A 57,671-nucleotide genomic window follows, 5' to 3' on the forward strand; every position below is an offset into this window, starting at 1 on the left:
TCCGCTTCGTCGCGGACATCACCGTCGTCGGGCGGTGGTCCGACGCCAAATCGTAGGCTGACGCCAATTCGTAGGCTGACGCCAATTCGTAGGCTGACGCCAATTCGTAGGCTGACGCCAAGTCGTGCAAGGTCTGGTATCCCCGGCCGCGGGGATACCAGCTCGCGGCCGGGATCACGGGCTCAGGGGGCGCCACCGGTGATCGGATCTCCGCACACCGACGGCTGCTCGACCCCGAAGCCGGTGCCCCCCGTGTTGACCCGCACGAAGGTCAGGCAACGGGCCGACTGACCGAAACCCTTGGTCAGGTCGACGGGCGCGCCCAGCAGGCCGGCTCCGTCGTAGGCCGAGACCGACCGCAGCGCGGTGAGCACTCCCTGCCGGGTCGGGCACGGCCCGACGGCCTGCAGCCCCTTGATCATCAGGTCGGTGGTGATGTAGGACTCGATCGCGGCCTGCGCATCCGGCGGATCCAGCTCCGGAGCGTAGCGCGCGATCGTGTCGAGATAGGTCTGCTGGGCAACCGTGTCAGCCTCGAAGGGGAGATAGGCGACGTAGAAGTACGCGCCAGCCATCATCGCGCCTTTTCGGGCGAGCAACTCGTGGCCGTAGCCGTTGATCCCGAGCCCGACCTTGAGGTCGGCGCCGGCGGAAACCGCCCCCTGGTAGATGTCGACGAAGTCATCGCCGGTCACCGGGGCGAACAGGGCATCGGCACCGGTCTGCCGGACCTGCCGGCCTATGGTTGCCAGTGTGGTCAGCGCCGGTGCGTAGTTGAGGGTTCCCACCACCTCGATCCCGGAGTGCTCGAGGATCGAGGTGATCCGGCCAGCGCCGGCCTGCGAGGTCAGGGAACCGGGGGTCGCGACAATCACCGCCCGCTGGACGCCTTTTGCCTTGGCGAACTTCCCGAGGGTGTCGAAGACCACCGACGACGGCATTCGGTTGAGATAGCTCACCATGTTGTCGTAGTTCGTCCACGCTGCTTCCGTGGCAAGACCGAACACCGGGACGTCGGCCTTGTTCAGGTACTCGGCCGAGCCGGTGGACACGGTCGTCGCGCTGAATATACCGAAGACCTGCTCCTTCGCCACGAGGTCCCGCGCCACCGCCAGGTTCACCGACTGGTCCGACTCGTCGTCGCGCAGCTCGTAGACGATCTTACGGCCGTGCACCCCACCGGCTTCGTTCTGGGACAGGACCCGGGCGTCGAAACCGGCGCGGGCGCCGATGACCTGATTGGCCGCGATACCCGTGTCGGACAGGATCAGACCGAGGTTGATCGTGTCGTCGGTGACTCCCGTGACCGGTGAACAGGCGGCCGTCGCCGTCGACTCATCCGGTGCCGAACACCCGACTGCCGCGCCCAGCAAAGCCACGGATAATGCTATGGCCAGGTTCCTGGTGCGGCCCCGGGCCCAGTACGGCCGGCGAGATGGTTTCCACCGGCCGTAAGAACTCCGGTGTGGAGTTGCGATATTTCCGTCGATCACGTCGGCTCCTCACGATACACACTCCCGCCAGTCGGCCCCCAGCCCACCCGCTGGAGCACAAGGATTCGCAGCGCGGCGCATCTCGTCAACTGTTTCGTCACGAGACCGCGAGGGCACCCGCCAACGGATTGATCCAGAATGCGGCGGGATCAACATGGGCGTCACGTGAGCGCCGGAGCGGCGTTACGCGGTTCGCCTTCTCGCCCCGTCGGTTGTCCAGCCGCGCTCCCCTGCCCGGCGCCGCCGGGTCGGCCGGCCGCGTGGCGGCGCGGGGCCGATTCGACGGACCGCCGCTGAACACGTTCGGCAGGCGCCGGACTGGCCGGCGTCACGACGTCACGAGGTACCGCCGGCGATCTGATCTCCGCACACTGACGGCTGCTCGACGTCGAAGCCCGTGCCCGCGGTGTTGACCCGCACGAAGGTCAGGCAGCGCGCGGACTGGCCGAACCCCTGGGTGAGATCGACCGGCGCGGGCAGCAGCCCGGCGCCGTCGTAGTTCGAGATCGACCGCAGCGCGGTGAGCACCCCCTGCCGCGTCGGGCACGGCCCCACCGCCTGCAGCCCCTCGATCAGCAGATCGGCGGTGATGTAGGACTCGATCGCGGCCTGCGCATCCGGCGGATCCAGCTCCGGCGCGTAGCGCGCGATCGCGTCCAGATAGGTCTGCTGGGCGACGGTGTCGGCCTCGAAGGGGAGATACGCGACGTAGAAGTACGCGCCGGCCATCTTCGCGCCCTTCCGGGCCAGCAGCTCGTGACCGTACCCACTGACCCCGAGCCCGACCTTGAGGTCGGCGCCGGCGGCCATCGCGCCCTGGTAGGCGTCGATGAAATCGTCTCCGGTCACCGGGGCGAACATGGCGTCAGCCCCGGTCCGCGCGATCTGGCGGCCGATGGTTGCCGGTGTGGTCAGTGCCGGGGCGTAGTCGACGGTTCCCACCACATCGATTCCGGAATGCTGGAGAATCGACGTTATCCTTTCCGCGCCGGCGACGGAGGCGACGGAGGTGCCGGTCGTGAGGATTACCGCGCGCTGGACGCCTTTCGCCTTCGCGAACTTCCCGAGCGTGTCGAAGACCACCGACGACGGAAAGCGATTGAGGTAGCTCACCATGTTGTCGTAGGTGCCCCACGCCGCTTCCATCGCCAGGCCGAAGACCGGAACCCTGGCGTTGTGCAGGTATTCGGCCGAGCCGGTGGACACACTCGTCGCGCTGAAGACGCCGAAGACGCCCTCCTTCTCCACGAGGTTCTTCGCCGCGGCCAGGTTCTCCCCCTGGTCCGACTGGTCGTCGCGCAGCTCGTAGACAATCTTCCGGCCGTGCACCCCACCGGCCTCGTTCTGGGAGCGCAACCGTGCGTCGGCGCCGGCACGGGCACCGATGGCCTGGCTGGCCGCGGTTCCCGTGTCGGAGAGGATCATTCCCAGGTTGATCGTGTCGTCAGTGACCCCCGGGACGGCCGCGCAGGCGGTAGGCGAGGCTGACTCATCCGGCGTGGAACACCCGACCGTGGCACCCAGCAGAATGACCGACAATGCAACCGCGAGATCCCTGGAGCGACCCCGGGCCCAGTACGGGCGGCGCTGCGGTTTCCAGCGTCCGTAATAACTCCGGTGTGGAGTTGCGGAAACTTCCTCGGTCACGTCGGCTCCTCACGATGCACACTCCCGCCAGTCGGCCCCCAGCCCACCCGCTGGAGGACAAGGATTCGCAGCGGGGGCCGGCGCGTCAACCACTGCGCGGCGGGGTCTTGGGGCGACCGCCTGAACCAACGGATTGATCCAGGTGAATGTGGGTGGAGCCACAGGTGGGGCGGACGGGACTGACCGAACGTTCGAGTCGCCTGCGCGACCGACAGCGTGACGCAGGCGGCACGGTCAGCCACCGTGCGACACGCCGGGCTCTCCGGCCGACGACGCCGGGCACGCCGCCCGAATTCCCGGTCTCACGGCACGTCCGCGATTGCACTCCACTTGGCGTGCCGACACCGTCGGTACCACCCGAGCGCATTGCCGGGCCTCCGCCGTACGGACCCTCCAGCGGGAATCAATTGTGGCTCCGTGGATATCCAGTGGGTATGGACCGTGCCGACAACGGGATACCGGTGGGTATGTCGGCGGTCCGCCGGACCCGGCACCGGCCGGCGCGGGAGCGACCGGCGACAATAGAGACATGCGCAGCGTCGACGAATCGGCCCTTGGCGATCTGGTCGCAGCCCGTCTGGGCGTCCGCGACAAAGTCGACGAAAACGACGAACCGGGCGAAGTCCGCGCCATCGGCGCAGGTGGCGAAAATCCGCCGACGGTGGTGGCGGCCGGGAACTTCGCGTCACCACTCGTCGCGCTGAGCGCCCTCGACCGGGCGATCGAGCGCTACCGGCTTTTCGTGCTGAATCCGCAGGAAGGGCTCCCGGACCGGCCCGGAGTCATTCCGGTGACGCCGTTCGTCGGCCCCGGTATGCGGGGCCGCCCGGCACTCGAATACCTGCCCAGCCGCCTCGGCCTCGTCCCACGCCTGTTCACCGGCGGGTACCACCCTGATGTCGTCGTGCTGCACACCAGCCGGCCGGTCGGTGGGCGGTTGTCGATGGGTACCGAGGTCAACATTCTGCCCGCCGCCGTCCGGGCCGCCCGGGCCGGCGGCGGCCTGGTGATCGCCCAGATCAATCGCCGCATGCCCTACACCTTCGGCGACGGTGAGCTGGACATCGCGTCGGTGGACCTGGCGATCGAGGTCGACGTACCGCTCGCCTCCCCCACCCCACGCCCGCCCGACGACATCCACCAGGAGATCGGCGCCCGGGTCGCCGCTCTTGTCCCCGACGGGGCGACGCTCCAGCTGGGCATCGGTACTGTTCCCGACGCGACCCTCGCGGCGCTCACCGGCCGCCGCGGCCTGCGGGTCTGGACGGAGACCTTCTCCGACGGACTGCTGGCGCTGGACCAGGCGGCGGCGCTCGACCGGCACGCGCCGATCGTGAGCAGCTTCGTCTTCGGCTCGCAGCAGCTGTACGGCTGGCTCGACCGCAACGAACGGATCCGGTTCCTGCGCACCGAGACCGTCAACGACCCGGCGGTCATCGCCCGCCAGCCCCTGATGACGTCGATCAACACCGCTCTGCAGGTCGACCTGCACGCGCAGGCGAACGCCTCCTACGTCCGCGGGCGGATCTGGTCCGGGTTCGGCGGGCAGCCCGACTTCGTCACGGGCGCCCTGCACGCCACCGACGGGCAGGCGATCATCGCACTGCCGAGCTGGCACGCCAGGAGCACAAGCTCCACCATCGTCGCCGCGCTGACCGAGCCGACCACCAGCTTTCAGCACAGTCATGTCGTGAGCGAGCACGGCGTGGCCGACATCTGGGGCAGCAGCCTGCGCCAGCAGGCGGACGAACTGATCCGCAACGTCGCGCACCCGGACGCGCGCGACGAGCTCGCCGCCGCGTTCGCCGACACGCACACCGACGCACGCAGCGGCCCGCGCGCCGACGTTCACAGCGGCGCGCGCGCCGCGGCCGACCGGCCCCGCACGTCGGCGCCTGCGCCTCAGCAGTCGGCCAGCCGTTCGACGACCGGTGCCAGCGCCTCGGCGGTCGCACCGAGCGGGGTCGAGAAGTAGCTGAAACCGAACCGGTCGCGGACGTCCACGAACTGCGCGCACACCTCGTCGAGGGAGCCGACGAACACCATCGGCGATGCGCGCAGCTCCTCGCGGGACGGCACGGCACCCACCCCCGTGTCCACCCGCTGCCGAACGAAGCCCTGGTAGAACGACTCGAACTCCTCGTCGGGCTCCGCGCCGACGGTCACGTGCAGCAGCTGGGCGGCAAGCTCCATGTCGGCGAAGCGGTCACCGGCGGCCGCCCGCACCCAGTCGATCTTCTCCAGGTAGGTGTCGGCGCCGAACGGGTCGCGCTCGGGCTCCGCCGGTCCGCCCCGGGAGATCCGCGGCATGATCTGGACGATGTCGGCCTGCCGCCCGGCGACCGACAGCAGCCGCCGGCCACCACCGCCGATCATGATCGGCGGGTGCGGGCGCTGGTGCGGCCGCGGCGTGCCACGCAGCCCGTCGACCGTGAAGTGCCTGCCCGCGTGATGCAGCGGCTCGCCGCCGAACAGGCCCTTCAGGATGACGACGACCTCCTCCAGTCGCTCGATGCGGGCCGGAGCGGGATCGAAGCGCAGGCCCGCCTGCTCGTACTCGGCCCGCATCCAGCCGGCACCGAGGCCGATCTGCAGGCGGCCCTCGGACAGCACGTCGAGCGTCGCCAGTTCCTTCGCCAGGACGGCAGGGTGGCGGAAGTCCTGGTTCAGCACGGTCTGCGTGATCCGCAGCGTGGACGTCGCGTCCGCGACCGCCTGCAGCGCGATCAGCGGCGCGAACGGGATCATGAAATGGTCGGCCAGCGCGAAGGTCGAGTAGCCGAGGGCCTCGATGCGCTGGCCGGCCTGGCGCAGCGCGCCGACGTCCGGTGTCCGGCCCGGGCCGGTGTTGAAGCGGAAACGCCGCGCCATCTCTCGAGCACTCCCCTCGCGCGCGGAGCACGTCCCGCCCGCGTGCCTGATCTCGACCGCCGTCCCGGTGGCCGCGACGCCCGCCCGCCGCGGCCGTCCGCCGCGGCTGTGCACCGCCGCCGCTGTCCACCGCGGCGTTGCGATACTCAGCCTAGAACGGCCGACCTTTCGATCATGCCGTTCGCGGTCTCCCCGTCCCAGCTGTAGCGGGCGAGGGCCTGCTGCAGATGCAGACGCGAGGCGGAGCCGATGTCGGCGCCCATCGTCGCGAAGGTCGACAGGATGGTCTGGCCCTCGATCGTGGTCTCGCCGCGCGACGTCTCCAGGGTGACGGAGACGTCCCCGCCGCTGGCCCGCAGCTCACGCAGCCAGGGCGCCCGGGTGACCCGCGCCGGGATCAGCTCGCCGTCGCCGTCGAACAGGTAGCCCTCGTTGAACGTGGGCCTGCCGTCGGGGCGCGGCGGGTACAGGCACAGGCCGAACGCCCGGCCGCTCGGGAACAGCGCCGACTGCCAGACATGGCCCCGGAAGGCGGCCAGCCGACGGATGCCGGCCCGGCGGATCCGCAGGCCACCGCCGTTCAGGTCGTACACCTCGTCGCCGAGGCGCAGCCGCCCCGAGGCCCGGAAGAGCTGCTCGAAGCGGGGCCCGCCCATCAGCGCGCCCTCCTCCTGGGTGGCGAGCACCAGACCGGCCTCCTCCAGCAGCGTGCCGCCCTCCCACGGCGGGACGGCGCTGCGCAGGTCCAGGGCGAGCTCGACCGGGACCAGCGGCCCGTCGGACGCCCCGCGCCGGTAGCTGCCGTCGATCTGTGCCCTGACCGTGGTCTGCACGGCCAGGCCATCCAGCCGCCCGCGCCAGTGCCGGAACGGCTCGACGAGCTCGTACGACAGCGGCCCGGCACCGAGGGTGCGGGGCCGCCCGTCGGCGCCGATCGGATCGTGCACCTTGCCGGCGTCGAAGATGTTGAATACCCGGCCGTCGGCGAGCGCGATGTTCACCTGGATGTCGTGGGTCTCCCACTGGTCGCCGACCGCCTCGATGCCGACGCGGGGCAGGCCGAACTCGGCGCCGTCGTCCCAGATCCAGGCGTTGACCGACTCACGCATCTCCGGGTCGTCCGGCTGGCCCGGGAGAACGAACTCGCGCTCCGCGTCGAGGCCGCCCGTCAGGTCGATGGTCACTGTGTTCCTCCCGTGGCGCACGGCGTCGGGCCGCACGGCAGGGCCATCCACCCGGCGGGACGCCATAACTTCACAAGTCTGATCGACAAAGTTGGCGCCAGCATCGTGCCACCGACCGACCCATCATTGCAATACTGCAACGCCTGGAAGGTGGCGGATGGTGTGCCGGGAGGGGTCGAAGGCGGGGAGGCGTCGGGAACGGGGCGGGGGCGCTACGAGCCGTTGCGGTCTTCGCGATCCCGACCGGCTTCCGCCGCGGCGCTGTTGGCGGCGGCCTCGCCAGCGGCCTCGTCGACCACCTCGACGGCAGATCCGGAGGCGGATCCGGCGGCCGCCTCGGCATGCCGGGTGACCAGGCGCGCCCTGACCTCGTCCGGGGTGTATGCGCGCCGGGAGCGCTCCGCGCGCGCCACCGCGGCGCCCCCGGCCGCGACCCCCACGAGGCCGGCCAGCCCGAGCACCTTCCACCAACGGCCGGGCGCCACGCCGAGGGACAGCTTCCATCTCGTCATGCGCTCAGGCTACGGAGAGCACGCCCACGACCAGCGGGCGTCCAGGCAGCCAGACCGGGCACGGCGCAGGGCGCGGACCGGAGGTTTCGCCCTCCGGGAAGCCGTCGCTGCCGGGCAGGAGTGACTTCGCGCCGGGCTCGCCGGCGGGTTCTAGGCTGGCGTCATGGGCGGCCGACCTCTGACCCTCGACGACGCCGTGGAGCTCACCCGCACCGGCGACGTGTGGATCTTCCGCGGCCGCAGCACCATGGACCGTGCGATCCAGCTCACGACCAACAGCCCGGTGAACCATGTCGGGATGGCCGTCGTCCTCGACGACCTTCCGCCGTTGATGTGGCACGCGGAGCTGGGCCGTTCCCTGCACGACGTGTGGGCCGGCGGTCACCATCGCGGAGTACAGCTGCACGACCTGCGCGAGGCCGTCGTCGTCTGGGGCAACCGGTACGGCCAGCGGGCCTGGCTGCGCCAGCTCGAGCCGACCGTCGACCGGGCGGCCGAGGACGCCGTGCTGCGCACGGTCGCCCGGCTCGACGGCACCCCGTTCCCGTCGACGGCGCGGCTCGCGGGCCGCTGGCTCGCCGGCCGGGCACCACGACTGCGGCGCCCCGGCGCCGCCACCGCGGCGGGCCCGTCACCGGAGGCCGACCTCCCCGCCCCGGAGACGGCCATCTCGCCGCCCTCCCCGGAGGCGGCCGTCTCGCCGCAGACGGGAATCTGGCCGCAGACGGATATCGCCACCGAGGCAGACGCCTCCCCGCGGACCCGCGCGTCGCGGGTGCTGGGTGTCCTGAGGGGAGCCCGGCCGGCCCGGGCCGAGCCTTCGCCAGCCGGTCTGGAGTCCGCCTACTGCGCCGAGGTCGTGGCTGTCACCTACGAGGCGATGGGGCTGCTGCCGCCGGGGCGCCGGCCGAACTGGTACGACCCCGGGCGGTTCTGGAGCGGCGACGACCTGCCGCTGACCGCGGGTTACCGCCTGGGCGACGAGATCACCGTCGAGATCCCGGCCGGGCCCCCGCGGCAGGCCCCGCACGGCTGACCGAAAACGCCGCGCGGCCCACACGCCTGCTGGCTGCGCGTGGGCCGCGCGGCGGCTTGGCCGTTCCGGACCCGAGATGTTGTTCAGCCGGCCGACCTGCTGCCGGTTCGCCAGACGCCTACTTGAAGGTGGTCAGCGTCGGCTCCGTCCAGGTGGCGTCCTCGGCGGGCCAGCAGACGAACGGCTTGTCCTTCGTGCCGCCGACCAGCTGGAACTTGCCGTTCTTCACCTGGACCAGCGCTCGGCACACGTGCTTGTAACCGTGGGTTATCGGGTCTGCCTTGGTGGCCGTTTCATGCTGACGCGACCAGTCGACGGGTTGGTGCAGGCCGCCGTTGGTGTCCTCGGTCAGCTTGTTGGTGGCGGAGATCACCGCCTCCCGGGTCGGGTTCTTCCCAGCCTCGAGAAGGCCCTGGTAGGCGAGGTCAGCGACGATCCAGCCGTACATCGACATCTCGTCGAGCGACCCGCCCTCCTTCGCGATCCACTTGCGGAAGGCGACCATCGCGGTGTCGCCGTCACTGGCCTCGAAGGGGCGGAAACCCACGCTCATGTAGTCGCCCTCGAAAAGCCCATCGGCGTCGGTGACGAACTTCTGGTTGTAGGAGTTCAGGTGGTACATGGGAATGTTGTCCATGCCCTGCCGCTTGAGCTCCTGGGCCAGGGTCTTCATGCCGTTGAGGTCCAGGCAGGTCATGATGATCTCGACTCCGGCCTTCTTCATGGCCGTGACCTCGGGGCCGACCCCGTTCGCCAGGCCGAAGGCCAGCGAGTCGTTCTTGTAGGCGATCTCCTGGCCGGTGCTGCCCTTGTAGCGGTCGACCGTGTCGGTGATCTGGCTGACGCACTGCTTGGAGTTGTCGGTCACGCCGTAGCCGAGCGCCGCGATCTTCTTGACGCCCGCCAGCTTGGCCACGTAGGGGAACGTGCGGTCCATGCAGTCCAGGCAGGGCGGCGCCGAGCTACCGAAGATCGATTCCTTGCCATTCATCTCCGCCGGGTGGATGGCCCACCCGTACAGCGGGACGCCCGCGTCGGAGAACTCGCTCCAGCCGGTCGCGAGCTGGGTGGCACTGAAGGTGGCGAAGGTGTCGTTCGCAGCGATGATCTCGACGGCCCGCTGCTTGTTCTGCCCGAGCTGGTCGTCGACCTCCTTGCTCACGACGAGCTTGCGGCCGTTCACCCCGCCCTCGCTGTTGCGGTACGCGAAGTAGGCGTTGATGCCCTCGAGGAAGCACTCGTGCAGACAGTTGCCCAGCGGGTTGTTCGTCTTCGTGCCGAGCACGGAGAACTTGATCTCCGTGCTCGTCACGCCAGGCGCGCTGGCGCTGTTCCCGCCCGTGCTGGCGGAGCTGTCCGGCTTACCGCTGGAGTTGGAGCACGCCGCAGCCACCAGGCCGAGCACCACAAGCAGCACGGCCACGGCGCGCAGGCGTCCGGGGCGAAGGTTCATCGGTAGTTCTTCCTTCGTAGATGTGCTCAACCTGATAACGGCAGAGCGGACGGTGAGCTGATGACCCAACCGCGGGTCAGGAAGGTTGAGACGGCCCCCTCCGCGACCAACCGAACACATTGCGCCAGCCGGCGGCGGCCCCGTGTACCGGCCCGTGTACCGGCCCGCGGGCCGGCCACCTGGTCCGTACTAAGAGCAGTCATCGTCAACATGTTCTCCAAACCCGCACCGCCGGTTCTCCCCGACGTACCGAGGATCACTTGACAGCGCCTCACCAACGGAGATTCGCCGCTGTTCGAGTGCAACCTCGACACCTTTTTCGACGCGATGGTTCCGCGACCGGAGGAATAAGCCGGCCGACCACGCACAGCACCCGACCCAGGGCTGGCCGGCCGAGCAGCCGACCGGCCGATCGGTTGGTCACAAGGGTCGAAGCAACCAGCCACGGAGCCCAGGTCCCAGCTCCGCCGCCGCATGCGTCCATAAGACCGGCCGCGGCGCACATTGTCAAACTCGACGTCAACATCGGTCGGTTCGCGCGCCGCCGGGCGCCCGCGCCCGCGGCCCGTCAGCCCCCGATGTGCGCCGCCCGCCGCTCCCGCGCGGAAGCCAGGATGCGGTGGATCGTCTGGGGCGTGACGAACAGCGCCTCGGCGATCTCACGCTCGTCGGCACCGGCCGCCTGCCGGGTGACGATGTCCCGTTCCGTCCGGGTCAGCTCGACCGCCGGGCGGCGCGCGAGCGGGGCACCGGCCACGGCGAGCCGGTCCCGGATCCGCTCGTACATGCCCGTGGCACCGCACCGCCAGGCCAGGTCGGCCGCCTGTCCCAGCAGCACCGTCGTCTCGGCCGCCTTGCTCACCCCCGCCAGCGCGTACAGGGCACGTGCGTACTCCAGCCTGGACCGGGTGGGAGCCAGCAGTGCCGCGGCCTCCCGCAGGTCATCCACCCCACCGTCGACGTCGCCCGCGACGAACCGAAGCTCGCCGAGCAGGCGCAGGGTGCGTCCGACCGCGCTCGGCGCACCCCAGGCCCGGGCCGCCGCCAGCTCCTCCCCGAGCAGCTCGACGGCCGCGGCATGCCGGCCGAGACCGGACAGCGCCCGCGCGCGCAGCGAGCGCCACGGCCGCCAGCCCGGGTTGCGCGCGCTCACCATCAGCGCCCGGCTGTCGTCCAGGGCGATCAGTGCCTCCTCGAAACGCCCATGGGCGATGTGGAGACCGGCGTGCATCTCCGCGAAGACACGGTCGGCATCGGCCGGCCGTGGGGTGTCCCGCACCTGGTCGGCGAGCGACCGGGCCCCGGCCAGGTCACCCATGTCGATCAGCACCCCGACCGCGTAACCGTTCGCGTACCCCGCGCCGAAGGCGAGCCCCCAGGACGCCGACTGGTCACTCGCGATCCGGAACAGCTGGTAGGCCTCCCGCAGGTCGCCGAGCCCCCAGGTGCAGTACGCGCGCCACAGGTTCGCGCCCAGCGCGCCGAACACCGAGCCGTGCTGGTGCGCGTATGCCAGGCTCTCCGCCCACACCGCGTCGGTGTCCTCGTCGGCCAGGTGCAGCGTCACACCGGCCACCACGCACAGCAGGCCGACATCGGCGCGGGTCAGCACCCCGCCGTCCACCGCGAACCGGGCCAGCTCGATCGCGCGGGCCCGGTCCGTCCCGTCGATCGCCAGCTCCCAGGACAGCGCGGACGCCAGCATCCGCGCGCCGGGGCCACCACCGCTCACGGCCGGTTCGGGCTGCCGACGCCAGACGGCCGCTTCGACGTCGTGCATGTAGCCGCCGATCCTGGCCAGGCCGAGCAGCCCCTGCCGCTCGTCGTCCAGCTCGGCCGGCAGCTCGTCCGCCACCTCGTAGCCGAACCGGGTCGCCTCACCGGGGGTGCCCGCGAACGTCAGCGCCCGGGTCAGCATCTGTGCCATCTCCGCCCGCAGCGGCCCGGCCTCCAGCTCCGCGTACGCCTGCGCCAGGTGGGTGACGGCGGCGACCCCGTCGCCCAGGACGGCCGCATGTGCCAGCTCGGGCAGCACCTGCGCACGCAGCCGCGGTTCGGGCTGCTCGCGCAGGGCGCGGGCGAGATAGGACGCGGCGGCGTCGGGCGCACCGCGCTCGCTGGCCCGAGCCGCCGCTCGGCGCAGCACGTCGACCACCCAGGGGTCACCGCGGTGCGGAACCTGCAGCAGGTGCGCGGCGATCTGCTCCGGGGCGGCCCCGGACTGGTACAGCACCCGGGCCGCGCTGTCGTGGTGAAGCTGGCGCTCCCCGGGCGGCAGGTCCCGGTAGACCGCGTCGGCCACCAGTGGATGCACGAAACCAAGCGGGTAGTCGTCGCGCAGCACCTCGGCCCGGGCCAGCGCGCCGACGGCGGCCGCCGTGGCCGCGTCCGACAGGCCGGCCAGGGCGGCGACGGTCGGCAGCACCGCGCCGCCGCCCAGCACCGCGATCCAGCGGGCGACCGTGATGCTCTCCCGCGGCATCCTCGCCAGCCGCATCAGCACCAGGCTGGAGACCGCCCGCGAACCGATCGTCGTGACGGTGCCGGCGTGCGCGCTGTCCGGGCGGACCCCCTCGACCAGCAGCGCACGCAGCAGCTGCCGCAGGTAGAGCGGGTTTCCGGCGGTGGCGTCGTGGCAGGCGGCCACGAAACCGTCCTGGGCGTCGGTGCCGAGGCGGGCCCGGACCAGGTCGGCGACCGCGTGCCTACCCAGCGGTGCGGGACGGATCCACACCGTGGCGGGGTCGTGCGTCACCTCGGCCAGCAGGGCCTCGTCCTCGCCGCGCTCACCGGTCCGCACCGTGGCGACGATCAGCACTGGCATGCCCTCGGTGCGGCGGACGAGGTACGCCAGGAACCGCAGCGACGCGCTGTCGCACCACTGCAGGTCGTCCACGGCGAGCATGATCGGCGCCTGGGCGGCGAGCCGCATCGTCAGCCAGTACAGCCCGTGCAGCACGGCGAGCGAGCCGTCGCCGCGCGGGACGGCCGGCGCGTCACCCGGGCGTCCCCCGTCGCGCCCGTCCCGCGGGTCGGGCCCGACCCGCCCGCCCCACAGATTCGGCATGTCACCGGTCTGGCCGAGGTCGAAGACCGTGGCGGCCTGCGCCGCCGGGCCGGTCAGCAGCTCATGGTCGGGTGTCGCCGCGGCGACCTCCGCCTCGAACAGCTGGCGGACCGCACCGAAGGCGAACTCCCGCTCCAGCTGGCTCCCCCGGGCCGTGAGGACCCGGAACCCGCCGGCGACGGCGGGCCGCCGGGCCTCGACGAGCAGGCGGCTCTTGCCGATCCCGGCCGGGCCCTCGATCACCACCAGCCTGGCCTGCGCCTCGGCCGCGTCGGCGACGCAGGCGGCGAGCTCGGCGACCTCCCGGTCACGATCGACCAGGTCGTCACCCGCCGGCACCGGCGCGGACCATCCGCCCGGCCGGGCCGGTAGCGGTGCCCACCCCGGCCCCGGCGCCGGGCCTGTGGCCAGGCCTGGGCCCGCGGCTGTGCTCGGGCCTGGAGCTGTGGCAATGGCTGGAACTGTGGCAATGGCTGGAGATGGGATGAGGGTTGGGGCTGTGCTTGGGGCTGGGGCTGGGGTCGAGGGAGGCGGGACAGGCGACGACGGGGCCGGCGCCGGTGCCTCCAGAGCCGGTGACTGACGCAGCACCTCGGCCTCGAGGGCGCGCAGTGCCGGCCCCGGGTCGATCCCGAGCTCGGCCGCAAGGACCTCCCGGGCCCGGCGCAGCGCCGACAGCGCGTCACCCTGGCGCCGCGATCGGTAGAGGGCCAGGACGAACAGCCGCCAGCGCTCCTCCCGCAGCGGCTGCTCGGCGACCAGCGCCTCGATCTCGGGCACGACGACAGCCGTCTCACCGCGGCCGAGCCGGGCCTCGATCAGCTGTTCGCGGGCGACCTCACGCAGCTCGGCGAGTCTGGCCGCCTCGGGCTGCGCCCATGGCTCGTCCTGATACTCGCCGAAGGCCGGCCCGCGCCACAGGCCCAGCGCCGCGGTGAGCACCGCCACCCGCGCGTCCGGGTCCACCTCGGCGGCGGCCCGGCGCACCAGTTCCTCGAATCGCCAGGCATCGACCGCGTCGGGGGCGACCCGCAGCGCGTACCCGGATCCCGACCTGATGATGATCGAGGCCCGGGACCGGGCGGTCCGCTCGGGTTCCAGGGCGCGGCGCAGGTGGGACACATACGACTGCAGCGCCCCGCTCGGCCCCGACGGCGGGTGGTCGGCCCACAGCAGATGGATCAGCCGGTCGGCGGCGATGGCGTCGCCGCGGGCCACCACGAGCAGGCCCAGCACCGCCCGCTGACGGCGACCACCGAGATCCAGCTCGACCCCGCCACGGGACGCCGTGAGGTCCCCCAGGACGGTGATCGCCGCCGCCTCGGCCACCTCGCCATGCCCCTCGGTGGCGGCGGGGAGGGCGTCGCCGCCGCCGCGGTCACCAGCGTCCGGTCCGACACGGCCTGGACCACCCCGCACAGCTCTCCCCCCACTGCCCGGATGCCCGGCTCTGCTGTCGCATCGTCGCATATGACGCGGATCAGGCGTGCCCCGGTCCGACGTCCGCCGCCCCGTGACGTGGGCCGGAACCCACGCTCAACAAGCGGTGCTCCAGGAGCGTCAGTCTTCAAGTCGCCCGCAACCGGTCAGCCGCAAGTAGCTCGCAAGCGGCTGCCGGCACTGTCGTCCCATCGCACGACAGGCCTGGGAGAAGCGCTGTGAACACACACCCGACCACGACCGGATCCGCCTCGTCCGGCGGCGCGACGCACGCGACGTATCCGCGTGGTCTGCTCGTCGCCGGCGACCCCGGCTTCGACCTCGCCCGCAAGCCCTGGAACCTGGCCGTGGAGCAGCGCCCGGCGGCGATCGCGCATCCCGCCGACGCCACCGAGGTGGCCGCGGTGGTCCGGCTGGCCGCGGCCAGCCGCCTGCGGGTCGCCGCGCAGGCGACCGGGCACGGCGCCGGGGCACTCGGCCCACTCGACGACGTGGTGCTGCTGCGGACGTCCCGGCTCACCGGCGTCGCCCTCGACGCCCGGGCGCGACAGGCCCGGGTGGGCGCCGGAACGCGGTGGCTCGACGTGGTGCCCCCGGCCGGCGGGCAGGGCCTCGCCGCGCTGCACGGCTCGTCCCCCGACGTGGGGGTGGTGGGCTACTCACTCGGCGGCGGCCTGAGCTGGTACGGCCGGGCGCTGGGCCTGGCGGCGAACAGCGTGACCGCGGCGGAGCTCGTCACCGCCGACGGCACGCTGGTGCGCGTCGACGCCGACCACGAACCCGACCTGTTCTGGGCCCTGCGCGGCGGCGGGGGCAGCTTCGGTGTCGTCACCGCGCTGGAGTTCGCCCTCCACCCGATCAGCACCGCCTACGCGGGCCTGCTGGCCTGGGACTGGCGGCACAGCGAGCGGGTGCTGACCCGCTGGCTCGACTGGGCGGGGCCGGCGCCCGACGCCGTCAGCACGTCGCTGCGCCTCCTCCAGGTACCGCCGCTTCCCGAGATGCCCGAGCCGGTCCGCGGCCGAGCACTCGTCATGATCGACGGTGCGGTGCTCGCCGACAATCTTGAGGCCGAGCGGATCCTCGCACCGCTGCGCGAGCTGGCCCCGGAACTCGACACCTTCACCCGGCTGCCCGCGTCCGCGCTGCTGCGGCTGCACCTGGACCCGGAGGGCCCGACCCCGCTGGTCTCCGCCAGCCGCACGCTGCACGAGCTGCCGGCGGGCGCGGTCGGCACGCTGCTGGACGTCGCCGGCCCGGACTCCGGCACCTCGCTGCAGGTCGCCGCCGAGCTGCGCCAGCTCGGCGGGGCGCTGTCCCGACCGGCCGCCGGCGGGGGCGCGCTCGCCTCGCTGGACGGCGCGTTCGTGCTGTACGCCAGCGGCGTCGTCCCCACCTCCGAGCTGCTCGCCCGGGCACGGCTGGACGCGCGCCGGGTCGTCGACGCCATGGCGCCGTTCAGCGCCCGCCAGCAGTGCCTGAACCTCACCGCGAACCGCACCGACGTCGCCGCCGGCTACGACCCGCTCGCCTGGGCGCGCCTGCGGGCGATCCGTGCCGCCGTCGACCCGGGCGGAATGTTCGTCGCGGGCCACCCGGTCCCGCTGACCGCCTGAGCCCGCTGACCGCCTGAGCCCGCTGACCGCCTGAGCCCGCTGACCACACCCGCCCACAGCCCCGCAGCAGTCCCCAGCCCCGCAGCAGTCCGAGCCCTGCGAAGGATGCCGAACCCATGGACACGATCCAGGCCCTCCCGGCCGCGAGGCCGATCACCACCGCCCACACCGCCACCGTTCCTTCCCCCGCTCCCCTTTCCGCCACCAGCCGGTCCGCGACCACCGGCCGGATCGCAACCAACAACCGGACCGCGACCACCCGCTGGCCGTCGCCGCAGGCCGAGCGCCTCGTGGTCACCGTGCTGATGTCGGACGTCCGTGGCTACAGCGGCATCGCGCAGCGCTCCGATCCGGTGGTCCTCGCCGGTCAGCTGGACGCCCACCGCCGGGAGATGGTCGCGGCGATCCGCCAGACCGGGGGGATCGTCGTGCAGTACGCCGGTGACGCGGTGGTGGCCGCGTTCGGAATGCCGGCGTTCGGGGTGCCGGCCCGGCGCGCGGACCATCGGCGGCGCGCCTGCCGAGCCGCCCTGGCGATGCACCGACGGCAACGGCGCCTGGACGGCGAGTGGGCCGCCCGCGGTCTCGAGCCGTTCGGTCTCGGCATCGGTGTCTGCACCGGTGAGGTGGCCGCGGCCGTGCTCGGCGGGGACGAGCGGCTCGGCTACACCCTGGTCGGCGACACCGTGAACCTCGCCGCACGGCTGCAGAGCATGGCCCGTGAACCGGGCATGACGGTCGTGTCCGCCGCGACCGCCGCCGGGCTGGCCGGTGCCGAGGTCCTCGGGCTGGCACCGACGACGGTCAAGGGCCGGGTCGGCCTCGTCCAGGCCTACCGGCTCGTCGACAACGTGATCACCCGGCGGCACCCGGTACCCGTGGCCGACTCTCGCGGGTGGCCCGACGCCGGCCCGGACCACGCGGCCGCTGCCTGAGCCCACCGCCGCCGGCTCGCGTAGCGGCCTGACCTGCGTGGGGAAGCGTTCGGATATGCCGGCACCGAAAACACCGGCGGGGGCACCTCGCGGGATTTCCCTATTCCTTTCGGGGAAAGCCCGCGGGCACCGAAGCACCGGTGCCGACCCGGCTTGGCGCCTGGAACTCGGCGACGGCAGAATCATCCGAGAAGGCATGAACCGCCCGGATACGGAACGCCCGGAAGAGGCGTTTGGGCATCGCAGCGAGAAGGGCTTCGGGTGCGCGCATGGCGATCGGCGGCGTGACGCCGCTGCGTCCGACGGATCCCCGCCTCATCGGTCCGCACACCCTCGAGAGCGTTCTCGGCAGCGGCGGGATGGGCCGGGTCTATCTGGGGCGCTCACCGGCCGGCCGCCGCGTCGCGGTCAAGGTCATCCACGATCATCTGGCCCGCGAGGAGCAGTATCTTGCCCGCTTCCAGCGGGAGGCCCGGATCGCGTACAGCGTCGCGCCGTTCTGCACCGCCGAGGTCCTCGACTTCGGCGTCTTCGACGGCCGGCCCTACATCGTCACCGAGTTCCTCGAGGGGCCGACCCTCGCCGAGGCCGTCACCACGCACGGGCCGCTGTCGACCACCGACCTGCACCAGCTCGCGGTGTCCATCGCCGCGGCACTCGCCTCCATCCACAGCGCCGGGCTGGTGCACCGCGACATCAAGCCGGCCAACGTGCTGCTGTCGAAGACCGGCCCGCGGGTCATCGACTTCGGCGTGGCGATGTCGATCGAGTCGCAGTCACTGCTGACCAACGCCTCGGACACCATCGGCACCCCCGCCTTCATGGCTCCCGAGCAGGCCGCCCGGGAGCCGACGGGTGCGTCCGCCGACGTGTTCGCCTGGGGCGGGGTCCTCGCGTTCGCCGGCACCGGGCGGTCACCGTTCGGGACCGGAGCCGCACCCATCGTCATGTACCGCGTGGTCCACGAGGAGCCGGATCTCGACGGTCTCGACTCCCGCCTGCTCCCCCTGGTCCGGGCGGCGATGAGCAAGCGCCCCGCGGACCGCCCGAGCGCCGCCGAGCTACTCGGCGAGCTGACCGGGTCGACCCGTCCTTCGGCCGCGCTGGCCGCGACCAGGCCCTCCGGGGAGGCGCCTCCGCGGGAGGTGACCCCAGCCCCGGCCTGGGCACCTGAGCCGGAGCAGGACGCGGAGCTGCGCCGCCGGATGTCCGTGCCACCATCGGCGACCGCGACCGGTTTCGGGCCGCCCGCGACACCCCCGTCATCCGCGACACCCCCGTCATCCGCGACACCCCCGTCATCCGCGACACCTCCGGCGCACGCAGCACGCCCGGCACAAGCACCCCCGGCGCCCGAACAGCAGAACGGCACAGCGCCAGCCGCCGCGCCGCAGCCCGCCACCGACGAGGAGGCCGCGGCGAACGACCTCCCGGCGGCGGGCCGGCGCAGTTCCCGACGGCGCCGTTCCCGGCGGGAGACCAGGCGGCGCGCGGTCGGGGCCGCGGTGGCGACGGCAGCCGTGCTCGGGGTGACCGGCGTGGTCCTGCTCGCCGGGGGCTACCTGACGGACTCCGACGCCCCCGGCGCGAAACCCGGTCCCGCCGTTCAGACCTCGGCGCAGACGCCCTCCACGCCCGCCACGTCGGCCAGTCCGCAGTACAGCGAGCAGGACTGGATCAGTGTTCTCCAGCGGCTCGACCAGGCCCGGGTAGCCGCGTTCGAGTCCGCCGACGTCCGCCTGCTCTCCCAGGTCTACGCCGAGGGCAGCGGCGCGCGGGCGACGGACGAGGAGGCGATCCAGCTCATGAGCGCGAACGGCGCGCGCGGCAAGGGCGGGCAGCAGACCGTCCAGTCGGTCGAGGTGGTGAGCCACAACGCGTCGGTCGTGGTCCTGCGGTTCACCGCGAGCATGGCGCCGTTCACGATCGTGGCCGCTGACGGCTCGGTCATCGACCGCAGGCCGGGGGCGACCTCGGCCACCCGGGAGGTCAACCTCGTCAGTACGCCGGAAGGCTGGCGCATCACCGCCGTCTGAGGCGGCCGGCACGACGGTCCGAGCCCCGGCCGGGCCCTGTTCCACGATGGTGGACGCCTGCGGCCGGCCACGACGGCGCGGGTCGCGACAGCACTAGAGTCCTCGTCGTCGCCTACCGCCGGGAGCGCCGATGCACGCCGTCCCGCCCGCCGGCCGCACGGCGCACCGCCCGGTCGCGCCGGTGTTCGCTCTGGTCATCGCCCTGCTGTCGCTGATCGTCCTGATCGGTGGCGACACCGGCGGCGGTACGCAGGTGATCATTGAAGGCCCGGTCAACCGGCAGGTCTCCGCGGGGCTGGCGCGCACCCCGCCGATGGGCTGGAACAGCTGGAACGCGCTGGGCGCGGCAGCCACCGAGCAGGACATCCGGGCCGCGGCCGACGCCCTGGTCAACTCGGGGATGCGGGCCGCCGGCTACCGGTACGTGATCATCGACGACGGCTGGCAGGCGCCGGCCCGCACGGCGGGCGGCAGGCTCGCCGCCGACCCGCAGCGCTTCCCCACCGGCATCGCCGCCCTCGCCGACCACGTCCACGCCCGGGGTCTGCTGCTGGGCCTCTACTCCTCCCCCGGCACCGCCACCTGCCAGGGCCTGCCCGGCAGCTTCGGGCACGAGTCCGCCGACGCGGCCACCTTCGCCGCCTGGGGCGTGGACTATCTCAAGTACGACGCCTGCACCTACCCGTCGCTGCGCCCTGCCGGCACCGACGCCCGCCGCTGGCTGCGGGCCGGTTTCGCCCGCATGCGCAACGCCCTCGACGCCACCGGCCGGCCGATCGTGTTCAGCATCAACCCGTCCGCCGACGGCGATCCGCAGGCGGTGACACCGTGGGAGTGGGCACCGTCGGTCGCCCACCTGTGGCGGGTCACCAACGACCAGGCACCATGCTGGACGTCCACCCAGCCCCTCGACGGCTACCCGGACGTCTGCCTGACCGACAACCTCGACGCCACCGCCCGCTGGACGGCCAGCGGCGGCCCCGGGCACTGGAACGACCTCGACATGCTGACGATCGGCCTGACCCCGGCCACCGCCAATCCCTTCGTGGAGCAGCTGGCCGAGCTTGCCACCGGAACCGACGCGCCCGCGCTCGACGACACCGAGGCACGCAGCGAGCTGGGTCTGTGGGCGATGCTGGCCTCGCCGCTGATCGCCGGCAACGACCTGACGACGATGACCGAGAGCACCCGCGCGATCCTCACGAACACCGCCGTGCTCGCCGTCGACCAGGACCCGCTCGGTGCCCCCGCGACCAGGGTGGCGCGCGCCGACGGCGTCCTGCTGTGGTCCCGTCCGCTGGCGGGCGGCGATCTCGCCGTGCTGGCGGTCAACCGCGGCGACCGTGCCCGGACAGCCACGGTCACCGGCGCGGAACTGGCGCTGCCGGCTTCCGCGGCTGGCTACCGCGCCACGGACCTCTGGACGGGCAAGGTCAGCCACACCGCCGACGGCTCGCTTCCGGTCGCTCTCGCCCCGCACGGGTCGGCACTGTTCCGCCTGCACCCCGCACGATGACCATGGCCTCGGGACCAGAAGTCCCGCGTCCTCGTCTCAGCGCGGCGCCACGCCCCCGACTGTGGTTCGGGCCCTGACAACAGGGCACGCCCAGACCTGTCCCCTACCCTGCTCCGTCCGCGCCGAGGGAAGATCACAGGACGGACTATTCGGACGACGATGACCGAAGCCGCGGTCGAGCGCACCTGACATCGGCAGGAGGCCCAGCATGGCTCCACGCAACATCCTGATCGCCCTGGGCTTCGCGGCGGTCGCGGTGGCCCTGTTCGTGATCGGCGCCGGCGTCATGACCAGCCGGGCCGGCAGCGACGCCGTCATTCTCGCCGGCGTCGTCTGTGCTGTCGGGGCCCTCCTGTCGCTGGCTCGGCCCTCGGACGGCAAGGACGGCAAGGACGGCAAGGACGGCAAGGACGGCAAGGACGGCAAGGACAAGGTCGGCAGCGCAGGCGGAGCAGGCCGGAGCCGCCGACCGTGAGCAGCAGCCACCGACCGTGAGCGGCGACGTCGCCCCACGACGTCCAGTACAGACAGACAGCGACAGCGACAGCGACAAGGCACCCTGCCCCCGCGAACCAGTCAGGTCGTCCGAGCACGCGAAAAGAGGTCGATATGCGCGGGACCGAACAGCTGCTCGACCGCATTGAACGGGACGAGCGGCTTGACACGATCGCCGACGGTGTTTCGGGCTTCTGGTCATCAGCGCTGCGATCCGAGCGTCTGCGGGATGTGCTGTGCGGCCGGGCGCTCGGCCATCCGCTGCACCCGGCGGCGATACTCGTGCCAGCCGGAACGCTGCTGAGCGCGACCCTCCTGGACACCACCGGCGGCGCGGCCCTCCGCCCCGCGGCCCGCCGGCTCCTCGCGCTCGGCCTGCTGTCAGCCGGCCCGGCCGCGCTCGCCGGGTGGTCGGACTGGCTCGACACCGGGGGCGCCGAGCGGCGAGTCGGCCTCGTCCATGCCGCGTCCAACATCGTGGGGATCGCGAGCTACGCCGTGTCGTGGAACCAGCGCCGCCGCGGCGCCCGCGGGCTGGCCGCCAGCGTCACCGGAGCGGCTGCCCTCGGCATCGGCGGCTGGCTGGGCGGCCACCTCGCGTACGCGCAGGGGGTCGGCGTCGACACCACCGCCTTCCAGCGGGGCCCGGCTGACTGGACGGATGTGCTGGCCGCCGGCGAGGTCACCCTGGAACCGCGAAAGGTCGAGATCGACGGGGTGCCGGTATTGTTGACCAGGGTCGACGGCCAGATCGTCGCGATCGGCGACCGCTGCACCCACCGGGGCGGCCCCCTGCACGAGGGTGATCGCGTCGGCGGCTGCGTTCGCTGCCCCTGGCACGGCAGCCGCTTCGAGCTGGAGTCCGGAGCGGTCGTGCGAGGCCCGGCGACCCGTCCGCAGCCGCTCTACGAGGTCCGTGAGATCGCTGGGCGGGTGCAGATCCGCCGGCCGGAGGTCCGGGCGCTGCGTGCCAACCCCGTCGGGCCGTCAGCCGGCCCGCACGAGGCGCGGCCGAGGGTCACGGCCGAGGGCCACGTCGTGGCCGCGGCGGATCGACCGAGACAGCACGTGTGACGGCGCCCTGGCACGACGTGCCATGCCGCGAACCGGAGCCATCGCGAACCGCGTTCGGCGCGGCGCGGCGCGGCCCGGAATCGCCGAGCACAATCCGCCGCGAAATACGGTGGACGCATCACGCCCGAAGGCTGAACAGCCGACGGGTTTCGACCGGCTTCCGCAGCCTGCCGGCAAAAGGCTGAGCCGCTCGCGGGCACACGGGTCCCGGCCGGCCCCCGTGGAGTGACCGTGCGGGCCGACGGCTTTCACCCGGACCTGCGGTGACCTCACGGCAAAGTCCCGATGAATGTTCCATGACCGACTCGACCCCGCCGCGACATCTCGATAGCTTCCCATCTCGGACAATTCCCCCTCCAGGAATGTTCCGTACGGGGACCGTTCGGCCAGCAAAGGTTTCCCAGCGGCGAGGTGAGACCCGTGAAAGAATCGTTCCTCGCGGCCTGGAGCCGTGCGCCGCGCGGCCGCCGCCCCCGCGCCCGCGTCTCGGGCCGCTCCTGGACCGTGCTGGGCACCGCCGCGGTCCTCGCAACGGCCGCGCTGCTGGTGAGCGGGGTCGGCCCGGGGCAGACTCCGGGGCCCTGGTCACCAGCCGGCGACGAAGCCGCGGCGAGCGCGCAGCAGAGCCCGACCCAGTCGGCCGCGGCCCGTCGCGGCCAGCCCGACCGAGGCGGCACCGGCTCAGGACCCCACGGCGACGGACCCCACCGCGGCCGGTGAGCGGCCCGAACCCACCACCGAACCGCCTCCCCCGGCCCCCCCTCCAGTCACCGCACCCGGCCCAAGCCGTCGACCACCCGGCCGACATCCCGCGGAGGTGGCACGCCGGCCCAGCCCGCGGCGCGGCCGCCCCGCCGCGCCGCACCGGCACCAGCGGCCACCGTCGCGGCCGCCCCGGCCCTGCCGCCGCGCCCCCCCCGCCGCCGCGCCGGTGGCCCGCCACCCGCGACCACCCAGCAACAGCGTTCGGGCGTCGTGACCTTCACCGACCTCGCGACCGGCTACTGCCTCGACAGCAACAGCGCCGGGAACGGCTACACGATGGGCTGCAACGGCGGCCAGTACCAGCAGTGGACGGTGTACGGCTACGGGACCCTGGTGCTCGTCAACCGGGCGACCGGCCTGTGCCTGGACAGCAACGCCAGCGGCAACGCCTACACGATGGGCTGCAACAACGGCCAGTACCAGCAGTGGAGGATGGTCGAGTCCGGCTACGGCACGGTGAACCTGGTCGACGTCGCGACCGGCCTCTGCCTGGACAGCAACGGCCAGGGAAATCTCTACACGATGGGCTGCAACAACGGCTCGTACCAGCGGTGGGCACGTGGCTGACCTGCTGCGGGAGCATCGCACCCTGATCCTTGACATCCTGACCGGCGTCGTCGGCCTCGTGCTGGTGATCGTGTTCACCCGCTGGTTCTCCCGGACCAGAGGCTGGCGTCGGACGATCTCCCACCGACGCCGCCAGTTCGCCGGGGGTGTGCGGGACCTCGGCCGCCTCGCCACCGCCTGGTACCGCTTCCATCGGGATGTACGCGACATCGCCGTGCTGCTCACGGACCCGGCACTCGGCCCGCACACCGTCGCCGCGCTCGCCGCGGCGGACGGGGGCGAGCCCGCGCCGCCGGTGGGACGGCGGGCGGACATCTGGCCGTTCCAGGCCGTCGTGCGGGCCGACACGATCCAGGCCCACGTCGCCGGGCGCGAGGTGGACGCCGCCGGGCCGGTGCTCACCCGCGCGGAGCTGGCCGCGCCACCGGTCAGCCCCGGTACCGCCGACCTCCCGGCGGCCGGCGCGCCGGGCCGCGCCCCAGCGCGGACGCACTGCCCGGTCGCGGTCGGCCTGCTGCCCGGGTCGCGCGCCGCACTGGCACTGCTCGACCTCGCCGCGCTCCCCTCGGTCGGGACCATCGAGGGCCCGCCGGCCCTGTCCCGCCGGCTGGCGGCCACGATCGCGGCGCAGATCGCCGCCGGCGTCGTGGCTCCGGCCGGAACCCGGCTGATCGTCGTCGACGCGATCCTGCCGGGTTTCGGCGGACCGCCGCTTTCCGACGCCCTCGACCTCCTCGACTGGCAGGCGGCTGCCGGCCTGGTCCTCGGCGGCCCCGGTCCGGCCGGCTCGCCCTGGGATGACAGCCGCGGCCGGACCGGCGTCGGCGACGGCGACGGCGACGACCAGGCAGGGCCCACGGACCTGACGGTGCTGGTCTGCCCCGCTCCGGCAGCCGAAGATCTGCCACGTCTCGTCCGCCTCGTCGAGCTGCTGCCCAACCTGCGGGTACTCATGGTCGGCCGGCATCCCGGTCCGCGCTGGCGGCTCGAACTGGACGCCCTGGGCCGGATCACGGCTCCCGAGCTCGGTCTGCACGCGGACTGCGCCCCGCTGGAGCGCGGTGTGGCCCGTGCGTTGAGGGACCTCGACCGGAAGCACCGCCGCGCGGCCCCGGACGAGCCGGCAGCGGCCTGGCGGCCCGTCCCGGCCGCCGCCGCACCAGACAGCGACCCGCCGCTATCCGACGTCCCAGCGCCATCCGACGTCCCAGCGTCAGACAGCGGCACAGCACCAGACAGCGACGCGGTGACAGAAAGCGACGCGGTGACAGAAAGCAACATATCAGTGGCCGATGACGCGGCGACCATCCGCCCGGCCGCCCCGGGTGCCGGCGGACTGACCGAACCGGAGCCGGCCCGACACGAGGGCAGCCACGCCGCCGCGGCCATCGGCCGGCCCGGGACGGTCGACGCCGGCGTCGGCGCGGCGGGAGCGGAGGACTGACCGTGCACGTGCTGCTCAGCATCGAGAACCCCGCCGACCACCCGGCCCCGTTCCCGCCACCGCCCGCGCTCGGCCCGCCCCCGGTCGACATCCGCGGCGACGTCCTGGTCCAGCTGCGGCCCACGAGCACCGTCGGGGAGCTCGCCGCGAGCCTCGCCGACCCGGCGCCCGCCTGCTTCCTGGGCACCCGACCACTCGACCCGCGTGCCACGGTCCGGGGCAGCGGCATCGTCCCCGGACTGCGACTCGGTCTCGACACCCCGCCCCGCCCGGTCGATCCGCTGGTCACGCACACCGGCCCGACCCTGTGGTTCGAGGTGCGGGTCGTCGGCGGTCCGGACGCGGGACGGGTCTGGCGGGTCGGCCCCGGCGCCCACGACATCGGCGCGGCGGCGGGCAGCGCCATCGAGCTGGACGACGACGGCGTACCGCCGCTCGCCGCGGTGCTGCACATCGGGCACGGCGGAGACACCTGGCTCACCGGGATCTCCCCGACCGGGGTGCGCACGACCGTGCCCAGCGCGCCCGAGCTGCGCCGCACCGACGAGCACCGCGCGGCGCTGCGCGTCGAGCACCGGGACCTGCCCCTTCCACCCGAACCGCCGGACTGGCCCGAGGCCGGCCCCGGAGCACCCGGGTGCACGCCGTGGGAGGTGGGGTCGGACCTGGTCGTCGGACCGGTGCTGCTGCGCCTGGCCGAGCCCTTCGAGCCGGACGCCGCCATCACACCGGCCGAGGACGTCGTCGGCCACGACTTCAACCGGCCGCCACGGATCGTTCCGCCGTTGCTGACCTCACGCCGGCGTTTCCCGACGCCTCCGTCGCCGCCCGGCCGCCGGCCCGTCCCGGTCCTGATGATGATCGCGCCGATGCTGCTGGGCCTGGCGTTCGTGTGGTTCTTCCACTCCTTCTTCTTCCTGGTCATCATGCTGTTCAGCCCGATCCTGGCGTTCGCCAACTGGAGCCAGGACAGGCGCAGCGGCCGCCGCCGCTACCGGGAGGAGTGCGCGCGGTACCGGACCCGCCGGGCCGCGGGCGAGAGCGACCTGCGCACCGCGGTCCTCGCCGAGCGGCTGGCCCGCTGCGACGCCGCACCCGACCCGGCGGCCGTCGGCCTGACCGCCACCGGCCCGGGCCACCGGCTCTGGGAACGCCGGCGGACCGACCCGGACCACCTCCTGCTGCGGGTCGGGACGGTCGACCAGCCGTCGCTGATCGAGGTGGACGACCCAGCGCTCGACGACTACGACCGCCAGCTGCGCTGGAACGTCCCCGAGGTGCCGCTCGCGGTGGACCTGCCCGGCCGCGGTGTCGTCGGCGTTGCCGGTGAACGCAGCGCCGTCCACGCCCTCGCTCGCTGGCTGCTCGCTCAGTGCGCCGTCCTGCACAGCCCACGTGACCTGCAGCTCGTCGTTCTCACCGACGCGGCCAGCCGGCAGAGCTGGGAGTGGGTGCGCTGGCTGCCCCACGCCCGCCCGGCCTCGGCGGCCACCGGCCACGGTCCGTTCGTGCTGATCGGCAACGACCCCGAGACCGTGGCCCACCGAGTCGCGGAGCTGCAGGCACAGATCCGGGCCCGGCAGTCCGCCCGCGGCTCCGCGTTGGGACCGGTGATGTTCACCCAGCCGGATGTGGTCGTGCTCGTCGACGGGGCACGCCGGCTGCGGGATGTGCCGGGCATGATCCAGGTCCTCACCGACGGCCCCGCCGTGCGGATCTTCGCCATCTGCCTCGACACCGAGACACGCCTGCTGCCCGAGGAGTGCACCGCCGTCGTGCGCTGCGACGGCGGGGGCGGCGGTAACGGCGGCGGTGAGGGCCGTGAAGGTGGTGTGGGCAGCCTGACCGTGCGCCAGAGCGACATCCCCGAGGTGCCCGGGGTACGTCCGGACCTGGTCCTGACGCACTGGTGCGAACAGGTCGCCCGGGCTCTCGCCCCGCTGCGCGACATCAGCCCCGACACCGCCGACGGACTGCCCGACCGGGTCCGCCTGCTGGACCTGCTCGGGCTGGCCGAACCGGACCAGCCCGAGCTTCCGGCCGTCGTCGCCGCCGCCTGGGCGGCACGGCCGGCCTCGACCCGCTTCCCGCTGGGCACCGGCTTCGACGGCCCGGTCGTCCTCGACCTCGTCCGCGACGGCCCGCACGCGCTCGTCGCCGGGACCACCGGCGCGGGCAAGTCCGAACTGCTGCAGTCCCTCGTCGGCTCGCTGGCCGCCCACAACCGCCCGGACGAGCTGGTCTTCGTCCTGGTCGACTACAAGGGCGGCAGCGCCTTCCGGGGCTGCGCACGCCTGCCGCACACCCTCGGGATGGTCACCGACCTCGACCCGGCGCTCGCCGTCCGGGCCCTGGAGTCGCTGGCGGCCGAGCTGCGCCGGCGCGAGGAGGTGCTCGCCGCCGCGGCCGCCAAGGACATCGTCCACTACCGCTCGCTGCGGGCCCGGGAGCCCGGCCTGCCCGCGCTGCCCAGGCTGCTGCTGGTCATCGACGAGTTCGCCACGCTGGCCCGCGAGGTGCCGGACTTCATCCCGGGGCTGGTCAGCCTGGCACAGCGGGGCCGCTCGCTCGGCATCCACCTGGTGCTGGCCACCCAGCGGCCCGCGGGCGTGGTGACCGGCGACATCCGGGCCAACACCAACCTGCGCATCGCCCTGCGGGTCACCGACCCGATGGAGAGCTCGGACGTCGTCGACACCCCGGACGCCGCCCTCATCCCGGCGGCGGCTCCGGGTCGAGCGCTGGCCCGGCTCGCGCACCGGTCGACCCTCCTGTTCCAGACCGCCTACTGCGGCGCTCCCTATCCATCCACGCACCCGGCCGGTGCCGCTGCTCCAGGTGCCTCCGCCGACGCGGCCGGTTCAGCCGCATCAGCGGCTTCAGCAGGATCAGCTGATTTCGCGGGTTTCGCGGGTTTCGCGGGTCCGCGCGGCGCGGGCGACGAGCCAGCGGCCGTGCCGCTGTCGTGGTCCGCTCTCGGCCGCCCGTTGCCGATCATCGCCGCCCCAGCCGGCACCGACCCGGACCAGGCGGCCGACGATCTCGCTCCCACTGATCTGGACGTGCTCGTGGACGCGGTCCGCGCCGCCGCGGACCGCACCGGCCACGAGCCCCAGCCCAGCCCCTGGCTGCCCGCGCTGCGCCAGCGGGTGCTGTTCGAGGACCTGCTCGAGCGGTGCGGGCCCAGGGCGGTGCCGTACGCGCTGGAGGACGTTCCGAGCCGGCAGCTGCAGCGGCCGGTGTGCTGCGAGCTCGGCACGTTCGGGCACCTGTACGTCATCGGCTCGCCGCGCTCCGGACGGTCCCAGGTGCTGCGCACGCTGGCCGGCGGGCTCGCCCGCGCCCATTCCTGCGCGGACGTCCACATCTACGGCATCGACGCCGCCGGCGGGGCGCTGGCCGTCCTCGACGAGCTGCCGCACTGCGGGGCCGTCGTCACCGCGTCCGACCTGGAGCGGGTCGGCCGGCTCTGCGACCGCCTCACCGTGGAGCTGGCCCGCCGGCAGGCCCTGCTCGCCGAGTACTCCTGTGCGGGGCTGGACGAGCTGCGTGCCGCGATGCCCGACGGGACGGCCCCCGCCCATCTGGTGCTGTTCGTCGACGGCTGGGACTCCCTCGCCGCGACCCTGCCGGAGCATGACGGCGGCCGGCTCTACGACGCCCTGCTCGCCCTGCTGCGGGAGGGCACCGGTGCCGGCATCCACGTGGTGGCCACGGCCGACCGGGGCCTGCTGGCCGGGCGGGCCGGCGGCATGAACGATCACCGCGTGCTGCTGCGGATGGGCGAGCGCACCGACTACGCCACGATCCGCGTCCCGCCGCAGCGCGTCCCCGCGCACGTCCCGCCGGGGCGCGGGTGGCGGTCGGTGAACCAGGCCGAGCTCCAGATCGCGCTGCTCGACCCCGACCCGGCGGGCCAGGCGCAGGCCGACGCGCTGCGCCGGATCGCCACCCGGGCCGGCGTGCGCGACCGGGACGTACCGGCCGACCGGCGCCCGTTCCCGGTCGCGGCACTGCCCCGGGCGCTGACGTTCGCCGACGCGTTCGCGCGGGTCCCCGAGGCCGAGCGCGGCCCGCTGCGGGCGCTGCTCGGGCTCGGTGGCGACGAGGCCGCGCCGATGACGCTCGACTTCGCCGGCCGGGCGCACACCTTCCTCGTCGCCGGGCCCCCCGGGTCCGGGCGCAGCAACACGCTCGCCACCCTGGCGGTGTCGCTGCTCGCCGGGGGCACCCGGCTGGTCGTGGTCACCCCGCGGGACTCCCCGCTGCGCCGGCTCGCCGCCCACCCCCAGGTCACCCTGGCCGGCATGGACTCCCTGCAGGTGCAGGGGCCGGCGGTCGTCCTCGTCGACGACGTGGACCTCTTCGGGTACAACGCGCCGCTCGACCCACCGCTGCGGGAGATCGTCGCCGCCGGGCGGGACCGCGGCGTCGGCCTCGCCTATGCGGGCAGCGGGGAGATCCTGTCCCAGTCCATCAGCGGCTGGCTCGGGGAGGCCCGGCGCTCCCGGCAGGGCGTACTGCTGGCCCCGCAGTCCTCTCTGGAGGGCGACCTGCTGGGCACCCGGATCCCGCCGAGCCTGCTGCGCGGCGGGATCCGCCCCGGCCGCGGCTACGTCACCGACGCGACCGGGACGCTGCGCACCATCACCATCCCGCACACCGTCCTGCGGTAGACAGCCCCGGGCCCGCGCGGACGCCGCCGCGGCCCGCCGGGCTCGCTCAGCCGCCGGTCGAGGCGGGCGGGGGCTTGGACAGCTCCGTGTCCATGTTCTGCAGGTTCTGCGCGATCAGGTTGAAGCTCTCGGCGAACTTGCCGATGTTCTCGATCGCGGTGGTGAGCGAGGCGTTGAACTCGGTGTACTGGGCGCTCATCACCGGGCTGGACTGCTGCAGCCACAACCCACCACTGCCGGTGAGCAGCTCGGTCACCTGCCCCTGCAGCCGGATGAGCGTCGTCTTGATCTCGCCGCCCTCGGTGGTGAGTCGGCTGGCGACCGTGTTGACCTGGCCGTAGTCGACCTGGATCTCCGCCATGGATTCCGTCCTTCTCTCAGGAGGCGCTGATCGCGTCGTCCATCGCCTGCAGCTGGGCGACGATGTTGTTGAACTGCTGGGCGAAGCTGGTGATGTTGTTCACCGCGCCGGTCACCGAGGTGTTGAAGTCGGTGTACTGCTGGCTGAGCACGGGGCTGGACTTCTGCAGCCACAGGCCGCCGTCGCTGGTGAGCAGCGCCGTCACCGCCGACTGCAGTGAGGTCAGCTTCGGCACCGTCTCGGTGACGGCGGCGTTCAGCGACGTGGCGACGGTGTTCACCTTCGCGTAGTCGATCGAGATGTTGGGCATGGGCCGCTCCTGGTGATCAGATCCTGGTGATCAGACGCCGATGGGGTAATCGGAGTAGTCCGGTTCGGGGTCGGTGTGGGACTGCAGCGTCCACTGGCCGATCGCCGGGGTGCCGGTGTAGACGTCGGTCCCGTTCGGGCCGACCTCGGTCTTCGTCCCGGTGCCGTCCGGGTTCACCGCGACGGTCACGGTGGTCGTCTCGCCCTCGGTGTCCACGGTGACGCTCTGGTAGCCGCCGTTCGCCGCCGGGGTGACGTTCGTCGTGGTCGTACCGTCCCCGGTGGTGCTGGTGACGACATAGCTGTCGTCCGGGTTCGTCCTCTTGACGATCTCCTCGGTGGTGCCGTCCGAATGGGTGATGGTGGTGGTGTAGTCGACGACGTCCGGATCCCCGTCGTTGTCGCGGTCGACGTAGGTGTAGGACGTCGTCTCGGTGTAGGTCAGCCCGTTCGGCGTGGTGGTGGTGCTCGTCTCCGAGATGATCAGTCCCTGGTCGTTCACCTCGGCGGCGTTGGTCGTCGTCGACTCGCCAGGCCCGCCGGTCAGGCTGGTGGGCATCAGGCCCGGATCCTCCGGCGGCGGCCGGTCCGGCCCCCACAGCGGGATGGTGGCCGTCTGGAGCACACCGTTCTCGTCGTAGTACTGGTACGTGATGACCTTGTCCTTGGTCTCCTGGTAGTGCTCCCAGGCGAGCTTCCTGGCCTCCCACTGGCCGATCTGGGCCTGCAGCCGGCCGGTGTTGACCTTGCCGGCGAAGTCGGCGTCGACGTCGAAGAAGGCCTTGGCGACGCTGTCGAGCAGGTCGCCGAGCTCCTTCAGCTTGTCCATCGAGTCCTTGAACGGCTTGTGGCAGGCCGAGTAGAAGGCGCTCAACGCGGCGAACAGGGTGCCGTCACCCACGGCGACGGAGCCGACCTCGCCGCCCGAGCCGACCACCGAGCGCCCGGAGACCGTGTTCACGTCGGTCTCGATCTGCCCGCGCAGGCTGCGCATACTGCCCGCGAGGTCGTGCAGCAGCGCGTAGTCGAGCACGAGATCGGCCATACCGGCTCCTGACTGACCGCAACAGGGCCCGCGCGGGACGCGGGACGTGGAACTGCGGGGCCTCGGCGGCGAGCCCCGGCAGTTGGTCCACCGCCTACTACGCGCCCCGGCCACAGAAGGTTCACCGGTGGGAGACGCGCCGCGCGGCGTCCACCGGTGAACCGCGGTGCCCGGCGGGTGCGTAGTACCTGCCGGAGCCGTGGCTGCCCGCCACAGCCGCGCCGCCGGCAACGCCGCCCGCCCGCCGACAGTGCCCCGCCCGCCGAGGGTGCCCCGCCCGCCGACAGGAGGCCCGCGTGCCGCGTCCGACCGACTGGTCGCCGCTGGGGCTGGCCGGGGACCCGACCCCCGGTGACCCCGAGGCGCTGGTGGCCGTCGCCGACTTCATGCACACCATGGCCGGGCACGCGCAGACCGCCGAGACCGGCCTGAACCAGGTGGTCGCCAAGAGTGGCGAGGGCGCATTCGTCGGGAAGACCGCGGACTGGCTGCGCGACACCATCTCCACCGCCATCCGTGACTTCATCGGCGGCGTGCGCACCGCGTTCGGGCAGACCGAGCCCGCGGTGCGCAGCTACATCTCGGCGCTGCGGGAGGCGCAGTCCCGGGCGGACGGCGCGCTCACCGAGGCCGCGGGCCTCGCCGAGGGCGACTCGCGCCGCGACACCCTGACCGCGGACGCGAACCAGGCCGGCACCGATCTGAAGACGGCCGCGGGCACCGCCGCGGCGACGATCAGGGGGGCCCGCGAGCACATCCGCTCGCCGAACCCGAAGAAGTCCGCCTGCGAGGTCTTCTGGGAGATCTTCGGCTGGATCGTGCTGGCGATCACCGTGGTGGCGATCTTCGTCGGCGGCCCGCTCGGCCTGATCGCGCTCGGCCTGAACGCGATCATGGCGACCAAGGCGCTGGTCGACTTCGCCTCGGGGAAGACGAACATCACCGGCCTGGTCCTGGGCCTGCTCGGTCTGCTCGGTCCGTCCACGAAGCCGTTGATCGCACTGTCCACGCTGCGCGGTATCGCCGGCGCCACCGCGAAGATCCTCAAGGGTGCGGCCAGCTCCGTCGGCGTGACGATCGCCAGGATCGGTGGCGACTTCTGGCAGGCGATCTCGACGATCACCTTCTCCGCCGTCGTCAAGGGCGTCGGCGACATCTCCGCCACCCTCGCGAACACCGTCCGGGCCGGCTCCACCTGGATGTTCAAGGCGTTCACCTCGGCCGACGGCCTCGCCGCCCGGGGCTTCGTCTCGCTGAAGAACTTCGTGGTCACCGGCCCGGCGGCGACGGCGGGCCTCATCCGCAACATCGTGAGCCTGACCGGCGGGCTGCCGTCGGCGCTCGCCGCCAGCGTCCGGGCGGTGCCCGGTTTCGCCCGCGGGCTGGGCGGGTGGTCCATCGAGGCTGTGCGGTCGGTAGGCCGGGTGCTGAGCAACGAGCTTGGCGGGTGGAAGTGGCTCAAGATCTTCCTACCGCTCAACGGCGTGGAGATCGGCGTCCTCGGCGTCCAGGACGCCTTCCGGCTCGCGGTCCTCGGCCGCGGCCTGGGGCAGGCCAGCCGCTACGCGGGGCTGGCGAGGCAGGTCGAGCTGGCAGCGGCGGCCGGCGGGGCGCTGCGGGTCAGTGACGGCATCCTGCGGGGTGTCGACCCGCCGGAGCCCGGCATGGTGCGCACCGAATCCGGCCTGCTGGTGCCGGAGAAAGCCGACGGGGTCTCGGCCCTGCGGACGGATCTCGGCGGCGGGGTCTCGGCGAAGCCGCTCGACCCCGCCGGGCTGGGCGGGCGGATCGTCACCGCGGACTCGCCCCTGCCCGACGTGAACCTGACCGTCGCCGGCCGGGATCTCGCGGCGCTCAGGCCAGAGCCGGTGGCACCGGTCCGATCCGACCTCGACCTCTCGGGCGCCGTCCTGCTGGCGCCTGGCAAGGAGGCCGCTCCCGCGCCCGCGAGCCTGCCGACGACGTCGCACCTGTCGGCCGACACCACGAAGCTCCTCGCCGACGCCAACACCGTCACCGGCGCGAACCCGCTCGCCGGTGTCCACACGCCCGCCAGCACCAGCGCCCTCGGCGGTGGCAACCCGGCCGGCGGCGCGCAGGTGAGCGACCTCGTCTCCCCGGCCCGGCTGGCCGTGCACCACGCCGGCGACGTGACGGCGAACGGCCTGCCCGAGATCCGGGCGGTGCTCAACGGTGATCTCACCGCGGTCAGGGTCTCCGACACCCAGGTCGCCTTCAACCTGGGCGCGGCCGACGACGGAGCGGTGATCCCGGGCCGCGCCTTCGACGCGCCATCGGCGCCCGCGCCGTCCCAGCTGACCCCGCCCACCCAGCTGACCCCGCCCAGTCACGTAGCCCAGCAGATCGCGCCGCCGCCGGCCGTGACCGCCCCGCCCGCCGCGGCGGCGCTCGGCGGTGCGCTGCCGAGCCCGGCGTCCCTCGCGCCGCCGGCCCGGACCGAGCTGCTCATCGGTGCGAACGGCGTGCAGATCGCGGCGCCGGTGCACCCGGCCCCGCACACCGGGGAGCTGGGCCGGCCGGGCGAGCTGGCGGGTCTGCAGCAGGGCACCCTCGGCACCGTGCACGGCAACGACCTGGGGCTGACCGCCCGGTCAGCCGACGGTGGCCAGGGGCTGCCAGCGCCGCGCGACCCCTCGGTCCACTCGGCGCTCGACCTGCTCGCCCCGCCGCACCCCCCCGGCCCGCAACCGTTCAGCCCGCCAACGCCGGCCACGGCCACCGTCACGGACGCGGCCACAGCCACGGACGCGGTGAGCGCCCGGGCGGTGGAGGGCGGTGCGCGCGACGGCGGCGCGGCGATCAGCAAGGCGCTGAACGACTTCACCCGGATCTCCGCCGAGGTGCGCCTCGCCCGGGAGAACCTGGAGATCACCCGGCTCGGCGGCGGGAACGGGAGCGACCCACTGGCCGCGGCCCAGAAGATCGCCCGGGCGGAGAAGAACCTGCACGTCGCCGAGGCCGTCCAGGCAAAGCTCGCCGCCGGGCTGCGGGCCCGCGGGGTGGACGACCCGTTCGCCGCCGCGACCGACCACGCCTGGGCGGAGTTCAAGATCGCCCGCCACCAGCTCGCCGAGGCCCGCACCGTCCACGACGACCTGCACCCGGGCCCGGACACCCGGCCACTCGGCGAGGGGACGTCGGTGGCGGGCGCCGGCAAGGGCAAGACGGTCGCCACGCCGGCCCAGCTGGAGGCCGGTGCGAACCTGGAGAGCGCCGCGGCCCGGCTCGACGTCGCGCAGGGCCGGCTCGACGATCTGGGCCTCGACGTCAACCGGCTGCAGGCGGCGGACGACGAGGCGCTACGGCTCTCCCTGCTCGAACGCCCCCGGCTGCTCGGTGGCATGCGCCCCACCGACATCCGCCAGCTCGGGCCGGACGGCACCGTCCACGGCTATGGCCGGCCGCTGGCCGGCGGGCTGCACCTGAACCTCGACGTCCCGGCGCCCGCCGGGACGGGAGCAGCCGCCCACGCCGGACCCGAGCTCGGGACCGTCATCGACCGCGCGGGCACGGTGATCTTCCGCGGCGAGGTCACCGAGCTCGGGCACGGCGGGTTCCGGATCTCCGACCCGGCGGACGCGGGCCTGTTCCGCGAATACGACGCCGCCGGCCAGCTGACCCACGCCGGGCTCGACGTCCACGGCCCCGCCGGCCCGGGTGGTGCGGCCGGTGTCGCGGCCGGCCGCCTGGAGATCGACTTCACCGCCGGCACGGCGACCCTGCACCGCCCGGGCCAGCCCGCCCCCGACAACTTCACCTACCAGCCGCTGCCCGGTGGCGGGCACCAGATCACCCGGGCCACCGACGGGTCCTGGCTTCGCTACGACGCCGCCGGCAACCAGACCGGCGCGCTGTTCGAGGTACGGGCGGGCGGTCTGCCCGCCGGCCAGCTGGAGATCGACATCGTCGCCGGCACGGGCCGCCTGCACCGGCCGGGCCAGGCGGTGCCCGACAACGTCGCCTACCAGCCGCTGCCCGGCGGCGGGCACCAGATCACCCGGGCCACCGACGGGTCCTGGCAGCGGTTCGACGCCGCCGGCGACCTGACCGCCGCCCGTTTCGACATCCGCGAGGCGAACGGCCAGGCGGCCGGCCATCTGGAGACCGACCTCGCCGCGGGCACGGCGACGCTGCACCGGCCGGGGCAGCCCGTCCCGGACAACTTCACCTACCAGCTCCGGCCCGGTGGCGGGCATCAGATCACCCGCGCCGCCGACGGGTCCTGGCACCGCTTCGACCACACCGGCACCCGGACCGCCGCCGGCCTCGACGTCCGCGACCCGGGCGGCGCGGCCGCCGGCCGCCTGCAGATCGACTTCGCCGGTGGCACGGCCACCCTGCACCGCCCCGGCCAGCCGGCTCCCGACAACTTCACCTACCAGCCGCTGCCCGGCGGCGGGCACCAGCTCACCAACGCGGCCGACAACTCGACGCTGCGCTTCGACGGCGCCGGCGGCCAGACCGGCGCCGGGCTCGACGTCCAGGGCCCGGCCGGTGCGGCGGCCGGCCGCCTGGAGATCGACTTCACCGCGGGCACGGCGACGCTGCACCGGCCGGGGCAGCCCGCGCCGGACAACTTCACCTACCAGGCCCAGCCCGGCGGCGGGCACCAGATCACCAACGCGGCCGACGGCTCCTGGCACCGCTACGACGCCGCCGGCAACCAGACCGCCACCCGGTTCAACGCCACCGATCTCGGCGCGAACCCGTTCGGCGCGGTGGAGCTCGACATCGTCGCCGGCACCGGCCGCCACCTGGCCCCCGGCGGCGCGCCGCGAGACTGGCCCACCCTGCAGATCGGGGCCGGCGGCGAGCTCCGGCTCAGCAACGCCGCCGGGGAGATGCAGCGCTACACACCCGGCGGCGGCCTCACCGACGAGATCATCGCCCCGCGCGACCCGCGGGGGAACCTCGGACCGAGCCGGCTGCACACCACGCTGAACCCGGCCGGCAACCCGGTGCTGGAGCTGCGCCACGGCGGGAACCCCGTCCCGAACACCCGCGTCACCATCGACGGCGCCGGCTACCGGATCACCAGCACCGGGCCGGGCCCGCACGGCGGCGACTACCGGGTGATCGGCCACGACGGGGCGCTGCACTCGGAGCGGATCTCCTTCCTGGGACGCAAGGGCCAGGCCGACGGCACCCACCTGTCCGTCGACTACCGCACGAACCAGTGGGCGCGCCAGGACGGCGCCGGACGCCCGCTCGCCGGGCACGCGAACGCGGCGCCCCGGGCCGGGCTCGGCCCGGGACACGCCCCGCCGCCGGTGCGCGGCTACAACAGCCGCGGCTCCGTCACGGTGAAGGCCAACGGCGACATCGAGCTCGTCGGCGGCGACCGGACGCCGTTCTACGCCCGGGAGACCCTGGGCAACGGCAACGGCCACCCGCGGCCCACCCTGGAGGTCTTCCGCGGCGGCGACGGCCGGCGCTACTGGCATCAGTGGAGCGGCGCCGCCGACGGCACGCTGGGCGCCTCGGCCGGGCGGGGCACCCGGGTCTTCGAGGATCTTCCCGAGGGCCGGTTGTGGTCGGACCACCAGCACGGCTGGCCCGCCGACCGGACGGTGCGCGAGTACCGCCGGGCCGCCGACGGCGGCGTGATCCGCGCCGAGCTGCAGGCGAACGGGTCGTGGCGGTGGTACCGGTTCGACGCGGGCGGCCAGCTGACCCTCGAGGGCGTCCGGGACCACCGCTGGCTCAGCACCAGCTGGCGGGACACCTACACCGGGGCGAACGGCGCGCAGGTGGTGGCCCAGCGCTACCACTCGGCGGTCAACTTCTTCCCCAAGGCCCTGCACTACCGGGAGTACGCCGTCGCCCCGAGGCCCGGCGGCGGGTTCCGGACCACCGACGCCTTCAAGGAGTTCTCACCGCAGATCAAGGACACCGGGACGCTCGACGTACTGGGCAACGGCAACACGCTGAAGACCACCCGGTGGGCCGAGCAGCGCCCGCCCGACGCACTCTGGAAGACACCGGCCGGACTGCCCGGGCGTCCGATCGGCAAGGCCGTCTCGCACCTCGCCGGGTCGAAGCTGGGCGCCGTCGACTTCCCCGCCCGCGGCTCGATCCTCGGCGACAGCCGCTACCAGGTCTTCCGCTGGACCGAGACCGACGCCCACGGCGCCCAGGTGGCCACCGGCGTCCGGGCGATCACCCCGGAGGGCTCCTTCTCCGACTTCACCCGGGACGGGCTGTTCGTCCGCGGGGCGATCAAACTGGAGAACGGCAACACGGTGGAGATCGGCCGGGCCGCGAACGGGAAGTGGGCCTCGCTGGACGGCAACCTGCCCGCCGCCGGCGCCCGCACCCTGGACTGGCGGGAGATCGACTCCGCCAAGAACGTCGTCGCGAACGGCGAACGGCACTTCCTCGCCGACGGGAAGCACTGGGTCGACGGCACCGCGACCGGGGCCCCCGCCGGGCAGCTGCGGGTCGTCCGGCACACCGACGCCGCCGGCAACGTCGTGAGCACGGTCGGGGCGGGCCACCGGCCGCTGTTCAACCCGAGGCCGCCGGGCGGCCACGGCCACGGCCCGTTCGCCCCGGTGCACACCGGGCAGACCATCACCCGCAACACGATGGGGCAGATCGTCGGCCGGTCGGAGCAGTGGCTCTCCGACGCCCCGCTCGGCGCGGGCCAGGCCGGCCCGGCACGGATCACCGTCGAGGCCGCCGGAGACGCCCGCACCGGCAGGTGGCGCTGGGACGACGGCACGAACAGCGGGGTCCGCACCAGCGGCCGAAACGAGCGCTGGTCCGGCTCGTGGGACGACTCCTACCGCGACTTCCGCACCGACGCCGCCGGTGTGCGGCACCAGATCCGGGATGTCCGCGCGCTGGGCAAGGGCACGTCGCTGACCGCCCAGCGGATGCCCGACGGCACCTGGCGCGCCGAGATCCGCGGCGCGGACGGCACCCCCACGCCGAACAGCGCCGGCACCCGCCAGTTCGCCCGGGGCGACGGGACCTGGGCCGGCAACGCGCCACCTGGCACCGGCCAGCCGCGCTGGCGCGACGTCGACGCGAACGGTCACGTCCTGCGCGAGCTGGTCGACGGCCGGGTCCGCCAGTACACCAACCCGCGGCCCGCGAACGCGCCGGCCGGCACCGGGGCCTGGAAGGAGTTCGACCAGGGCGCGGTCTTCCGGGAGCGGGTCGACTCCGGCGGCGGCGTGTTCCGGGAGACGGAGAGCTTCCACAAGCAGTGGCGTGAGACCGACGCGAGCGGCCGGCTGCTGCGCTACCGCTCCCTGTCCGGCACCGTGTGGGAGCGCGGCCCGCTGAACCGGTGGTCCATCCAGCACCGAAACTTCGAGCAGGTCGGCCGCGAGTTCGAGTTCCGCGGCGGACTGAGCGAGTTCCGCGGCAAGAACCGGATGTGGCGGGAGTCCAACCGGCTGCAGTACAAGGCGATCGACGGCCTCGCCGGCGAGTTCGTCAGCCCCACCCGCCGCATTCTGCAGAAGGCCGCGCTCGACTTCAGCCAGGAGTTCGTCCTGGACTTCACCGCCCAGGTGCTGATCGGCCTCGCCTTCAACCAGGGCCAGCTCAACCCTCAGGACTGGTTCCGGGCGCTGGTCGGCGCGGGCATCGCCAGCGGTATCAAGACCGGCAACAGCGTGTACCACGACAGCTCCGCCCTCGGGCTCAAGGGCGTCAAGGACGGCCTCGCCAACGTCGACGGCGGCAAGGACTTCAACCGCAACCCGTACAACCATGACAAGCACTGGGACAACGAATGGGGCGGGACGGAGAACCCACCGCGCTGGCGGCAGACCACCTATGACTACTTCCAGTCCACCATCGCGGTGAACTTCGTCGCCGCGTTCGTCGCCAACGCCGTCAACGCCGCCGCGTTCGGACTGCCCAAGGACTACGTCCCGCTGGCGGGTGGGGCTGCCGCGCTCGCCGGGGCCTGGGGCGGCGCCGGCACACTGGTCGTCAGCTCGACTCTCGGCGGCGCCCGCGCCCTGGCACACCAGCTCGGTTCCGGGCGCTACTTCCACCGCGGCGGCCTGGCCGACATCGGCCTCTCCTTCGTCGAGCGGCTGGGTGAGCGGGCGATGGGGACCTACCTGCTGCTCACCGCCGCCGGCCTGCGCCCGCAGGACAACATCCCGGCGCCACCACCGGTCGTCGTCCCGCCCGCCCCGCCGCCGCCGATGTGACGGACAGGCGGGACGGACTGGCGGGCACGGCAGTGGACAGGGGAGAAGAACGCAGATGCGCAGGTTGCGGGTCGGGCCGAGGCACGTCACCGACGGCGTCGATCCCGCCGCGGATGGCGGCGCCGGGACGGACCACGATCCGGTCACCGGTGATGGGAACCGCGGCGCCGGCCGTGCCGCCGGCACCCGCGATGCCGCGGTGGCGCGGGTCGGGCCGGGGGCGTTCACGACCGTCACGGCCGCCTTGCACGCGGTGACGGCCGGCGGCACGGTATCGATCGCCCCCGGCCGTTATCCCGAGCGGCTCGTCCTCGACCGGCCGGTGCGGCTGGTCGCCGAGCGGGGGCCGGGGACGGTGTGGCTGAGCGGGCCGGACCCGGTGGTCGTGAGCGCGGCGGCCGTCACCATGACCGGTGTCGGGCTGATCGTCGTCGCCGCCCAGCCCGACACCGCCGCGCTGTTCGTCGGTTCCGGCGACGTCGAGCTGACCGACTGCGACATCGTCGGTGGGCGGGTGGAGGTCGCCGACGGCAGGGCACGGCTGCGGGCCTGCCGGCTCGCCGGCGCCGACCTGGCCGGGCTGCACGTGCTGGGTGACTCCCGCGTGCTCCTCGACAGCTGCGTCGTCGAGGGCGTCGCCGGGACGGGCCTGGTGGTCGGCGGCACGGCCACCCTTGAGCTCGTCAGCACCCGGGTCAGCCGGGTGAGCGGCTCCGGGCTGCGGGCCCGGGACGGCGCGACGCTGCTGGCGCGGGACTGCGAGATCAACCGTGCCGGGCGCAGCGGACTGCTCGTCGAGGGAGGCGCCACCGCGACGCTGACAGGCTGCCAGTTCCTGTACCCGGGTGCGGAGGGGGTGCGCCTGCTGGGCTCGTCCCCGCTGGCCGCCGCACCCGCGCCCGCCTACGCCGAGGCCGAGGCCACCGACGCGGACGATGCCGACGGCACCGAGGACGCGGGCGATGCGGGCGGCGGTGTGCGTCTCGTCGAATGCGAGGTCGTCCACGCGGGCGCGGACGGGCTGCTCGTCGAGGGTGCGGCCCAGGCCGCGCTCACCCGGTGCCGGATCCGCCGCCCCGCCCAGGCGGGCGCGGTCGTCACCGGCGCCGCGGTCCTGCGCCTGGCGGAATGTGACGTCGACACCGCCGGAACCAGCGGGGTGGTCGCCCGTGACCGCGGGGCCCTGGACGGCGAGAGCCTCACGGTGCGCGGCAGCGGCGCGAACGGAGTCTTCGCCAGCGACGCGGCCCGGGCGGCGCTGCGGGACCTGACCGTCGAGGAAAGCGGCTACAGCAACGTCCATCTCGGCGGCGACGCCCACGGTGAGCTGACCGGCGCCCGGCTGCGGGGGACGCGCGAGCACGGCCTGCACCTGGCGGGCGCCGCGGTCGCCCGACTGACCGCGGTCACTGTCCGGGGCAGTGTCATGTCCGGCGTCCACGCCGAGGGCACGGCGGCGCTGGTGGCCACCGGCTGCGAGCTGGACGACAACGCCACCGGGCTCACCGTGGCCACCGGCACGACCGTCACCTGTACGGACTGCCGGATCACCGGCGGGTCCGGAGCGGGCGTGCAGATCGGCGTCGACGCCGAGGCCACGTTGCGTGCCTGCCGGGTCGAGCGGACCGGTACGGCCGGCGTGGTGCTGGCCGGCCGGGCCCGCACCCTGATCGAGGACTGCCGGATCGAGGACACCAGCGGTTCAGGCCTGGTCGTCTGGACCGGCGCGGCTCCCGACGTCCGGTCGACCCGGCTGCGCCGGCCGGGCAAGAACGGCCTGTTCGTCGGCGACGGTGGAGCGGGCACGTTCGAGCGGTGCGAGATCGCCGGCTCCGCCTTCCCCGCGGTGCACATCGGCGCCGGCGCCCGGCCCAGGCTCGTCGGCTGCCGGATCGCGGACTGCGAGACGGACCTGAGCCTGGCTGAGGGTGCCGAGCCGCACTTCGAGCGCTGCGAGACCGACGGCGTGCGCCAGTCGCACCTGCCCGGCACGGGCCGCTCCGGCCCCGGCGCCACCGCGGCGACCGCCATCGGCGCCGCCACCGCGCTCGGCGGGGGAACTGCCAGTCGCGCCGGCCTCGGCGCCGGCGGGGACGGCGCCGAGGCCGGGTCGCAAGCGGCCGAGACCCTGGAGGACCTGTTGGCCGAGCTCACCGGGCTGGTCGGCCTGGACCGGGTCAAGCAGGACGTCGGCGCGCAGGTCAAGCTGATGCAGACGGTCCGGCGCCGGCAGGAGGCCGGCCTGCCGGCGCCGCCGCTGAGCCGGCACCTGGTGTTCGCGGGCAATCCGGGGACCGGGAAGACGACGGTGGCACGGCTGTACGGCCGGCTGCTCGCCACGCTCGGCATCCTCGAGCACGGCCACCTGGTCGAGACCGACCGCTCGGACATGGTGGGCGAGTACGTGGGCCACACGGCACCGAAGACGCAGGCGGTCTTCCGGCGGGCGCTGGGCGGTGTGCTGTTCGTCGACGAGGCCTACTCCCTCGTCCCGCACGGGCTGGGGAACGACTTCGGCCAGGAGGCCATCGCCACCCTGGTCAAGCTGATGGAGGACCACCGGGACCGGATCGTGGTCATCGTGGCCGGCTATCCGGTGGAGATGGGCCGGTTCGTGTCCTCGAATCCGGGGCTGGCCTCGCGCTTCTCCCGCACCCTCACCTTCGAGGACTACAGCTCCGCGGAGCTCACCCGGATCGTGGCCAGCCAGTGCCGCCAGCACGAGTACCAGCTCCCCGAGCCGACCGTCGCGGCCCTGGACACCTATTTCGAGGCGCTCCCCCGCAACCGTGGTTTCGGTAACGGCCGGCTCGCCCGCCAGGTTTTCCAGCGGATGACGGAGAACCAGGCTCAGCGCGTCGCGGAGCTCGCCACACCGACGACGGAGGATCTGCTGCGGTTGGATCCCGTGGATCTGCCGAGCGATGGCACGGAGACCTGAAAGGACCACGCCAGGAATTCATGCCGGGAAATATCTTCTGAACAGAAAATGACCGTAGGACACCCGCCAGAAAAACAGGATGCCGCATCTTTCGCCGGGGGACGAATTGCACGGAAAACGGTAATCTGGCTACACGACCGGTCGCGAGCATCCGGCGGTGATGTCCTTCCCCGGCGAGGAGGGCCTGGAATATGGCGAGCCCGTCCGGCGGCACGGCGTCACCCGGCCGGGAACCCGCGGCCCGGTTCGTCCGGACCCTCTTCGACGAGAACTCCGCGGACCTGCTCCGGTATGTCCGGCGGATCAGTCCGGAGGATCCCGGCCGGGCCGAGGACCTGGTCCAGGAGACGTTCCTGCGGGCGTGGCGGCACCGCGACGGGCTCTCCGCACACGGCAGCGCCCGCGCCTGGCTGTTCCGAGTGGCCCGCAACCTCGCCGTCGACTGGCACCGCCGCCAGGCCGTACGCCTCGGGGAGTCCGAGGCGCTCGGCGAGGACAGCGCCCGGATGACCGACCCGCTGGCGGAGGACAGCCTGGAGGCCGTGCTGCTGCGCACGGACCTGGTCGAGGCACTGCGGACGCTCTCCGCCGCACACCGGGAGGCACTCGTCCACCTGCACCTGTTCGACCGCACCCAGTGGGAGACCGCCAGCCTGCTGGACGTCCCGCTCGGAACGGTCAAGTCCCGCCACCACACGGCCGTGCGGGCGCTGCGCCGAGCACTCGACCAGCGCGGGATCAACGGCCACTGACCGCCCGTGGCGTGCCTTCAGCCGGCGAGGGCCCGCCGCGCGCGCTGAACGGCCGGATCGGGCACGGGGATCGCGTCGACCAGGCGGCGGGTGTAGTCGGCGCTCGGCCGGCGCAGGACGTCGGCCGCCGGGCCGACCTCGACCACCCGGCCGTGCCGGAGCACCGCGACCCGGTCGGCGACCTCATCGACCACCGCCAGGTCGTGGCTGATGAAAAGGCAGGCGAAGCCGTACTGCTCCTGCAGGTCGCGGAACAGCCGCAGCACGGCGGCCTGCACCGAGACGTCGAGGGCGCTCGTCGGCTCGTCGGCGACGAGCAGCTGCGGGTCCAGCGCGAGCGCGCGGGCGAGCCCGGCCCGCTGGCGCTGCCCGCCGGAGAGCTCGGCCGGGCGCCGGTCGGCGTAGGACGCCGGCAGCTGCACCGATTCCAGCAGCGCGGCCACCCGTGCGCGGGCCTGCCGGCCCTGGGCCCGGCCGTGCACCTCCAGCGGCTCACCGACGGCGTCGCCGACGGTGCGCCTCGGGTCGAGGGTGGTCGCCGGGTCCTGGAACACCAGCCCGATCCGCGCGCGCACCTCACGCAGCGCACCCGCCGACAGCTTCCCGAGGTCGGCGCCGAGCACCTCCGCCCGCCCCGCCTTCGGCCGGAGCAGGCCGACGACGACGCGCCCGAGCGTCGTCTTGCCGGAGCCGGACTCGCCGACCAGGCCGAGCACCTCGCCCGGCGCGAGGGAGAGCGTGACCCCGTCGACCGCGGTGAACGCCGGACGTCCCAGCCGCCCGGGGTATTCGACGACGACGTCACGGAAGTCCACCACCGGCGGCCTCACCGCACCCTGCGGTTCCGCGGCACCGCGCGGCTCCACCGCACCCCGCGGTTCCGCGGAACCGCTCCGCTTCACCGCGGCCCCCGGCTTCGCGGGCTGCGACCGCGCCGAATCGTCATCCCCGGACGCCTCTCCGTCCGCCTTCGAGGTCGTGGGGACGCGGGGGACGGCCGCGAGCAGCTCGCGGGTGTAGTCCGCCTGCGGCCGGGCGAACAGCTCGAGGACAGGGCTCGTCTCGACAACCCGCCCGGAGCGCAGCACGACCACCCGGTCGGCGAGGTCCGCGACGACACCCATGTTGTGGGTGATGATCAGAACGGCCCGGCCGAGGCGGTCACGCAGATCATGCAGCAGGCCGAGGATCTCGGCCTGCACGGTGACGTCGAGCGCCGTGGTCGGCTCGTCGGCGATGATCAGATCCGGTTCGTTGGCCAGTGCGAGCGCGATCACGACCCGCTGCTTCTGGCCGCCCGAGAGCTGGTGCGGGTAGTAGCCCACCCGCTTCTGGGGCTCCGGAATGCCGACGAGCTCCAGCAGTTCCACCGCACGGCGCCGGGCGTCGGCCCGCTTCACCTTCCGATGCGCGCGCAGCGCCTCACCGATCTGCCAGCCGACGGTCTCGACCGGGTTGAGCGCGGTCGAGGGCTCCTGGAAGACCATCGCCGCCCGGCTGCCACGCACCGAACGCAGTGCCTTCTCGTCGAGGCCGAGCACCTGCTGGCCGGCCAGATCGATGCTGCCGGTGGCCCGGGCCGTGTCGGGGAGCAGGCCGAGCACCGCCTTCGCCGTCAGTGTCTTGCCCGAGCCGGACTCGCCGACCAGGGCGACGATCTCCCCGGGCGCGACCTCGAAGGACACGTTGTCGACCGCGCGCGGGTGGACGACGGCGGCGGGGAACTCGACGGTGAGTTCCCGGACGCTCAGAACCGGTGTGGCCACGTCGTTCTCCTGTGCGGGGTCTGCGGTGCCGACCGTTGGACGCGGGACGTGGTGGCGCGTCATCCGATGCGCCTGCGTGCGCCGACCGCCTGGGCGATCAGCTGGAAGCCGAGGACGAAGCCGGTGACCAGCAGCAGCGGTCCGACCGCCTGCATGGGCGCCGTGTCCAGGTCGGACACGGCGTCGGCGATGATGGTGCCCAGCGACGGCTCCGGCGGGCGCACACCGATCCCGAGGAAGCTCATCGCGCTCTCCAGGAACACCGCGATCGACATCGACAGCGCGAGCTGGACGAACAGTGGCTCGGCCGAGTTCGGCAGGATGTGCCTGCGCAGAATCCACCACCGCGAGGCGCCGATGGCCTCCGCGGCCTCCACGAACGGCAGTTCCCGCAGCGTCAGGATGGACGAGCGCAGCAGCCGCCCGAAGTACGGGATCTCGACGGCCACGACGACCACGAAGATCGGCGTGATGCCGGCGCCCAGGATGGCGGTCACCCCGATCGCCAGAATGATCGGCGGGAACGCCAGGATCACGTCGAAGACGCGCTGCACGGCGACGTCCGCCGGCCGGATCAGCGCCGCGAGCGTGCCCGCGGCCGTGCCGAGCAGCGCACCGAGCGGAACGGCGACGAACACCACCAGGACGTCCACTCGGATGCCGTAGAGGGCGCGGGTCAGCACGTCCCGGTTGACCTCGTCCGTCCCGAACGGGTGCCTGCCGCTGGCTGGGAGGAGGTTCGCACCGGGGATCTGCTCGGTCGGGCCGTAGGGGGTCAGGACCGGGGCGAACAGGCCGAGCAGCAGGATGGCGCCCACCAGCAGCAGACCGAACAGGCCGCGCCCGTGCAGGAGAACCCGCCGGCGGCGCGGGACGGCCGCGACCACCGCCACGTCCTCTGCGGCTGCCGCAGCCGCTGCCACTGCCGCTGCGGGCGCGGGTGCGGGTGCGGGTGCAGTCGGGAGTTGCTGCTCGGGGTCCGTGGGCGCGTCCGCCGCGGGCCTGGTGGGCGTCTGGATCGTGTCGGTCACTGGGCACCTCCGATGCGCACGCGCGGGTCGAGAAGGGCATGGACGAGGTCGGTCAGCAGCTGGATGACCACGAAGATGAAGACCGACAGCAGCAGAAGCACCTGGACGACCGGGTAGTCACGCCGGCCGATCGCCTGTTCGATGAGCTGGCCGATCCCGGGCCAGGCGAAGATCGCCTCGACGAGCACGGCGCCGCCGAGCAGGCTGCCGGCCTGCAGGCCGATCACGGTCACGGTGGTCGGGAGCGCGTTGCGCATCGCGTACCGCAGCAGCAGGCGCCGGCGCGGGACGCCCAGCGCGGTGGCGGTGAGGATGTACGGCTGGCGCAGCTGCGTCCGCAGCGTCTCGGCGAGGAAACGGGACAGCACCGCCGACACGGGCAGCGCCAGGCAGAGCGCGGGCAGCACGAGGTACTGCGCCGTGATGTCCAGGCGGGCGAACATCCCGTCCGGCGGAACGCCCGCGCTGGGCAGGACCGGGAAGATCACGGTGAACAGCAGTACCAGCAGCACCCCGCTGACGAACGTCGGCAGCGCCACCGAGATCGTGTTCACGACCGTGATCGCGCTTTCCAGCCAGCGGTTTCGTGTGGTCGCCCAGATCGGCCCCACGACGGCCGCGATGAGAATTGCCAGCAGCAGCGCGCTGAGCGTGAGGATCACGGTGTTCCCGAAACCGTCGGCGACGAGCGAGGTGATCTCGCCGCCGACGCTGTAGGACTGGCCGAGATCGAAGGTCAGCACGTTTCCGATCCAGCTCAGGTACTGGGACGGCATCGACTGGTCGAGGCCGAGGTCGTGCCGGATGGCGGCGACGGCCTCGGGGCTCGCGTCGGATCCCGCGAGGCTGGTCGCGGGATCCCCCGGTATCAGCCGGATGATCGCGAAGATCAGCACCGACGCCAGGAAGAGCACGAGCACCGCCGAGGGCACGCGCCGGACGAGATAACGCAACAACGAATGCCTCCGGGGCTCGATTCGGTACCGGTCGGATCCAGGCTGATCCGGATCGGGATCGGGGTCGGGGATACGGCCCGGTCAGGCGAGGTAGGCGTTGGTGACGTCGAGCTCCCAGCGCTTGGTGTACGAAAGCCCGGACAGCCGGGTGGAGCTCACCCACTGGAAGGGAATGACGCCGATCTCGACAAGGAACAGCGCCTCGAGCAGCTCGTCGCTGACCTTGGCGTATTCGGCGATGGCGGCGTCCGACCGGCCGTCGGGCTGCTTCCAGGCGGCCTGCGACGAGGCGGTGTAGTCATCGGAGGTGAAGTGCGAGGCGTTGTGCAGGGCGTTGAACGGATACGCGCTGACAACCAGGGTCGAGGGCGTGTACTGCGCCCAGGAGTGGAACGTCGTCCACAGGCCCTTGAACTCGGCGCCGATGAGCTGCTTGACGAAGGTCGCCGCGTCGACCGGCTCGAGCTCCACCTTGATGCCGACGGCGGCGAGGTTCGCCTGGACGATCTGGGCCGTCGCCGCGTAGACGGGAAGGGCCGTGTTGTAGGTGTAGGGAATCGTCGGCAGTGTGCCGATCTGCGCGACGAGCTCCTTCGCCCTGGCCGGGTTGTACGCGTACCGCTTGTTCTTCTCGGCGTCGTGGGCGACCGAGTACTTCGGCCACGGCAGGTTCGTCGCATAGCCGTTGCCGCGGAAGACCTCGGAGATGATCCGGTCACGGTCGATCGCGTATGCGATCGCCTGGCGCAGCCGGACGTCCCCGAGCGCGGGCGCGGTCACGTTCGTCCCCACGTAGATCTGCTGCTCGGCGCCCTCCAGCGTGGTCTTGCTGAACTTCCTGGTGTCCTTGCCCAGTTCCTCGGTGTCCCGCGGGCTGACTCCCTCGGCGAAGTCGATCTGGCCTGACTTCAGCTGCGCGGCGATCGCGTTGGTGTCGGGGACGATGCCGATGCGGACCCCGTCGAGGTAGGGGCGGCCCGGCTGCCAGTACTTCGGGTTCTTCTCGAAGACCAGCGAGGAGTTCGGTGTCCAGGACTTGAAGGTGAACGGCCCGGTGCCGACGAAGCCCTTGCCCGTCTTGATATCCTCGACGCTTTCGCTGTCGATGATGAAAACCGTGTCGAGCAGGTCGAAGATGTTGCCCAGCGGGTGCGCGAAATGCAGCACGGCCTGGTGCGGGTCGGTGGTGTCGACCGAGGTGACGGCCTGGGCGGTGCTCTGCATCTGGCCCTGCGCGTGCCAGCTCGCGTCGGCGTACGCCTTGATCGAGAACTCGACGTCCTTGGAGGTGAAGGCCCGCCCGCTGTGGAACACGACGTCGTCGCGCAGCTGGAGGGTGAGGCTGAGCCCGTCGGCGCTCGCCGTCCACGACTTCGCCAGCCGCGGCTTCGGCTCGATGCTGTCGTTGGGGTAGCGGGTCAGGCTCTCGTACACCAGCCCGATCAGCGCGGTGATCGCCGTGTTGGAGTTGGTGAAGAGGTTCTTCGGGATCAGGTCGTCCGGAATCGCGGCTTTGAGGGTGCCACCGGCCTTGGGCGTCGGACCGGCGCTCGCGCCGCTGCCCGCCTCGTCCACCGCCGACGAGCAGGCGGCGAGGAGCAGTGCGCCGCCGGCCCCGAGGCCGGCCAGCAGGGACCGACGCGAGATGCCGTTATTTTCCATCGACATTGTAGGGAATCTTTCGTCACGATGCCAGGGCAGCAAGCCAGCATGAAGGCGGAGGCCCGCTCAGCCCGAGGCGACGCGACCGAGACGGGCCGGGAGGACGGACAGCCCGGGTGCCGCGCGGCCCACGATCAGGCTCGCGGCGGTGGTGCTCCTACCGACAGGATCGACGGAGGTCCCACCGGTGACAGCGCCGCCGACAACAGCACCGCGGCACGGGCCAGCGCGCGGCATCGGCGACATCGATCACGCCGGCATACAAACGCCGCAGCACCGGAAGAGTCAACCTGCATGACCGTTTTGTTGCCTACTTCACTTTACCCATCAGTCCGATCGAGAAAGGGTTGTTAGCTCGGTACCGTCCCCCCAACCAGGACCGGGCATCCCATCAGGAAGGACCAGCGGAGATGACCACACAGCTGCGCGCGTACCGGGAGACTGCCGCGGTCACCGGGTACCGTTCGATCACCGTCGACCGGGTCTCGGCGAACATCGGCGCCGTCCTCGGCGGTGTCCGCATCGGCGGCGACCTCGACGCGGCGACCGTCAGCGAGATCAACCGTGCGCTCGTCGAGCACAAGGTCGTCTTCCTGCGCGGCCAGCAGCATGCGGACGACGCGACCCAACGTGCCTTCGCCAGCCTCCTCGGCACCCCGACCCTGCCCCACCCCACCGTCACCGGGGCCGACAACTCGGTCCTGCCGATCGACGCGGCCGAGGGCAAGGCGAACTCCTGGCACACCGACGTGACCTTCGTCGACCGCATCCCGTCCGCCAGCGTGCTGCGGGCGGTCACGCTGCCGCCCTACGGCGGCACCACGACCTGGGCGAACACCGCCCACGCCTACGCCACGCTCAACCCGGCGCTGCAGGCCCTCGCCGACCGGCTGTGGGCCGTCCACTCGAACCTCTACGACTACGCCGCCGAGCGCACCGAGAAGGCGATCGGCGGCGTCGACGTCAAGGAGGAGGCGTACCGGGCCGAGTTCGGCCACATCGAGTACGAGACCGAGCACCCCGTCGTGCGGGTCCACCCGGTGACCGGCGAGCGCAACCTGCTGCTCGGCCACTTCGTCCGCCGGATCGTCGGCCTGTCCACCCGCGACTCGCAGGACATCTTCAACCTGCTCCAGCGGCACGTCATCCGGCTGGAGCACACCGTCCAGTGGAGCTGGCGCGACGGCGACATCGCCATCTGGGACAACCGGGCCACCCAGCACTACGCGATCGCCGACTACGACGACCAGCCTCGCCGCCTGCACCGCATCACCCTCGCCGGCGACATCCCGGTCAGCGTGGACGGCACGCCCAGCCGCCCGCTCAAGGGCGACGCCTCACACTTCTCCCCCATCGCGGCCTGACCCACACCCGGCCCTCACCAGCTGGAGCCGCCAGCCCGCGAACGACGCCGAGCCGACAGCTACGCCTGGCCTGGTGGGCCTGGTCAGACCACCGGCCAGGTACACCGGTCACGCGCGGCGGAAAAAATCAGCTCGACGTCGTCAGCCGTCCACTGGCCCGCGACGCCGTCAAAGGCCTGGCGCAGATCGTCGTGGTGCGCCACGAGGACATCCGTGAGCGACGGAACGACCGTCAGGCTCTCCGCCTCGACGAAGGCCAGCACTCCGGCGACACCGACACCGAAACCGCAGGCGCGACTCAGCGCCTCGGACGCACGCACCGCCTCGGCCCTGGCTTTCAGCACATACGGATGAAACCCGTCACCCACCCGCACCGCGTCGTCACCCACCCATATCCGGCGACCGCGATGATATTTGGTGTTGATGGTGAAGACGCCACCCGGGCCGATGAGAAGATGGTCGATATCGACGTTGCGCGGTAACGGAATCGAATGCAGCAGCCGCCAGCCCCGGGCCGTGAGCGGCGCCAGCTCCGCCGCCACCATCTGCTCGCCGGCGAGCCCCGTGCGCCAGCTTTCCGTCTCCGGCCGGGCGCGCCGCAGCAGGCGGTCCGCAAGCGCCCGCCAGAACCCGGGCCGCAGCTCGCGAAGCTTCGCGCTGATCGCCTCGCCGGGACGGTGGGCCGCAAGGTCCATCGGGTGCGCCGTCGCCGCTGGGAGGTTCACGGCCGCGGGGTCGGCGAGGCCGTCCGGCTCGACAGGGGTGACGGCGGTGACGGCGGTGACGGGTGCCGCGGGCGCCGACACACTCACCCCGTGGGCCTCGAGCACCGCCAGCACCGCGTCACGATCCACCTCGTCGGCCAGCATCGTGAGTTGACCGGTCAGATGGTCGAAGCAGGCGACGCTCGTGCCGTCCAGACGATTCACATAGAGTCTGTGCTGCCCGTACCGTTTCCACAGACGCACCAGCAGCTCGTCCATGCTTCGCCCTCCAACAACAGCCCACGACACGGGCCGCGAATTCCGCCGTCTGATTCAACCCGGGGCTATCCGCGCAACAACCATGAACGGTCCGGCCGCATCACGTTATCCTCCCGGAGCCGGTGCAGGTGCCGAAGCGCCGATTTTCGCGCTGACCCGAAGCACGGCCTTCCCTGTCATCTCGGCCGCGACCCGCGGGCCGCGGCCTCCCATTCAGGCTGAAGCAACGAGTAGAGGATGCTGTCCCGCCAGGCACCGTTCGTGAAAACGTGATCCCGGATCCGCCCCTCCCGGGTGAAGCCCAGCCGCTCGACAACCGCGACGGACGCGAGGTTGTCGGGGCCGATCGCGGCACTGATCCGACGGAGATTCAGGACGCCGAAGCCAAGGCCGAGAACGGTGCGGACCGCGTCGGTGGCATGCCCACGCCCCCACCGGTCGGCGCGAATCGCATACCCGAGCTTGGCGGCGTGAACTCCCGCCAGACCGAGTCTCACGAAACCGACCAACGCACCGCCGTGATCGACGGCGAGATAGAACTCCGTCCGTGGCTCCCGGTGCGCGCGCTCAACAATGCCGGCGACCATGAATTCGGCCTCCTCGAGACTCTTCGCGTCGAAGGAGAGCTGGTCGGTGACCCGTGGATCGCCCACGATGTCGTGGGCACGCCCGGTGTCATCGCGGTCGAACTCGCGGAGTGTGACAGCGGCGCCGGCGATGCGCAGCGGATACCCGGGCTGCGGCGGATGCGGGGTTCTCACGGCCCTACCGTCGCAGAACGGTCACCGCGGTGCGGGTGAGGCGACCATGCCGTGCGGATCTAACGGCGGACGGCGTCGACGACCTGCGGGTGCCCCGTGCCGCCGGGCGCGGCGAGGACGCTCGGCCGCCAGGCGAACTCGGCCTCCGGACTGAACCGCTCCTCCAGACCGAGGGCGAGCCTGCGCAGCGCCGCCGCGCCGTCACCCTGCCACGACGTCCCGTGCATGACGGCGAGTGTTCGCGGTTCCAGCTCGGCGAGCAGTCGCAGGGTGGACGTCGCCGCCGTCAGGCAGGAGGTCTGCCGCAGGGCCGCTTCCGCGTCCAGGCAGCGTTCGACCAGGTCGGCCGGGTCGTCGTCGGTGACGGCGGGGCCGTCGCCGAGCTGGGCGAACAGATCCCCGCAGAACAGCGTCCGGGTGGTCTCCTCGAACAACACCCGGGAGTCCCAGCCGTGCGGTACGTGCGGCGTGTCGAAATGACGGGCCCGGCGGCTCACCTGCCGGTCACCGAGGTCGAGGACCTCCCCGTGCGCGAGCGAGCGCGGTGGGCGGTCCGCGAGGTCACGCAGCGAGATCTCGCAGCCCAGCTGGCCGTGCGCGACCTGGGCGCGGGGGGCCGCGGCCAGGAACTCGTTCATGGCGCCGGACTCGTCCGCCTCGAGGTGGCCGAAGGCGATCCAGCGCAGCCGCTCGACCGGCACCACCCGGGCCACCGCGGCGGAGACCTCCGGGAACAGCTGGCGCATACCGGTGTGGAACAGCAGCGGTTCCTCGGCGGCGATCAGGAACTGGTTGAAGGTGAACCCGGCCGGCCCGGCCACCTCGGGGAAGAAGGTGGAGATCCGGTAGACGCCATCGGCGATCTCGTCGACCTCTGTGCCCATGGCGCATCGTCCTCCACTCGCGAGCGGCCCACGACCCGGCCGGACGCTACCCGCGCACCTCGGCCCCCGCTACCGGGGGCCGATCGGATCGAGCCGCGGTGCCCGGGGTCGCGGGAGCAACGCACCGACCACGGTGATCACCATCCCGGCCCCGGCCACCCACGGGCCGGCGCTGTACTCCTCGACGTGGCCGTCGACCAGATCACGGCAGGCGAGAAGGTGGCAGACCACGGCCAGGCCGCCCGCGACGCCGGTGATCACCATAAACGCCCGCCGCAGCGGTCCGCGGGCGAACACGGCGGCCAGCGCCACGATCGGGACACCGAAGGCGGCGAAGAAGACGCCGACGCCGAAGTAAGGCCCGACGATTCCCGGCGCGTCCTCCACATATCGGTCGACGAGCACACGGATGTCTTCAAGGGATGCCGTCTCGCCCTCGTCGGAGAGCCAGGGCAGGGAGAACAGGCCGAGCATCATCGTGAGGGCGCCGAGCAGCACCACCGTGACGCCGGCGGTGCTCGGCCCGTCCCCTCCACCGCCCCGCCCCTCCCCGCCCGCGCCGGGACCGGGCCCGGGCGGAGCTGTGTCGGCCAGCCGGACTCCGGCCCGTGCCAGCCGCGACCGTCGTCGATCTGGTCCGTCCACCCGCTGCCGTCGAAATAGCGGTGGACGAAGCGCCCCTGCGGGTCGGGATACCAGCCAGGTGCGGCAGGCCCGCCGCCTGGTGCGGTCACCGGCCGCGGTTCGCAACCGTGCGAGGCGACATAGCGGCCGAGTGTATGGCTGACGCGAGCCCGAAAACCCATCCTGGGATGGGGTGTCTGGATCCAACCGATCACGATTCGATCGCGAAACCCACTACGGACAATCCATAGATTGCGATAAAGCAATCAGAACAGCAGGGTGACGTCCCGACACGGCGCCGCGGTACACCGGCCGGTGCGGCGTGCGGCAGACGCGAGGGTCCGGAGAAAGGGAGGCTTCACGCGTTCCGGGCGAGCTCGGCCGGGGTGGGAAGTGGACGACCGTCGCGGGCACGGCGGCCGGCCGTGTGGACGGCGCCGACCGCGACCAGGGAGGCGGCTCCGCCGAACCACATCGTGGCCCGCGCGTTGACCGCCTCGGCCAGCGCGCCGACCAACAGCGAGCCCAGCGGCGTCGAACCGATCATGATCGTCGAGTAGATCGACATCACCCGCCCACGGAACGCCGGGTCGCTGCCGAGCTGGATCCGGTGGTTCGCCGCCTGCGCGAAGAAGATCACCGCGAACCCGGTGGCGAACAGGCCGACGGCGGCGGTCGCGAACGTCGGGGCCCAGCCGGTCAGTGTCATCACCACGCCGAGACCGAGCGCCGCGCCGTTGACCAGTTCCGCCGACGGCCGGGTGCGGCGCCCGGTCGTCACCAGCGCCGCCAGCAGCGACCCGCCGGCGAAGGCGGTGGTGAGCAGCCCGAACGCGGCGGCGTCCGTGTGGAACACCGTCCTGGCCAGCAGGGGCAGCGTGAGCTGGAAGTTCATCGCACACAGGCCGACCGCCCCGACGAGCACCAGCGGAAGCAGCAGGTCCTCGCGTGACCGCACGTAGCGCACCCCGTCGATGATCCGGGCCCGTGCCGCCGGGCGTGCGGACCGGCGCAGCTCCTCGGGACGCATCATGCGCAGCCCGACCACGGTCGCCAGGTAGCTCACCGCGTTGAGGAGCATCACCGGCCCGGCGTCGACGGCGGCGATCAACGCACCGGCCAGCGCCGGCCCCACCACCCGGGCGACGTTGAAGTACGCGGCGCTCAGCGCCGACGCGTTCGGCAGCAGCTCCGGCCCGACCAGCTCGCTGATGAACGCCATCCGGGTCGGGGTCTCCACCGCGCTCACCACACCCAGCGCCAGCGCGAACAGCTGGATCTGCCACAGGGTCACGCCGCCGCTGAGCACCAGCACCGCGAACACCGACGCCACCACACCGGAGGCGACGTTCGCCGCGGTGAGCAGGAGCCGCTTGTCGTAGCGGTCGGCGAGCCGGCCCCCGACCAACATCAGCAGCAGCGACGGGGTGAACTGCAGCGCGGTCACGACGGCCAGCGCACTCGCCGAGTCGTCGGTCAGGTCTAGCACCAGCCAGTCCTGGGCAACCACCATCATCCAGGTGCCGGCAACCGAAAGGATCTGCCCGGCGACGAAGAGCCGGAAATTGCGCACGCGCAGCGAACGGAACGGGTTCACGGTCCTCCTCCACGCGGCCGACCACCGCCGGCGGCGGGGGACGGCCGCCCGTGCTCCAGATCCTTCCCGAGAATCCCGCGTTCCCGGCCCGACCGGCCCGACGCCTGCGAAAGTCACATCACCGCGCCGGTCAGGACAACGCGACCAGGGCTCCGAGGGTGAAGCCGACCGCCGCGAGCCAGATCAGCGTCGGCAGCATCCGCATCAGACCCGCCAGAGCGGGCGCCGGGGTCCCGGTTCCGGCGGGAGCACCGGCCGGCTGTGACGGCGGTGCGCCCGCCGGGCCGGCCACGCCTCCGGGAGCCCCTGCGGACGCTCCGCCCCAGGCACCGGCGGGCACCGCCGGGGGTGGCGGCGCCATCCGTGCGCCCGGGCCGGCGAGAACGGTCTGGGCCTCGGAGTTGTCCTTCGTCGGCGGCGCCGGGCGAGCGCCGCGCGGCTCGGGATCAGGCCGCGGCTGCGCCGCCCACAGCACGATCCGCGGGCCGTTGCTGCCGCCGAGGTGAAGGACGACCTCGCCGTGGACGACCACCTGTCGGCTCCGGGTGCCGTCCCGCCAGATTCCGTTGGAGCTCAGGTCGCGGGCGATCCACCCGCCCGGCTCTGGGACAAGTTCGACGTGACGGCGGGAGACCTTGGTGTCGGTCAACGGGACGTCCGCCTCACGACCGCGGCCGATCACATGCGAACGGTCCGGGCTCAGTTCCACCGTGCCCGCGGGCGTGGTCACCCGGATGCTGGTCAGGTTCACGTGTCCGTCTCCCCTCACACGCCGAAGACAGCGCTGTCACGAACGGTCACATTGACCGGCGGCAACTGCTTCTTGGCAGGGCCGGCAACCGGCTGACCCGTGGAGGCGTCGAACCTGCTGCCGTGGCACGGGCAGATGATCTGCCCCTGGTCGACCGAGGAGACCGTGCACCCCTGATGCGTGCAGACAGCGGAGAACCCATGGACGTTGTCCCCGCCGTCCCTGGTCAGGACGATTCCCTCGTCGCGCAGGACCAGCCCTCCGTTCTGGGGTATGTCGGCGAGCTGGGCGAGTGGGCCCTGGGTGTCCGGTGCGGTCGCACCGCCGTTGGCCGCCGCGGTCACGGACTTGGCGTCCGCCGCGCTGCTGTTCGCCGTCACCCCGTAGCCTGCGGCGGCGGCGGCCACGGTCACCGCGAGGCCGGGCAGCACGGCACGACGTGTCGCTGCTTCCTGTGCCATGTCTCTGTCGGCCTCTCTCAGAACTTCGGGATGTCGGGACGGGTGAAGAACCACAGGGACGCGCTGAGCCAGAGCACGAGCAGGCACAGGAGAACCGCGGAGCCGAGGACCGGCAGGGCCCAGCCGGGCAGCCGCCGGGTCCGCAGGCCCAGCATCTTCGCGGCGTAGGCGCCGTAGAACCCACAGCCGACCAGGCTGTGGACGAGTGTGCGGGTCTCGTCGCTGGCGAACCCGAGCGCCCAGATGCAGTGCAGCGCGACGGGGAGCGTGAGCACGAAGGCCAGGGTGCCGCTCCACCGGTGCGTCGGGGCCGCCCAGGCCGGAGCGCTGCCAGCGCCGGGAAGCCGCCCCCACATCCACAGTGCGGTCGTGAGCTGCACGAGGAGCAGCACCGCCGCGGCGGTGGTGAGCCAGGCCTTCATCGGAAGCATTCCGGAGAAGCCGAGTGTGAACAACGGACGCGCCGCCGGGTCGTGGGCCTTCGCGTACACGCCCAACGAGAGCGCGACCGCCGCGCCTGCCAGCAGGGCCACCGCGAACCCGGCCCCGGCCGAGCGCGTGTTCTCCGCTGAGCGTGAGCCGTCGGTCTTGACGCCGAGCTCCATCCGCCCCCCTTCAGAAAAGGAACTTGTTCGGCGAACTATGCAGGAGAAGACCAACTCGAACGCAGGAGCGTCAATCGAACGACAGGCAAACGTAGGGAAAGAAAGGTGCCGCGGCGTCGGTGACCTCGGCGAGGCCCCGGAAGATCACCCAGCGCGGTCGGGTTGGTGTGCGGACCGGCGGCGTCCGGACCCCGCCCGCAGTTCCGCGACATAGCCGCGCAGCATGGTCTTCAGCGCACGGAGCAGCTCCTCGTCCCCGTTCGGGTCGGCCCGGAACGCCTCCTGGATGACCGCGTCGGTCGCCAGCTGCAGCACCTGGCTCACCCGTGGCAGGTCGTCGCCGTCGAGGCCGGTCACCTGCGCGACGAGGACGGCGAGCCGGCTGGCCATGGCCTGCTTGTGCGCGCGGTCGAGATCGCGGGTCTCGGCGGTCAGGTGCCGGCCGAACCACAGGGCACGGAACCCCGGATGGGTGCGGTAGAAGTCGGCGAAGGCGTCGACGGCGTCACCGACGAGGTCCGCCCGCCCCCACTCACCAGCTTCGAACGCGCCGATCAGGGCTTCGAGCTGGGCTTCGAGCAGGCCGAGGTAGTGCTGGGCCAGCGCCTCGATGACGGCACCGCGGTGCGGCAGGTAGCGGTACACGGTGCCGACGGAGATGCCGGCCTCGGCGGCGAGCCTGGTCGTGGTGACCGCGTCGGCGCCTTCGGTCGCCATGATCTGGTCGGCGGCGGCGAGCATCCGGGCCAGTTTCGCCCGGCCGCGGGCCTGCTGCGGTGTCGTGCGCAGCGAA

General features: G+C 72.8%; 40 protein-coding genes and 1 pseudogene (2 of these 41 cut by a window edge). 17 read left to right on the forward strand and 24 right to left on the reverse strand.

Annotated elements, in window-relative coordinates; all coding sequences use genetic code 11:
- Positions 1–56 carry the 3' end of a DNA polymerase gene (locus ACG83_RS19320; RefSeq protein ID WP_369812901.1) on the forward strand. Its footprint begins 2,137 nt before the window's first position, so the window shows 56 of its 2,193 coding nt (coding positions 2,138–2,193); its start codon lies off the left edge, out of view; it ends in the stop codon at positions 54–56.
- Between the two features lie 126 nt (positions 57–182).
- On the opposite strand, the gene ACG83_RS19325 is transcribed toward ACG83_RS19320, so the two are convergent.
- A complete protein-coding gene (locus ACG83_RS19325; RefSeq protein WP_054567611.1) occupies positions 183–1,493 on the reverse strand; it encodes an ABC transporter substrate-binding protein in 1,311 nt (436 codons plus the stop codon).
- A gap of 336 nt (positions 1,494–1,829) precedes the next feature.
- Entirely contained in the window at positions 1,830–3,140 is a 1,311-nt protein-coding gene (locus ACG83_RS19330) for an ABC transporter substrate-binding protein (RefSeq protein ID WP_054567612.1), read from the reverse strand.
- A gap of 529 nt (positions 3,141–3,669) precedes the next feature.
- Here ACG83_RS19330 and ACG83_RS19335 point away from each other — a divergent pair.
- Positions 3,670–5,115, forward strand: a complete 1,446-nt coding sequence (locus ACG83_RS19335) for an acetyl-CoA hydrolase/transferase family protein (protein ID WP_083473370.1) — start codon at positions 3,670–3,672, stop codon at positions 5,113–5,115.
- Here the strand turns inward: ACG83_RS19335 and ACG83_RS19340 are convergent.
- The 3 genes from ACG83_RS19340 to ACG83_RS19350 all read right to left on the reverse strand — a co-directional run bounded on the left by ACG83_RS19340 (position 5,043) and on the right by ACG83_RS19350 (position 7,707).
- Positions 5,043–6,011, reverse strand: a complete 969-nt coding sequence (locus ACG83_RS19340; RefSeq protein ID WP_054567613.1) for a TIGR03621 family F420-dependent LLM class oxidoreductase — start codon at positions 6,009–6,011, stop codon at positions 5,043–5,045. The two genes, ACG83_RS19335 and ACG83_RS19340, sit on opposite strands and share 73 nt — an antisense overlap.
- A gap of 146 nt (positions 6,012–6,157) precedes the next feature.
- Positions 6,158–7,195 carry a hypothetical protein gene (locus ACG83_RS19345; protein WP_054567614.1) on the reverse strand — a complete coding sequence of 346 codons (1,038 nt, stop codon included), beginning with the start codon at positions 7,193–7,195 and terminating at the stop codon, positions 6,158–6,160.
- Positions 7,196–7,407: 212 nt separating this feature from the next.
- Entirely contained in the window at positions 7,408–7,707 is a 300-nt protein-coding gene (locus tag ACG83_RS19350; RefSeq protein WP_083473371.1) for a hypothetical protein, read from the reverse strand.
- Positions 7,708–7,870: 163 nt separating this feature from the next.
- Here ACG83_RS19350 and ACG83_RS19355 point away from each other — a divergent pair, with 163 nt between their 5' ends.
- Positions 7,871–8,743: a hypothetical protein gene (locus ACG83_RS19355; RefSeq protein ID WP_054567615.1), complete on the forward strand. Its 873-nt coding sequence runs from the start codon at positions 7,871–7,873 to the stop codon at positions 8,741–8,743.
- 118 nt (positions 8,744–8,861) lie between these two features.
- Here the strand turns inward: ACG83_RS19355 and ACG83_RS19360 are convergent, their stop codons facing one another.
- Positions 8,862–10,196 carry an ABC transporter substrate-binding protein gene (locus ACG83_RS19360; protein ID WP_054567616.1) on the reverse strand — a complete coding sequence of 445 codons (1,335 nt, stop codon included), beginning with the start codon at positions 10,194–10,196 and terminating at the stop codon, positions 8,862–8,864.
- A gap of 568 nt (positions 10,197–10,764) precedes the next feature.
- Positions 10,765–14,682, reverse strand: coding sequence for a BTAD domain-containing putative transcriptional regulator (locus tag ACG83_RS19365; protein ID WP_054567617.1), 3,918 nt, complete (start codon positions 14,680–14,682; stop codon positions 10,765–10,767).
- A 239-nt stretch (positions 14,683–14,921) separates the two neighbouring features.
- Here ACG83_RS19365 and ACG83_RS19370 point away from each other — a divergent pair, with 239 nt between their 5' ends.
- The 10 genes from ACG83_RS19370 to ACG83_RS19415 all read left to right on the forward strand — a co-directional run bounded on the left by ACG83_RS19370 (position 14,922) and on the right by ACG83_RS19415 (position 29,827).
- Positions 14,922–16,319: an FAD-binding oxidoreductase gene (locus ACG83_RS19370; protein WP_054567618.1), complete on the forward strand. Its 1,398-nt coding sequence runs from the start codon at positions 14,922–14,924 to the stop codon at positions 16,317–16,319.
- A gap of 116 nt (positions 16,320–16,435) precedes the next feature.
- The gene (locus ACG83_RS19375; protein ID WP_235498020.1) at positions 16,436–17,254 is read left to right on the forward strand and encodes an adenylate/guanylate cyclase domain-containing protein; all 819 of its coding nucleotides are present in this window, start codon (positions 16,436–16,438) and stop codon (positions 17,252–17,254) included.
- A gap of 269 nt (positions 17,255–17,523) precedes the next feature.
- Complete coding sequence (locus tag ACG83_RS19380) at positions 17,524–19,290, forward strand: serine/threonine-protein kinase (protein WP_054567619.1); 1,767 nt, start codon at positions 17,524–17,526, stop codon at positions 19,288–19,290.
- Between the two features lie 130 nt (positions 19,291–19,420).
- Entirely contained in the window at positions 19,421–20,806 is a 1,386-nt protein-coding gene (locus ACG83_RS19385) for a glycoside hydrolase family 27 protein (RefSeq protein ID WP_054567620.1), read from the forward strand.
- A gap of 208 nt (positions 20,807–21,014) precedes the next feature.
- Positions 21,015–21,281 (forward strand): hypothetical protein, encoded by a 267-nt coding sequence (locus tag ACG83_RS45810; protein WP_054567621.1) that lies wholly within the window; start codon positions 21,015–21,017, stop codon positions 21,279–21,281.
- A gap of 134 nt (positions 21,282–21,415) precedes the next feature.
- Positions 21,416–22,375 carry a Rieske 2Fe-2S domain-containing protein gene (locus ACG83_RS19395; protein ID WP_054567622.1) on the forward strand — a complete coding sequence of 320 codons (960 nt, stop codon included), beginning with the start codon at positions 21,416–21,418 and terminating at the stop codon, positions 22,373–22,375.
- 420 nt (positions 22,376–22,795) lie between these two features.
- Positions 22,796–23,095, forward strand: a complete 300-nt coding sequence (locus tag ACG83_RS19400) for a hypothetical protein (RefSeq protein ID WP_054567623.1) — start codon at positions 22,796–22,798, stop codon at positions 23,093–23,095.
- A gap of 180 nt (positions 23,096–23,275) precedes the next feature.
- Complete coding sequence (locus ACG83_RS19405) at positions 23,276–23,707, forward strand: RICIN domain-containing protein (RefSeq protein WP_054567624.1); 432 nt, start codon at positions 23,276–23,278, stop codon at positions 23,705–23,707.
- Complete coding sequence (locus tag ACG83_RS19410) at positions 23,700–25,151, forward strand: hypothetical protein (protein WP_054567625.1); 1,452 nt, start codon at positions 23,700–23,702, stop codon at positions 25,149–25,151. The genes ACG83_RS19405 and ACG83_RS19410 overlap by 8 nt, the downstream gene beginning before the upstream one ends.
- Positions 25,152–25,153: 2 nt before the next feature.
- The gene (locus ACG83_RS19415) at positions 25,154–29,827 is read left to right on the forward strand and encodes an FtsK/SpoIIIE domain-containing protein (RefSeq protein ID WP_083473372.1); all 4,674 of its coding nucleotides are present in this window, start codon (positions 25,154–25,156) and stop codon (positions 29,825–29,827) included.
- Between the two features lie 46 nt (positions 29,828–29,873).
- Here the strand turns inward: ACG83_RS19415 and ACG83_RS19420 are convergent, their stop codons facing one another.
- Genes ACG83_RS19420 through ACG83_RS19430 form a run of 3 tightly spaced genes read right to left on the reverse strand, consistent with a single transcriptional unit; the run spans position 29,874 to position 31,542 of the window.
- Positions 29,874–30,188 (reverse strand): WXG100 family type VII secretion target, encoded by a 315-nt coding sequence (locus ACG83_RS19420; RefSeq protein WP_054567626.1) that lies wholly within the window; start codon positions 30,186–30,188, stop codon positions 29,874–29,876.
- Positions 30,189–30,204: 16 nt separating this feature from the next.
- Positions 30,205–30,498, reverse strand: coding sequence for a hypothetical protein (locus ACG83_RS19425; RefSeq protein WP_054567627.1), 294 nt, complete (start codon positions 30,496–30,498; stop codon positions 30,205–30,207).
- A gap of 30 nt (positions 30,499–30,528) precedes the next feature.
- Complete coding sequence (locus ACG83_RS19430) at positions 30,529–31,542, reverse strand: hypothetical protein (RefSeq protein WP_054567628.1); 1,014 nt, start codon at positions 31,540–31,542, stop codon at positions 30,529–30,531.
- A gap of 296 nt (positions 31,543–31,838) precedes the next feature.
- Here ACG83_RS19430 and ACG83_RS19435 point away from each other — a divergent pair, with 296 nt between their 5' ends.
- The 3 genes from ACG83_RS19435 to ACG83_RS19445 all read left to right on the forward strand — a co-directional run bounded on the left by ACG83_RS19435 (position 31,839) and on the right by ACG83_RS19445 (position 43,433).
- Positions 31,839–39,740, forward strand: coding sequence for a hypothetical protein (locus tag ACG83_RS19435; protein WP_054567629.1), 7,902 nt, complete (start codon positions 31,839–31,841; stop codon positions 39,738–39,740).
- 55 nt (positions 39,741–39,795) lie between these two features.
- Positions 39,796–42,681, forward strand: a complete 2,886-nt coding sequence (locus ACG83_RS19440; RefSeq protein WP_083473375.1) for a right-handed parallel beta-helix repeat-containing protein — start codon at positions 39,796–39,798, stop codon at positions 42,679–42,681.
- Between the two features lie 191 nt (positions 42,682–42,872).
- Positions 42,873–43,433, forward strand: coding sequence for a sigma-70 family RNA polymerase sigma factor (locus ACG83_RS19445; protein WP_054567630.1), 561 nt, complete (start codon positions 42,873–42,875; stop codon positions 43,431–43,433).
- 17 nt (positions 43,434–43,450) lie between these two features.
- Here ACG83_RS19445 and ACG83_RS19450 read toward each other — a convergent pair whose 3' ends face one another.
- From ACG83_RS19450 to ACG83_RS19465, 4 genes are all read right to left on the reverse strand, one after another.
- Positions 43,451–45,199: an ABC transporter ATP-binding protein gene (locus ACG83_RS19450; RefSeq protein ID WP_054567631.1), complete on the reverse strand. Its 1,749-nt coding sequence runs from the start codon at positions 45,197–45,199 to the stop codon at positions 43,451–43,453.
- 59 nt (positions 45,200–45,258) lie between these two features.
- Positions 45,259–46,230 carry an ABC transporter permease gene (locus tag ACG83_RS19455; RefSeq protein ID WP_083473376.1) on the reverse strand — a complete coding sequence of 324 codons (972 nt, stop codon included), beginning with the start codon at positions 46,228–46,230 and terminating at the stop codon, positions 45,259–45,261.
- Entirely contained in the window at positions 46,227–47,186 is a 960-nt protein-coding gene (locus tag ACG83_RS19460) for an ABC transporter permease (protein WP_054567632.1), read from the reverse strand. Before ACG83_RS19460 ends, ACG83_RS19455 begins: the two co-directional genes overlap by 4 nt.
- A gap of 81 nt (positions 47,187–47,267) precedes the next feature.
- Positions 47,268–48,854, reverse strand: coding sequence for an ABC transporter substrate-binding protein (locus ACG83_RS19465; protein ID WP_054567633.1), 1,587 nt, complete (start codon positions 48,852–48,854; stop codon positions 47,268–47,270).
- A gap of 404 nt (positions 48,855–49,258) precedes the next feature.
- Here ACG83_RS19465 and ACG83_RS19470 point away from each other — a divergent pair, with 404 nt between their 5' ends.
- The gene (locus tag ACG83_RS19470) at positions 49,259–50,212 is read left to right on the forward strand and encodes a TauD/TfdA family dioxygenase (protein ID WP_054567634.1); all 954 of its coding nucleotides are present in this window, start codon (positions 49,259–49,261) and stop codon (positions 50,210–50,212) included.
- A gap of 83 nt (positions 50,213–50,295) precedes the next feature.
- Here ACG83_RS19470 and ACG83_RS19475 read toward each other — a convergent pair whose 3' ends face one another.
- From ACG83_RS19475 to ACG83_RS19515, 10 genes and pseudogenes are all read right to left on the reverse strand, one after another.
- Positions 50,296–51,195, reverse strand: a complete 900-nt coding sequence (locus ACG83_RS19475) for a nuclease-related domain-containing protein (RefSeq protein WP_054567635.1) — start codon at positions 51,193–51,195, stop codon at positions 50,296–50,298.
- Positions 51,196–51,371: 176 nt separating this feature from the next.
- Positions 51,372–51,956 carry a GNAT family N-acetyltransferase gene (locus tag ACG83_RS19480; RefSeq protein WP_152991443.1) on the reverse strand — a complete coding sequence of 195 codons (585 nt, stop codon included), beginning with the start codon at positions 51,954–51,956 and terminating at the stop codon, positions 51,372–51,374.
- A gap of 59 nt (positions 51,957–52,015) precedes the next feature.
- The gene (locus tag ACG83_RS19485) at positions 52,016–52,840 is read right to left on the reverse strand and encodes an MBL fold metallo-hydrolase (protein WP_054567636.1); all 825 of its coding nucleotides are present in this window, start codon (positions 52,838–52,840) and stop codon (positions 52,016–52,018) included.
- 69 nt (positions 52,841–52,909) lie between these two features.
- Positions 52,910–53,485 (reverse strand): hypothetical protein, encoded by a 576-nt coding sequence (locus ACG83_RS19490; protein WP_235498021.1) that lies wholly within the window; start codon positions 53,483–53,485, stop codon positions 52,910–52,912.
- A gap of 17 nt (positions 53,486–53,502) precedes the next feature.
- Positions 53,503–53,646 (reverse strand): annotated as a pseudogene (locus ACG83_RS48000) (hypothetical protein); the annotation flags it as partial.
- Positions 53,647–53,822: 176 nt separating this feature from the next.
- A complete protein-coding gene (locus ACG83_RS19495; protein WP_054567638.1) occupies positions 53,823–55,061 on the reverse strand; it encodes an MFS transporter in 1,239 nt (412 codons plus the stop codon).
- Between the two features lie 130 nt (positions 55,062–55,191).
- Positions 55,192–55,812, reverse strand: coding sequence for an FHA domain-containing protein (locus ACG83_RS19500; protein ID WP_054567639.1), 621 nt, complete (start codon positions 55,810–55,812; stop codon positions 55,192–55,194).
- 14 nt (positions 55,813–55,826) lie between these two features.
- Entirely contained in the window at positions 55,827–56,273 is a 447-nt protein-coding gene (locus ACG83_RS19505) for a Rieske (2Fe-2S) protein (RefSeq protein WP_054567640.1), read from the reverse strand.
- 17 nt (positions 56,274–56,290) lie between these two features.
- On the reverse strand, positions 56,291–56,878 hold the full coding sequence (locus ACG83_RS19510; RefSeq protein WP_054567641.1) for a DUF6529 family protein: 588 nt from the start codon (positions 56,876–56,878) through the stop codon (positions 56,291–56,293).
- Between the two features lie 144 nt (positions 56,879–57,022).
- A protein-coding gene (locus ACG83_RS19515; RefSeq protein ID WP_054567642.1) for a TetR/AcrR family transcriptional regulator crosses the window boundary here: on the reverse strand, positions 57,023–57,671 show its 3' portion. 44 nt of this gene lie beyond the right edge of the window; the window shows 649 of its 693 coding nt (coding positions 45–693); its start codon lies off the right edge, out of view; its stop codon occupies positions 57,023–57,025.

The organism is Frankia sp. R43, from assembly GCF_001306465.1.
GTDB classification, from domain to species: domain Bacteria; phylum Actinomycetota; class Actinomycetes; order Frankiales; family Frankiaceae; genus Parafrankia; species Parafrankia irregularis.

Bases quoted from the DNA above. Each gene is read 5' to 3' on its own strand.
- ACG83_RS19335 (WP_083473370.1), top strand. From the start codon at position 3,670: ATGCGCAGCGTCGACGAATCGGCCCTTGGCGATCTGGTCGCAGCCCGT.
- ACG83_RS19340 (WP_054567613.1), bottom strand. From the start codon at position 6,011: ATGGCGCGGCGTTTCCGCTTCAACACCGGCCCGGGCCGGACACCGGAC.
- ACG83_RS19350 (WP_083473371.1), bottom strand. From the start codon at position 7,707: ATGACGAGATGGAAGCTGTCCCTCGGCGTGGCGCCCGGCCGTTGGTGG.
- ACG83_RS19355 (WP_054567615.1), top strand. From the start codon at position 7,871: ATGGGCGGCCGACCTCTGACCCTCGACGACGCCGTGGAGCTCACCCGC.
- ACG83_RS19360 (WP_054567616.1), bottom strand. From the start codon at position 10,196: ATGAACCTTCGCCCCGGACGCCTGCGCGCCGTGGCCGTGCTGCTTGTG.
- ACG83_RS19375 (WP_235498020.1), top strand. From the start codon at position 16,436: ATGGACACGATCCAGGCCCTCCCGGCCGCGAGGCCGATCACCACCGCC.
- ACG83_RS19380 (WP_054567619.1), top strand. From the start codon at position 17,524: ATGGCGATCGGCGGCGTGACGCCGCTGCGTCCGACGGATCCCCGCCTC.
- ACG83_RS19385 (WP_054567620.1), top strand. From the start codon at position 19,421: ATGCACGCCGTCCCGCCCGCCGGCCGCACGGCGCACCGCCCGGTCGCG.
- ACG83_RS45810 (WP_054567621.1), top strand. From the start codon at position 21,015: ATGGCTCCACGCAACATCCTGATCGCCCTGGGCTTCGCGGCGGTCGCG.
- ACG83_RS19395 (WP_054567622.1), top strand. From the start codon at position 21,416: ATGCGCGGGACCGAACAGCTGCTCGACCGCATTGAACGGGACGAGCGG.
- ACG83_RS19420 (WP_054567626.1), bottom strand. From the start codon at position 30,188: ATGGCGGAGATCCAGGTCGACTACGGCCAGGTCAACACGGTCGCCAGC.
- ACG83_RS19425 (WP_054567627.1), bottom strand. From the start codon at position 30,498: ATGCCCAACATCTCGATCGACTACGCGAAGGTGAACACCGTCGCCACG.
- ACG83_RS19430 (WP_054567628.1), bottom strand. From the start codon at position 31,542: ATGGCCGATCTCGTGCTCGACTACGCGCTGCTGCACGACCTCGCGGGC.
- ACG83_RS19440 (WP_083473375.1), top strand. From the start codon at position 39,796: ATGCGCAGGTTGCGGGTCGGGCCGAGGCACGTCACCGACGGCGTCGAT.
- ACG83_RS19445 (WP_054567630.1), top strand. From the start codon at position 42,873: ATGGCGAGCCCGTCCGGCGGCACGGCGTCACCCGGCCGGGAACCCGCG.
- ACG83_RS19465 (WP_054567633.1), bottom strand. From the start codon at position 48,854: ATGTCGATGGAAAATAACGGCATCTCGCGTCGGTCCCTGCTGGCCGGC.
- ACG83_RS19470 (WP_054567634.1), top strand. From the start codon at position 49,259: ATGACCACACAGCTGCGCGCGTACCGGGAGACTGCCGCGGTCACCGGG.
- ACG83_RS19475 (WP_054567635.1), bottom strand. From the start codon at position 51,195: ATGGACGAGCTGCTGGTGCGTCTGTGGAAACGGTACGGGCAGCACAGA.
- ACG83_RS19485 (WP_054567636.1), bottom strand. From the start codon at position 52,840: ATGGGCACAGAGGTCGACGAGATCGCCGATGGCGTCTACCGGATCTCC.
- ACG83_RS19505 (WP_054567640.1), bottom strand. From the start codon at position 56,273: ATGGCACAGGAAGCAGCGACACGTCGTGCCGTGCTGCCCGGCCTCGCG.
- ACG83_RS19510 (WP_054567641.1), bottom strand. From the start codon at position 56,878: ATGGAGCTCGGCGTCAAGACCGACGGCTCACGCTCAGCGGAGAACACG.